Raw genomic sequence first — 56,595 nt, 5'->3', positions numbered from 1 at the left:
CAATGCGGTCAGTTGTTCGCGCGATATCGACTCGAAGTTCCCGCACTGCGTCAGCGGTTTCTTGCGGCTCGTACCTTCGGCCATGTCCCGCTCCCGTGACGGTCTCCCAGGTGGTCCTCACATCGTTCAGCCTCGGCGTTACGGATCACCCTAGTCAGTGGTACTGACACTGAGGGACCGGGCCATCACAGCACTCGTTGGCACGTGCCCTTGCGGCATGCGGATTGTGTCGCGCCTGTATCCCGGCAGCACTTGTCGCCCAGAAGGTGATGCCGGTCGCGCCGGTGCGGCGATCACCCTGTCGTGCCCGGAGGACTTCCGCGCGCGTGCCAAGATCGCAGTCGTCGGCGGTCGGGCGGTCCGGCAGCCGGTGGGGTGCTGCTGGCCAGGTAGTCAAAGGGCGCGCGAAGAGCACTCCGCAGGACTGACGTCCTGACGAACCGTCACCCGGCCGGGCTGTCCGCGCAGGACAGCCCGGCCCTCGCGTGGTCGGGTGGGAGGCGTGCACCTGCTTCCCGTTCCCGTACGGCGGTTCGCCGCCTGGTGTGCGGTCGTGCTGCTGGCCGCCGCCGTCGTGTGGGTGGGGGTCGTGCTCTGCGCCCGGCTGCGCACGGCCGTCGTGCCCGTGCTGCTCGCGCTGCTCGGGACCGCGCTGCTGGGGCCCTTGTACCGACGGCTGGTCCGAGTCGGCGTCAACCGGTCGGTCGCCGCCGCGCTCACCTGCGTCGCCGTGGTGGCGGTGGTCGGCGGGGCGGTGTACATCGTCGTCGCCGCGCTCATCGAGTCCGGCGACCAGATCATCACCTCGCTGAGACGGGCGGCGCAGGGCATCGCCGAGCACTTCGGGGCGGCGGGCACCTCGCTGGAAGACATCGTCTCCAACGCCCGCGAGTTGCTGAGCAAGTTCGGCGGGACGGCCGCCTCCGGGGTGATCAGCGGGGTGAGTGTGGTCGGCGAGACCATCGCCATGGCCGTACTGGCGCTGCTGCTCGTCTTCTTCTTCCTGCGCGACTCCCACCGGGCCTCGGGCGGTCTGCGCGCGCTCGCCCCGCCCGGCACCGCCGACACCGTGGAGGCCATGGCGCGGCGGGCCTTCCAGGCTGTCGAGGGGTTCATGCGCGGCACCACCTTCATCGCCTTCATCGACGCCGTGTGCATCACGATCGGGCTGCTGATCCTGGACGTGCCGGGCGCGGTAGGGCTGGGGGCGCTGGTGTTCGTCTTCGCGTACATCCCCTATCTCGGCGCGTTCCTCTCCGGTGCCGTGGCCGTGCTGGTCGCGTTCGCCGACCGGGGGTTCGTCATCGCGCTGTGGGCGCTCGGGGTGGTGCTCGCGGTGCAGCTGCTGGAGGGGCATGTGCTGCAGCCGATGATCCAGAGCCGGACCGTGCAGATGCATCCGGCGGTGGTGATGGTCGCGATCACCGCGGGGGCGTCGGTCGCCGGGATCCTGGGCATGCTGCTGGCGGTACCGCTCGTCGCCGCCGCTTTCGGGGTCGTGCACGAGCTGCGGGTGCGGTACGGCACACCGCCCGAGCCCTCGAAGTCGTAGCCGCTACGCCGGCTGCCCGTCGGGCTCGTGCAGCTCGAACCAGATGCTCTTGCCCTCGCCCCGTGGGTCCACCCCCCACGCGTGCGCCAGCAGCTCGATCAGCATCAGGCCGCGGCCGGAGGACGCCAGTTCCCCGGGCCGGCGCTTGTGCGGCAGGTCGTCGCCGGCGTCGGTGACCTCCACCCGCATCCGCCGCGCCCCCGGCTCCCCCGCGATCTCGGCGACCAGCAGCGCGTCGGTGTCGGTGTGCACCAGGACGTTGGTGAGCATCTCGGACAGCAGCAGCACCGCCGAGTCGACCTGGTCGGCTGAGCCCCAGTCGTGCAGCAGCTCGCGCAGGTGCTGCCGGGCCACGGCGACCCGCTCGGGCTCGGCCTGGGCGACCGTCAGCACCGTGCGCCGCACCCGCGGCCGTACGGACACGGTGTCGCCGCAGCCGCAGCCCTCGGGCTCCCGGCACAACAGCAGCACCGCGATGTCGTCCTCGCGCCGGTCGGCGAGCGGGCCGGTGGTGTGGTGGGAGGAGGGCCCGTGCACGGCCTGGACCAGGGAGTCGGCGAGCTCCTCCAGGTCGCCCTTGTGTTCCTCCAGGATGGTGCGGATGCGCGCCCAGCCGGTCTCCAGGTCGTGCCCGCCGGTCTCGATCAGGCCGTCGGTGCAGATCAGCATGGTCTCGCCGGGTTCGAGGACCAGCTGGGTGGTGGGGTAGTCGGCGTCCGGGTCGATGCCGAGGGGCAGCCCGCCGGCCGTCGGGTGCTTCAGGACCGTGCCGTCGGCCATGCGGATCGCCGGGTCCGGGTGCCCGGCGCGGGCGATGTCCAGCACACCGGTCTTCGGGTCGGCCTCGACGTACAGGCAGGTCGCGAAGCGCTGGTCGGCGTGGTCGTCGTCGGTGGTGCTGATGCCGTGCAGGAAGCGGGAGGCGCGGGACAGAACGGCGTCGGGGCGGTGGCCCTCGGACGCGTAGGCCCGCAGGGCTATCCGCAGCTGGCCCATCAGGCCCGCCGCCCGCACGTCATGCCCCTGGACGTCCCCGATGACGAGGGCGATCCGGCCGCTGGGCAGCGGGATCATGTCGTACCAGTCGCCGCCGACCTGGAGCCCGCCGCCGGTGGGGATGTACCGGGCGGCGACGTTCATGCCGGGGATCTCCGGGCCCAGCGTGGGCAGCATGGAGCGTTGCAGGCCGTCGGTCAGCTCCCGCTCGGACTCGGCGGCGCCGGCCCGGGTGAGGGCCTGCGCGAGCATCCGGGCGACCGTGGTCAGCACGGACCGCTCGTCCGGTGTGAACGCCACCGGATAGGCGAAGGCCGCCATCCAGGCGCCCATGGTGCGCCCGGCGACGGTCAGCGGCAGAAAGGCCCAGGACTTGCGGTCGAACTGCTCGGCGAGGGGCCAGGTGAGCGGGTAGCGGGACCTGTAGTGATCGGGCGAGGAGAGATAGACGGCACGGCCGGTGCGGACGACCTCCGCCGCCGGATAGTCCGTCGCCAGGGCCATGTGTGAGAAGGAGTCCTCGTCGCCGGCCCGGTAGCCGTGGTGGCCGATGATCGTCAGGCGATCGCCCGTGACCCCGAAGACGGCGAGCCCGTCCGGGGAGAAGCCCGGCATCGACAGTCCGGCCGCCACCCGCAGTACCTCCGCCGTGGACCGCGCCTCGGCCAGCGCCCGGCCCGCGTCCAGCAGGAACGCCTCCCGGGAGCGCCGCCAGTCACCGGTGACCGCCCGGCGGCCCGCCGGGGTGCCCGGCGCGGGGTCGGTGACCTCCTGGAGGGTGCCGATCAGCTCGAAGGCCCGGCGTTCGCGGTCGTAGCTGGGCTTGGACCGGCTGCGGACGGTACGGATCACCCGGCCCCGCTCGTCCATGATCCGCACGCGCACCTCGGCGAGCGTGCCCTCGGCGGCCGCGAGGCCGACGACGCTGACGATCTCGTTCCAGTCCACGGGGTGCAGCCGGGCCCTGACCTGGGCCTCCGTGAGGGTCGCCTGCTCGGCGGGCAGCCCGAGCAGCCGAGCGGCCTCGGCATCCACCGTGACCAGTTTCGTGGCCGTGTCCCAATGCCACAGGCCGGTCGCGAGGGCGGCGAGAACCTGCCCCACGGCGGGCAGGGGCTCACCAGTGCGCATTGCCCCACTCTAAGAAGAGGTGATCGAATGCTGCCACCGATACCGCGCACCGGTAATCGTGGAGAGGCCCTTCCGGTCGGCCGGTACCCTGGGGGTGTTTCACGTGAAACGACCCCGATCTGCGAAGGCTGGATGAACGACGATGCATCGGTACAGGTCCCACACCTGCGGCGAGCTCCGCGCCTCTGACGTCGGCACCGACGTCCGGCTGAGTGGCTGGCTGCACAATCGGCGCGACCTGGGCGGCATCCTCTTCATCGATCTGCGGGACCACTACGGCATCACGCAGCTGGTCGCCCGGCCGAACACGGCCGCCTACGAGGCGCTGGACAAGCTCTCCAAGGAGACCGTCGTCCGCGTCGACGGCCAGGTCGTCTCCCGTGGCGCCGAGAACATCAACCCCGAGCTGCCCACCGGCGAGATCGAGATCGAGGTCGGTGACGTCGAAGTGCTGGGCGCGGCCGCCCCGCTGCCCTTCACGATCAACACCGAGGACGGGGTCAACGAGGAGCGGCGCCTGGAGTACCGCTTCCTGGACCTGCGCCGCGAGCGCATGCACCGCAACATCCTGCTGCGCACGTCGGTCATCTCGGCGATCCGGCACAAGATGACGGCGCTGGGCTTCAACGAGATGGCGACCCCGATCCTGAGCGCCACCTCCCCCGAGGGCGCCCGCGACTTCGTCGTGCCCTCCCGTCTGAACCCGGGCAAGTTCTACGCCCTCCCCCAGGCTCCGCAGCAGTTCAAGCAGCTGCTGATGATCTCCGGCTTCGACCGCTACTTCCAGATCGCGCCCTGCTTCCGCGACGAGGACGCGCGGGCCGACCGCTCGCCGGGCGAGTTCTACCAGCTCGACATCGAGATGTCCTTCGTCGAGCAGGAGGACGTCTTCCAGCCCGTCGAGAAGCTCATGACCGAGCTGTTCGAGGAGTTCGGCAACGGCCGCCACGTCACCTCCCCCTTCCCGCGGATCCCGTTCCGCGAGGCGATGCTGAAGTACGGCTCCGACAAGCCGGACCTGCGCGCCCAGCTGGAGCTGGTGGACATCACCGACATCTTCGAGGGCTCCGAGTTCAAGGCGTTCGCGGGCAAGCACGTGCGGGCGCTGCCGGTGCCGGACGTCGCCTCGCAGCCCCGGAAGTTCTTCGACCAGCTCGGCGAGTACGCCGTCTCGCTGGGCGCCAAGGGTCTGGCGTGGGTGCGGGTCGGCGAGGACGGCACGCTGTCCGGCCCGATCGCGAAGTTCCTCACCGAGGACAACGTCGCCGAGCTGACCAAGCGGCTGTCGCTGGCCGCCGGTCACGCGGTGTTCTTCGGCGCGGGCGAGTTCGACGAGGTCTCCAAGATCATGGGCGGAGTGCGCGTCGAGGCCGCCAAGCGCGCCGGGCACTTCGAGGAGGGCGTCTTCCGGTTCTGCTGGATCGTCGACTTCCCGATGTACGAGAAGGACGAGGAGACCGGCGCGATCGACTTCTCGCACAACCCGTTCTCCATGCCGCAGGGCGGCCTGGAGGCCCTTGAGACCCAGGACCCGCTGGACATCCTGGGCTGGCAGTACGACATCGTCTGCAACGGTGTCGAGCTGTCCTCCGGCGCGATCCGGAACCACGAGCCGGAGATCATGCTCAAGGCCTTCGAGATCGCCGGGTACGACCGGGAGACCGTCGAGGAGAAGTTCGCCGGCATGCTGCGCGCGTTCCGCTTCGGCGCCCCGCCGCACGGCGGCATCGCGCCCGGCGTCGACCGCATCGTCATGCTCCTCGCCGACGAGCCCAACATCCGCGAGACCATCGCGTTCCCGCTCAACGGCAACGCGCAGGACCTGATGATGGGCGCCCCGACGGAACTGGAGGAGGCCCGGCTGAAGGAGCTGCACCTGACGGTGCGCAAGCCGCAGCCGAAGTAGTCCCTGCTGGGCGCGGGTGGCTCGGAACCGACGTCGGTTCCGAGCCACTTTCGTTTGCAGGGCTCTCACCCAGCTCTTACCCATGGCGCTGACAGGTGCGCTCCCTAGCGTCCCGCCCATGACGGAGAACACCAACAGCAGCAGTGGCCGATCCCCCCGGCACAAACGGGACCTGACGCGCCGTAAGGTCCTGGCCGCCAGTGCCGGAGCGGTCGTGGCGGCGGGCGTCGGCGGCACGCTCGCGGCCGGCGCGTTCGCCGGCGAGAAGAAGGGCACGACGGCCACCGGGGAGGCCTGCTACCGGCTGACCTCGGAGACCACCGAGGGCCCCTACTACATCGACGCCGACAAGATCCGCCAGGACATCACCGAGGACAGGGAGGGCATCCCGCTCACCCTCCGCATCAAGGTGATCGACTCCGAGACCTGCAAGCCGCTGCGCAACGCGGCCGTGGACATCTGGCACTGCGACGCGCTGGGCATCTACTCGGGCTACGAGAGCCTGTCGACCGGCGGTGGCGGCACCCCGCCGACGGACGCCCCCTCGGGCACGCCCACCGGCACCCCGACCGGTGAACCCCCGTCCGGCGCGCCGAGCGGCGGTACGGGCGGCGGCGTGCACGAGGAGCCGACGGACGACGAGCGCTACCTGCGCGGCACCTGGCGCACGGACAAGCAGGGCTTCGTCACCTTCAAGACCGTCTTCCCGGGCTGGTACCGCGGCCGCTGCGTGCACATCCACACCAAGGTGCACGTGGGCGGCACCTGGACGGACGCCGGTTACGAGGGCGGCAACACCTGTCACACGGGCCAGTTCTTCTTCGCCGAGGAGGCGGTCCTGGCGTCGGCCGAGGTGGAGCCGTACTCGACCTCGACGACCGAGCGCACGACGCTCACCGAGGACACCATCTACGACCAGTCCGGCACGGCCGGCGGCCTGCTGAAGCTGAAGTACCAGAAGAACGACATCGCCAAGGGCGTCCTGGCCACCATCACGGTCGGCGTGGACCCGGAGGCGACGCACACGGGCACGGAGGGCTCGGCCCAGCCGGGCGCGTCGGCCACTACCTCGGCGTCGGCCTCGGCTTCGGCAAGCTGACGGACGTACGCTCGCCGGCAAAAGCCTGCGCTGGCTTCCAGGCCCTTCACGCGAAGGCCTTTTCACGCACGCCGCATGACTTTGTTGCCAGGCGTCAGCAGCCAGTGGAAATGGTCGATGAGGGGCCCCACCAGGCGGCTGTCACGGAGCAGCACTCCAAGTTCAATGTTGTCGGACAAGGCACGGTCGGTGAGGTTGGCGCTGCCCAGGAGTGCGGTGTGCCGGTCGGCAGTTCAACCGCGCACTGCCTTCATGGCTTCGTCCAGTACGATGGTGAGCTCCCGCAGTGCTTCCTTGGCGGTAGCAGGATCATCGTCCTCCAGCTTGCCGCGCGCACGCTGCAAACGGGAAGCGAGGTCCGGGCGGCGGGCGATCTCGATGTCCCTGGCCCAGATGAGTACCCAACTCCGCACGGGACTCAGGGGTTTGCTCGGGGCGGGGGATCAACTCGCGTCCGTGATCGGCAAGGGTGAGCTGTACAGGCTCTTCGAGCAGAGTGTGTGCCGCGTACTCACGCGCTGCCGCCACTCGGCTCGCCCGATGTTCCGCCTCGATCTCCTGGTCGTCCCGATCTTCGGTGCCCAGTGCGTCCAGGAGGCGGGCGGCGCGATCCGACTCAGTTGGATCGCCTGCCCGGAGCGCGCGTCTGCGTTCGCGCCAGGTGTCGCCGGTCAGGGTCGTACCTCCGGAGAATCGTGTGTCGAGGCGGCAGTTTCCTCGGATGGTGCTCAGGGCTCTTCGCCGGGTTCGCTCCTGTAGCGCGGCAGGTTCTCGGTGGAGATAGTCCAGTCACCGATGGTGACATCCTCGCCGTACACGAAGTCCTTACGAGTCGCGTAGCGCGGGCCTTCGGGGGTGGGGTGGATGTCGGTCAGCACGGCGCCGGTGCCTGTGCGGGGGTCGAAGATCGCGTAAACGGGGATGCCGATGAGAGGGTAGTCGCGGATCTTGCCGACCCAGTCGTTCTCAGGGTTGGACCGTGAGACGACCTCGATGGCGGCGATGAGCGTGCGGGGATCGAAGGAACCAGGGACATCCATGTCCGTCATGGTGATCACCATGACGTCGGGTCGGCGCATGATGCCTTCCGTCTCGTCCTCGACGTCGGGTTCGCCCGTATGCGCCACGATCTCTTCAGGCATCACCTTTTCAAGGCGCCGTCGAAGGTGCACTGTGGTCAGCTCGTGCGGACCGACGGGCGCCATCATGTCGTGAACGATCCCTTTCTTGGTGACTTCGAATTTGCCGGGCAGCGTGTCGTCCATCGACTGAACAAAGTCCCGCATGGCCTGGTACCGGTGGGAGGCGCCCTGCTGCGCGTCGTCCGGGGCGATGGTCATCGCGCTCGCTCCTCGTCTTCTGTGCCCAGGGGCAAGGATCGTCGCTTTCATGCTATGCGGCCTCCGGGTGATCGGTTCGGCAGTCGCGGCAGCGGCCGGGGACGGGCGCACGGAAGGGGCGGTCGCAGCCGTCGCAGGTCTGGAAGGGGTGTCTGGGCTCCGGGGCCGGTGGCGCCGGGGGCCGGAACGGGGGTGGAGGCGGAAGCTGCGCGGTCAGGCGGTGGGCGAGGAAGGCGGCCGGGCGGATCAGGGGTTCTGTCGGGAGGTTCTCGGTCAGGGCGTGGCGTACGGCGGTGGGGGTGAGGTCGCGTTCCAGCCAGGCGGCGACTCCGGGCGCGAGGTGTTCGGCGTCGGTGGCGGAGAGGAGGAGGCGGGGGTCGTGGCGGCGGAGGCCGGCGAGGACGTCGACTGCCGTCTGGAGGAGGGCGGGGGAGGTGTATGAGGGTTTCGGCACGGCGGGGAGGCGCTTCTTGCGTGGAGGTGGCTTGTCCGGAGCCGGGCGTCGGGCGGGCCTGCTGGAGTTTTCGGCGGGGGTGGTCCGGTGGCCGGGCTTGTTGCAGGAGACCGTGCGGGTGACGATCCGGCCGGTGGGGGTGCGTTCGCGGGTGCGGCGCAGGTAGCCGTGGGCTTCGAGTTCGCGCAGGGCGGCGGCGATGCGGGTGGGGCCCTCGGGGAAGCGGTCGGCGAGGGTCTTGATGTCGACGGCGGTGCCCTGCCGCACCGACTGGATGTAGCACGCCAGGCCGATGGCGAGCAGGGAGAGCTCCTCGTGCTGGAGGAGGTGGTTGCCGATCACCGTGAAGTTCTCGGTGTGGCGGGCGTTGTCGTGGGCCACGCCGGATTCCGGCCGCGCGTGGGGGTGGTTTTTGCCCGGGATACGGGACTGGGCGCGCGAGGGCGCGCTAGGGTTTTCGGTATCCATCGGGAAGAGCCCTAACTTCCTCGGTGGTCAGGCCCTCGCACTGGGATGCCAGTCCCGGCGAGGGCCGTCGCATGTCTATGGGTTGTGTCTTGCTGCGGTGAGCGTAAGGCAGGCAACCGGTCCCGAATCCAGCCGAGTTGGGCATATTCACTCGCGGGAGTGAGTTTGCCCGGCGGGAGGGAGGGGTGGGGCTTGGTGGGGTGCTTTCTCCCCAGTGGGTGGTTCATAGGGAGCGCAGGTCGGACCGGGGTATGGGGCGTCAGGCTTCGGTGCCGGATGTGGTGGGGCGGCGAGTTCGAGTTCGGCCCAGACGGTCTTGCGTGGGGGTAGGCCTTGGGCCACTCCCCAGCGGTCGGCGAGGGCGGCTACGAGGGTCAGGCCGCGGCCGGCCTCACTGTCGGGGGTGCTGGGTTGGGGGCGCGGTAGTTGGTCACCGCGCGTGTCGGTGACTTCGATACGGAGGGTCGCGCCGACTACGTAGAGCAGCAGCCGGAAGCTTCGGCCGGGGACGCGGCCGTGGGTGGCGGCGTTGTTCGCCAGTTCGGCGACGATGTGCGCTGCCGGGTCCAATGGCATGCCCCAGGTGCGGAGTTGCTCGGTGGCGAGCAGGCGGGCGAGGCGGGCGCCGCGTGGGGTGGCGGACAGCAGGACGCTGAAGTTGCGGATGGGGCAGTCGGGTTGGGCGGGGTGGGCTGCGGGCTCGGCGAGTTTCTGAATCACGTCACTCAGCGTGGCCGAATGCGCCTACCGTGATGAGTGATGACGCCGGTACGTAGAGCGACTGTCCAGGCCTTGTCCAGAGGTGTCCGGGCTGTCCAGAGGGTGCGTACGGGTAGGGGCGTTGCGGCACGGTCGTACGACGGAGGGGTGCGGGATGTCGGTGGTGGACGCGGAGGCGGGACGGCTCAATCGCGAGGCGGATGAGCCGGGTTGGGAGGTGGATCCGGACGATGACTGGGGTGTGGCGGTCATCGCGACGGTGGGGCGGCAGCTCAGGCTGCGCAGGGAAGCGGTGGGGATGCGGGTCGCGGAGTTCGCCAAGGTGGTCGGGTACGGCGAGGACCTCGTCTACAAGATCGAGGGTGGGAAGCGGATTCCTCGGCAGGAGTATCTGGACAAGGCCGACGCGGTGTTGGGGGCGGATGGGCTCATCGCGGCGGCTTGGGAGGACGTGAAGAAGGTCCGGTACCCGAAGAAGGTGCGGGACTTGGCGAAGATGGAGGAGAAGGCGGTCGAGATCGGGGTGTACGAGTGCAGCAACGTCCATGGGCTGCTGCAGACGCCCGAGCACGCGCGGGCCCTGCTGGGGTCGTGGCTGCCTGCCTATTCGCCCGAGGACTTGGAACGACGGGTGGCCGCTCGCATGGCTCGGCGGTCCATCTACGAGCGCTCGCCCGCTCCCGCCCTTGCTTTCGTCCTGGAAGAGGCGACGCTGCACCGCAAGGTTGGAGGCACAATGGTGCGGCGACAGCAGTTCGAACGTCTGCTGGAGGTGGGACGGTTGCCCAACGTCACGCTCCAGGTGATGCCGATGGACAGCACACCGCACCCCGGCATGGGCGGCAGGATCGAGTTGCTGAAGTTCGAGGACGGCACGGCTGTCGGACGCTCCGACGGCGCCTTCAACGGTCGCCCGGTCTCGGATCTGAGGGAGCTGCGCGTCCTTGAGCTGCGGTATGGCACCATCCGGGCCCAGGCTCTTCCTCCGAGGGAGTCACTGGCCCTCATCGAACGACTGCTGGGAGAAACATGATCCGCAAGCCCACTGCCGGTGACGCCTCCGAGCTGGCGTGGTTCAAGAGCAGCTACAGCAGCGGCCCCGACGGCGACTCCTGCGTCGAGGTCGCCACCACCCCCGGCACCATCCACGTCCGCGACTCCAAGTACCGCGACGCCGGCCCACGCCTCGCGCTGGCGCGGGAGGCGTGGACGGACTTCGTGGCGTACGCGTCGGGGAGCTGAGTCCGCAACTACACGCGCAGAACAGGGCGTCCCAGGCTCAGCGGGCCACGAACTGCGTCAGGATCGCCTGGACCTCGTAGATGTCGACGCCCTTGGTGAAGGTTTTCTGGATCGGGGCCTGGGAGCCGGAGAGCCAGATCTTCAGTTCGGCGTCGAGGTCGAAGGTGCCGGCGGTCTCGACGGCGAAGTGGGTGATGCTGCGGTACGGGATGGAGTGGTACTCCACCTTCTTGCCGGTGATGCCCTGCTTGTCGACCAGGATCAGACGGCGGTCGGTGAACAGGATGGTGTCGCGGATCAGCAGGTACGCGGCGTGCACCTGCTCCCCCTGGCCCAGCAGGCGCGCGTAGTCCTGCTGCGCCGCCGCCGGATCGATGCTGTGCGCGTTTCCGAACAGAGCCATGAATGGACCCCCCACTCAAGTGTCCGCGACCTTGGCCGGTCACGTGATCTTGGCCAGGTATACCCGGTGAGTGAGGGGTCCGAGAAGGGCTGTTACGCGGCTGTTTCGCCGCCGAAGCGCTCCTTGTACGTCTCCAGGTCCTCGTCCGTCAGCTTGGCGAACAGCACCGGCGGGACGGTGAAGGGGGTGCCGGCGGGGACGAAGGTGAGGGACTTCGCCTCGTCCTCGGTGACCCAGTTCGCCGTGTCGTCGGGCAGGGTGAAGGCACCGCGCATGGTGGCGGCCGTGGCCGGGATGAAGGGTTCGGAGACCACCGCGTAGAGGTGGATGAGGTTCATCGCCGTGCGGAGGGTGAGGGCGGCGCCGTCCTTGTCGGTCTTGATCTCCAGCCAGGGGGCCTTCTCCTCCAGGTAGGAGTTGCCCGCCGACCACAGCGCGCGCAGGGCGGCCGCGGCCTTGCGGAACTGGAGGGCCTCCATCTGCTCCTCGTACTCCGCGAGCAGGCGCGCGATCTCCTCGCCGAGCCTGCGCTCGGCCTCGCCGGGCTCACCGCCGGCCGGGACCTCCTCGCCGAAGCGCTTCTTCGAGAAGGACAGGACGCGGTTGACGAAGTTGCCGAGGGTGTCGGCGAGGTCCTTGTTGACCGTCGCCGTGAAGTGCTCCCAGGTGAAGGACGAGTCGTCCGACTCGGGGGCGTTGGCGATCAGGAAGTAGCGCCAGTAGTCGGCGGGGAGGATCTCGAGGGCCTGGTCGGTGAAGACGCCGCGCTTTTGGGAAGTGGAGAACTTTCCGCCGTAGTACGTCAGCCAGTTGAAGGCCTTGACGTAGTCGACCTTCTTCCACGGCTCGCGGACGCCCAGCTCGGTGGCGGGGAACATCACGGTGTGGAAGGGGACGTTGTCCTTCGCCATGAACTCGGTGTAGCGGACGGTGTCGTCCACGTCGTACCACCAGGACTTCCAGTCCCGGTTCTCCGGGTCCTGGTCCGACCACTCCTTCGTCGCGCCGATGTACTCGATGGGCGCGTCGAACCAGACGTAGAAGACCTTGCCCTCGGCCGCGAGGTCCGGCCAGGTGTCGGCGGGGACCGGGACGCCCCAGTCCAGGTCGCGGGTGATCGCGCGGTCGTGCAGGCCCTCGTTCAGCCACTTGCGGGCGATGGAGGAGGCCAGCTGGGGCCAGTCGTCCTCGTGGCGGGCGACCCACTCCTCGACCTCGTGCTGGAGCTTGGACTGGAGGAGGAAGAGGTGCTTGGTCTCACGGACCTCCAGGTCGGTGGAGCCGGAGATCGCCGAGCGGGGGTTGATCAGGTCGGTGGGGTCGAGGACGCGGGTGCAGTTCTCGCACTGGTCGCCGCGGGCCTTGTCGTAGCCGCAGTGGGGGCAGGTGCCCTCGACGTAGCGGTCCGGGAGGAAGCGGCCGTCGGCGGGGCTGTACACCTGGCGGATCGCGCGCTCCTCGATGAAACCGTTCTCGTTGAGCTTGCGCGCGAAGTGCTGGGTGATGTCCCGGTTCTCCGGGCTGGAGCTGCGGCCGAAGTAGTCGAAGGCGAGGGCGAAGCCGTCGTAGACCGCCTTCTGGGCGTCGTGCGCCTGGGCGCAGAACTCGTCGACCGGGAGGCCCTGCTCCTTGGCGGCGAGCTCGGCGGGGGTGCCGTGTTCGTCGGTGGCGCAGATGTAGAGGACGTCGTGGTCGCGCTGGCGGAGGTAACGGGAGTAGACGTCGGCCGGGAGCATGGACCCCACCATGTTGCCCAGGTGCTTGATCCCGTTGATGTACGGAAGGGCGCTGGTGATGAGGTGTCGAGCCATGGCTTGGCTGCTCCCAGGTCGGTCGTTTTGCGAACCTTGAAATCGTAGCCGACATGGGTGGGCCGCCCGCTTCCCGTTTTACGGGGTGAGAGGCGGGCGGCCGGGGGTGGGCTCTTACGGGCGCCAGTTTGCGAGGACGCCCTCGTAGAACTCGGTGTCGGTGAGTTCCTTGGGGGCCGGGCCCGCGTGGAAGAAGGACGTGTTGTCGGTCTTCAGTTTGCGGAGGTAGTCGAAGGCCTTGTTGTCGTGTTCACCGAAGGCGACGAAGGCGAAGTGGATGTGGGGGTGGGTCTTCGCGGCGCTGGTGAGGGCCTGGGTGGCGGGGGTCTTGGCGTCGGGGGCGCCGTCGGTCTGGAAGATCACGAGGGCGGGGGTGGTGGGGGTGGCCGTCTTTTCGTGGCGGGTGAGGACGTCTTCGACGGCGACGTGGTAGCTGGTACGGCCCATGCGGCCGAGGGAGGCGTGGAGGGTGTCGATCTTGTTCTCGTGGTCGGGGAGGGTGAGCTCGCCGGTGCCGTCGAGTTCTGTGGAGAAGAAGGTGACGTGGACCGTTGCCTCGGGGTCGAGGTGGGCGGCGAGGGCGAGGGTCTGCTCGCCGAGGGCCTGGGTGGAGCCGTCCTTGTAGTACGGGCGCATGGAGGCGGAGCGGTCCAGGACGAGGTAGATCTTGGTGGGGGTGGTGGTGGTGTTGGTGGTGGGGAGGTTGTGGGCCTTGAGGGTGGCTGCGGCTGCGTTGTAGGCCGTCCGGAGGGTTGTGGGCACCCGGCCTTCGGCCGGGTTTTCGCTCCCACCCGCACCACCCGTGCGGGTTTCGTTGTCGGGTGCGGGTGGCCCTTGTGGGGTGTCCTCGCCGTTGGCGGGTGCGGGGGGATTCTGCGGGGTTTCTTCGTCGGGGGCGGCTGCGGGTGCGGGGGTGGGTGCGGGTGCGGGGGCCGACTCCGTTGTGGCTTCGGGCTCGGGCTTGGGGGTGGTTTCGGGCTCGCCCACGGGGTCAGCCGCAGCCTCGGGCTCGATTTCAGGTTCCGCGTCGGCGGCGGCCTGGGGCTTGGGCTCCGGGTGCGTCTCGGGCTCGGGCGCGGTCTGTGGCTCGGGGGTGGTTTCGGCCTCGGGCTCGGGCTGGGGCTCGGGCTCGGGTGAGGTTTCCGGGCTGGGGGTCTCGGACGCGGGTTCCGATACGACGTCGGCCTTGGGTTCCGCCTCGGCCTTGGGGTTGATTTCCGGCTGCGCCTCGACCTCGGCGTCCGGCTGCGCCTCCGTCTCGGTGCCGAGGTCGGCTTCCGGGGTGGTCGGCTCGGTCGCCTCCGGGTCGGCCTCAGTGGTCGTGCGCGACTCAGGGGTCGATTCGGTCTGGGGTTCCGATTGCGCGGTCGGCTCGGCTGCGGTCTCGGGCTCGGCCTGCGGCTCCGCCTCGGGCGCAGGGCTCGCCGTGGCCTCTGCTTCGGCCTCCTGCTGGCGCTCCGCGTCCGCTTCAGTCGCAGCCGGCGTCGGTTCCGCTTCCGGCTTCTGTGCTTCCGCCTCGGAGTCCTGCGGCTGCACCCCGGACTCCCGCGCCTCCGCCTCGGACCCCTGCGGCTGCGCTTCGGGCTTCTGCCCCTCCGGCTCGGCATCCTGCGCCTGCACCACGGACTCCTGCGCCTCGGGCTTCTGTGCCTCCGCCTCCGGCTCCCGCGCCTGCACCACGGACTCCCGCGCCTCGGGCTTCTGTGCCTCCGCCTCCGGCTCCCGCGCCTCGGGCTTCTGTGCCTCCGCCTCCGGCTCCCGCGCCTGCACCACGGACTCCCGCGCCTCCGGCTTCTGTGCCTCCGCCTCCGGCTCCCGCGCCTGCACCACGGACTCCTGGGCCACGGACTCCCGCGCCTCGGACTCCTGCACCACGGACTCCTGGGCCACGGACTCCCGCGCCTCGGGCTCCCGCCCGTCCTCCTCGGGCTCCCGCGCCTCCCCCTCAGGCCCCTGCGTCTGCGGGTCGGGATGAGGTGTCGTCGGGTGTGTGGGGGAGGGCGGGGTTTCGGAGGGCGGGAGGTGGGATTCCTCTCGGGCGGACGGGATGGGGTGGGTCGGGGTGGGTGGGGTCTGGCGGGGGACCGTCGGCCTGTCGAAGGCCTCCGACACCAGCTCGTGCTCCTCGCGCGGCTCGGGCAGCTGCGCGGTCGGCGTCGAGGCGGTCGGCGATGGTGCCGGCTGCGTGGGTGCACTCGACCGCATGTCACCCTCTGCCTCGGGCTTGCGGCCCTTGCGGGAGCGGCCGAATGCGTTCCGCAGGAGAGTGAGAATGCCCATGTGCGCAACCCTTCGCGTGAGTTATCCCCGTCAATCCCTGGCCAGGACGGACACGTAAGGTTAGCGGTCCAGGGAGTGGTGACGGCGTCCGCGTCAAGGGTCGGTCCAAGACGTGTTGTGGGACAAACTTCAACGCCCCTCAACTTCCTTACAGATACCTCCAGTTCATGCGGCGTTCACTCAATCGCCCCGCTCCCGCACAAACGTGCTCCTACCGTCCGTCACGCTGGATACAAGGGGAAGCAAGGGGAGTAAAAGGTGCGCAATCTGCTGCCTATCGTTAGAACGAATGACTCGCATGCGGGTGGACGGTCCGCCCTGACCTGCCGTTTCCGCTGTGGTGACGCCTGCTTCCACGAGGTGCCCAACACCACCGCCAACCCGTACGTCGGCGACGTCATCGCCGGCGCCCTGAGCCGCCGTAGCGTGATGCGCGCCGCCGCCGTCGTCACCGCGGCCGCCGCCGCCGGCACCGCCGCGAGCGTCGCCGCCGCGCCCGAGGCCCAGGCCGCGCCCGCCGACCGCTGGCACAAGCCGAACAAGCCGAGCAAGGGCGCCCGCGGTCTGCGCTTCACGCCCGTCGCGCCGAACACCAACGACGCCGTCACCATCCCCGACGGGTATGGCCAGAACGTTGTCATCCGCTGGGGCGAGCCCATCCTGCGCGGCGCGCCCGCCTTCGACCCGGAGAAGCAGACCGCCAAGGCCCAGGCCGGTCAGTTCGGGTACAACTGCGACTTCCTGGCGCTGCTGCCGCTGCCCGGCGAGCGGGGCCGCCAGATCCTCGTCGCCAACCACGAGTACACCGACGAGATCCTGATGTTCCGCGGCTACGACGCCGCCAACCCGACCAAGGAGCAGGTCGAGATCGCCTGGGCCGCCCACGGTCTGTCCGCCGTCGTCGTCGAGGGCGAGAGCCGTACCGGCAAGCTCACCCCCGTGACCCGGCACCCGCTCAACCGGCGTGTCACCGCCACCACCGAGTTCCGGATCACCGGCCCCGCCGCCGGTTCCGACCTGCTGAAGACCTCCGCCGACCCGACCGGCACCAAGGCCCTCGGCACCCTCAACAACTGCGCCGGCGGCGTCACCCCGTGGGGCACCACGCTGCACGGCGAGGAGAACTTCAACCAGTACTTCGCCAACTCCAGCCGGGCGACGGACAAGCGGTACGGCATCGGCACCGGCGCCACCGAGCGCAAGTGGGAGCGTTTCGACAAGCGCTTCGACGTCGCCCAGGAGCCGAACGAGGTGCACCGCTTCGGCTACGTCGTCGAGCTCGACCCGTACGACCCCGACTCCGCGCCGCGCAAGCACACCGCGCTCGGCCGCTTCAAGCACGAGGGCGCGACGGTGCGGCTGACCGAGGACGGCCGGCCGGTCGTCTACTCGGGTGACGACGAGCGGTTCGACTACTTCTACAAGTTCGTCGGCAGCAAGCGGATGAAGAAGGGGTCGAGCCGCGCCGTGCGCGAGCACAACCTCTCGCTGCTCGACGAGGGGACGCTCTACGTCGCCAAGCTCACCGGTGACTCCCCGGCGATGGAGATCGACGGCACCGGCAAGCTCCCGAGCGACGGTGAGTTCGACGGCAGCGGCGAGTGGATTCCGCTGGCCACGGCGACGGCGAAGGGCGCGGTCTCCCACGTCGAGGGCATGACCGCCGAGGAGGTGTTCGTCTTCACCCGCCTCGCCGGTGACAAGGTCGGCGCGACGAAGATGGACCGCCCCGAGGACATCGAGCCCAACCCGCACACCGGCAAGGTGTACGTCGCCCTCACCAACAACTCCAACCGCGGTGTCGGTACGAACGCCAAGGCGGACGAGGCCAACCCGCGCAACGCCAACAAGCACGGGCACATCCTGGAGCTGACCGAGCGCTGGAACCGTGCCGACAGCACCAAGTTCGCCTGGTCGCTGTTCCTGGTCGCCGGTGACCCGAACGACCCGGCCACCTACTTCGCCGGGTTCCCGAAGGACGACGTCAGCCCGATCTCCTGCCCGGACAACGTCGCCTTCGACGACTACGGCAACCTGTGGATCTCCACCGACGGCGCGCAGCTCGGCTCGCACGACGGTCTGTTCGGTGTCGCCACGCGCGGTGACCGGCGCGGTGAGCTGAAGCAGTTCCTGACGGTGCCGAAGGGCGCGGAGACCTGCGGTCCGCTCGTGCAGGACCGCCGTGTCCTGGTCGCCGTGCAGCACCCGGGCGAGCTCGACGGCGCGACCGCCGAGAAGCCCCTGAGCGCCTGGCCCGACGGGCCCGGCAAGCTCAACCGTCCCGCGGTCGTGGCCGTGTGGCGCAAGGACGGCTGCGACATCGGCGTCTGAGCGACAGGCCTCAGGTGTGCGGTGACGCGATCGCTCGCGCCGCCGCCACCTCCTGTCGCAGCGGCTCCAGGACGCTGCCCGCCGGGCCCGTCAGGTCGGTGCGGACGGGAGTGAGGGTCTCCGCCTCGCGCAGGCCCTCGGAGAGTTCCCTCAGCTGCAGGGCCACCTGGTCGATCTCTGCCTTCGACGGCGGTGCGGATCCGTGTCTGATGCGGACCCGCGCCGCCGTCGTCGCGTCCACGATGCGTTCCACGGCGACGACCAGCGGCCACCACGCGGCGGCGCGGCGGCCGGTGGGCGGGGGCTCGGTGAGGGCGCGCTGGAACTCCGTACGGATGCCGGACAGGTCGCGGTACAGACGGCGGCGCATCCGGGCGCGGGCCGCGGGGTCCGCCGTGGCGGCGAAGGCGGTCTCGACGTAGCGGGCCGTGTCCGCCACCGCGTCGGCGAGGCGGGTGCCGACCCGGGTCTGCCAGCTCTCCGGCCACAGCAGATACCCGAAGATCAGCGCGATCGCGCAGCCCATCAGGGAGTCGACGAGGCGGGGCAGCAGCAGGTCGGTGCCCTCCTGGTTGAGGATGTCGGACAGGAGCAGGATCACCGGCGTGATGGCGGCGGTCTGGTAGCCGTACCCGCGCGGGGTGAGTGCCGGGATCAGCGGGGCGAGCAGCAGCAGGACCGCTACGTCCCACCAGCCGCGCGGCACCTCCGCGAGCACCGCCGCCGCGACGACCAGCCCGGCGACCGTGCCGAGCGCGCGCAGCAGGGCGCGGGAGAAGACCGAGCCGTAGTCGGGCTTGAGGACGAACGTGACGGTCAGGGCGACCCAGTAGGAGCGCGGGAAGGGGATGAGGGAGACCAGGGCCTGGGCGATGCCGATGCACAGGGCGAGGCGCAGCCCGTAGCGCCAGGAGTTGGCCGACAGGACGGCGTTGCGGGCGGCCCGGGCGGTACGGACGCCGAGGGCGGCGGGGCCGCCGAGGCGGTCGTCGATGCCGCGCGGGTCGACCTCCGGCGCGGTGACGACGTCGGCGGCGTGGCGCAGGGCGTGGTCCACCGCGCGGGCGGTCTCGCAGGTGGGGGCCGGCAGGTGGAGCGGGAGCGGTTCGGTGCGGCCGGACTCCACGGCGTCGGCGATGGCGCGGGTCGCCGCCGGGATCTCGGGCGGCAGGGGCCGGCCGCAGAGGTGGACGGCGGGGGCGGCCTCGACGACCGGGGTGACGGCGTTCAACTGGGCGACCAGCCGGGTCAGTTCCGGGCTGCGGCCGTGATGGTGGGCGCGGTGGGACAGGACCAGGTCGTAGGCCTCGTTGAGGGCGAGGGTGGCCAGGTGGCGGGCGTCGTCGTAGTCCACCGCGGAGTCGGTGCCGCAGGCGTCGAGCAGGTCGGCGACGGCCCGGTAGGTGTCGGCGACGGCGGTGCGTTCGGGGAGCCCGAAGCGCAGCGGCCAGGCGAGCAGGGCGAGGAGCAGTACGAGCAGCCCGCCGCCGGCCAGCAGCAGGGGCGCCGTCCACCACTCGCCGGGCAGCGGCAGCGCCGCCCCGATCACGGCGTTCAGCAGCAGGAGCAGCCCCGATGCGGAGGAGATCGCGCCGATCGTCGAGATCATCCCGGAGACCAGCGCGACGCCGGTGACGGTGGCGACGGCGATCCAGCCCTGGCCGTGGACGAGGGTGCCGAGGGTGACGCCGACGGCGCCGAAGAGCTGCGGCACGGCGATGGTGAGCACCCGCAGCCGGTAGGCGGCGGACGTGTCGCTGATGACGCCGAACATGGCGCCCATGGAGGCGAGGGCGCCGTAGGCGGGCCGGCCGATCGCGAGGCCGATGGCGAGCGGCAGCGCCATCGCGACGGCCGCCCGGGCGACGGCGGGCCGGTTGACCGGCGCCTGCTGCGCCCGGAGGTTCCTGACCAGCCAGTCGGGCGGCGTGAGACTGACGGGGAACTCGCGGGACATGGGGACCATTATGACCGTCCGGTCCGCCTGGCTTGCGGTTGTTTGTGCTGATTGATCAGCCGGGAGGTCACCCGTCCACGCGGGACAGGAATTCCCGCAGCGCCGCGTTGAAGTCGTCCGGGCGTTCCAGGTTCGGCATGTGGGCCGCGCCCTCGATCACGTGGAGGGTGGAGTCGGGCAGGGCCGCGTGCATGGCGCGGGCGTCGGACACCGGCGTGTACTCGTCGTCCGCGCCGACCACCACCAGGGCCGGGACCGTGACGCGGGTCAGCAGTTCGCGGTAGTCGGGGCGTTCGGCCCGGCCGCGCAGGGCCGCCGCGGCGCCCTCCGGCGGGGTACCGGTCATCATGCCGTGGACGTGGGTCTTGACCTGGGCGGACGCGTACGGGGCGACCATTTTCCCCAGCACCTCGTCGGCGTACCCCCGCATGCCCTCCCGGAGCAGCCGGTCCGCCGTCGCGTTGCGGGCGCGCCTGCCCTGCGGTGTCTCGGCCGCCGGGAAGGTGTCGGCCAGGACCAGGCCCCGGACGTGCTCGCCGAAGCGGGCGTAGCACTCCATCGCGATCTGGCCGCCCATCGACAGCCCGGCCAGCACGTACGACTCCACCTTCAGCTCGTCCAGCAGGGCCCCGATGTCCTGCGCGAAGCGGGCGAGCGGGGTGATGCCGGGGGTGACCGGGGACGCGCCGTAGCCCCGCAGGTCGGGGGCGATGACGCGGCGCTCGGCGGCGAACGTCTCGATCTGCGGCGCCCACATCGTGCGGTCGAAGGGGTGGCCGTGGACGAGGACGAGCGGCAGCCGGGACGACGTGTCGGCGCCTTTGTCCTCGTATGCGAGGAAGGAGGTCATGTGATCGACCCTAGGCTCGCCCAACTCCTCGGTGCAATAGGATCTTTGCCCTCGGTGCAATCAGGATCCGACGAGGGCGGGCGACATGGACGACTATCTGGCGCTGGCCGACCGCATCGCCGCCGACATCGCCGCCGGGCGGCTCAAGCCCGGCCAACGGCTGCCTCCGCAGCGGGCGTTCGCGCGGCGACGCGGAATCGCCGCGTCGACGGCCGGGCGGGTGTACGGCGAACTCGTGCGCCGGGGACTGGTGGTGGGCGAGGTCGGGCGCGGCACCTTCGTCCGGGCCACGCCGGACGCGCGAGGGGGACGGGCGCTCGCCGAGCCGTCGACCACCGCCCCCGTCAACCTCGAACTCAACTACCCGACCGCTCCCGGCCAGTCCGCCCTCCTCGCCCCCGCCCTCGCACCCCTCCTCGACCCCCACGCTCTCACCGAGGCCCTCCGCCCGGCCGCCGCCGCCGGCACGGCCCCGGCCCGCGAGGCCGCCGCCGCGCTCCTCGGCTGCCCCGATCCGGCCCGGCTGCTGTTCACCGGCAACGCCCGGCAGGCGATCGCCGCCGCCCTCGCCTCCCTGGTCCGGCCCGGCGGCCGGGTCGGCGTCGAGGAGCTGACGTATCCGCTGGTGAAGGAGATCGCCGCCCGGCTCGGCATCACCCTCGTGCCGCTCGCCATGGACCAGGACGGGCTCCTCCCCCAGTCGCTGACAGACGCCCACCGCGGCACACCCCTGTCCGCGCTCTACGTCCAGCCGACGCTGCACAACCCGACGTCGGTGACGATGAGCGAGGAACGCAAGCGCCAGGTGGCGCGGGCCGCGAGCGACTTGGACATCCCGATCGTCGAGGACCGCATCTGGTCCTTCCTCCGGCCCGAGCCGCCCCTCGCCGTCCACGCGCCGCACCTCACCCACGTCGTCGACGGTCTGTCCAAGCGCGTCGCGCCCGGACTCACCGTCGGGTTTCTCGTCGTACCGCCGGAGCGGGTGGACGCGGTGGCGAGCGCGATCCGGTCCGGGGGATGGAGTGCGGGGCGGTTCGCGCTGCGGGCGGCGGAGGGATGGCTCGGGGACGGAACCGTGCGGCGGCTGGTGGCGGCCAAGCGGGCGGACGCGGCGCGGCGGCAGCGAATCGTCCGGCGGTGGCTGGGCGACTTCGCCGTACGGAGCGATCCGCAGGCCTATTACGCCTGGTGGGAGCTGCCGGCGCCGTGGCGGGCGGACACCTTCGCCGCGGCCGCCGCCGCGCACGGCATCGCCGTCACGCCCGGGACCGCCTTCGCCGTAGGCGTGCACCGGACGCCGGACGCCGTCAGGCTTGGGCTCGCGTCGGCTGCTGAGCCGGAACTGGAGCGGGCGTCACGGGTGCTGGCCGACGTCGTACGAGATGGCCGTAGCGGCCGGTGAGCCAGGTGGCCAGGGCGACCGTGAGGCCGAGCGCCACGAGCAGCCAGGACGTGGTGCGCAGGGTCGCGGTGAGGGCGTCGTAGACCGCGCCGACGGCGGGCCGGGAGACCGAGGCGGGCAGGTCGGACAGGGTGAGCGCGCGGCCGAGTGCCACGGCCGCGCCGAGCAGGGCGCCGCCGAGGGCCGTGCCGAGGGCGGTGGCGGTGATCGCGCGGCGGCGGCAGGTCGCGACGGTGATCCCGGCGACGGCGAAGGTGACCGCCGCGACCGGCAGCCAGAGGGCGGCGACTTCCAGCACGTCGTATCCCTTTCGGAGCCGGTCCAGTTCGTGGGGCGCGAGCACCGCGACCTCGGTGTGGCGGACCGGGATGTGGTGGGCCAACGGCGCGTTGTCGTCGGCGAGTCGGTGTTTGACGCTGGTGGTGACCGGGGCCAGGTCGACGGTGACCGGGGCGGCGCGGGGGCGGTTGTCGTCGCGCAGGGCGCGCAGCACGGCGTCGTGCGCGGCCCGGTTCGCCGCGTCCCAGCCCGCCCGGAAGGCGTCGGTCCGGGTGAACGAGCGCACCGCGTCCCGCACGAACGGGCCCGTGACGCCCCGCGTGCCGTCGATCCGGTGTGCCACCTCGTCCCCGAGCGTGTCCGCGACCGCGTCCCGCACGGCCGGGTCACCGGCCAGCGGCGCCATCGTGCGGACGTAACGGCCGGTGTCGGTGAGGCCGTACGCCGCCCAGGCGGCCAGGGCGGCGAGCGGGACCAGCAGGCAGCACAGCGCGATCAGCGCGGCGGACAACGCGCCGCGCAGGCGGGGGGCGTGAGCTGGCCTGGGGGACACCCTTTCAGGCAACGGCCCAGCAGGGGGCGCCGCGAGCGGTGCGCCTGCAATCGGGTGGCCGTGTCTCCGGTGGAGGGTTGGGCCGAACGGGTGTTTCCTGGAAGGGAAGCGTTTCTCGGGACCTCGTCGGACGACCGGGGCGTGCTGTCCGTCGTCCGGTGAGTGGAGGGATGAGGGAAGACGTGGACCCCGGCCATCCTGCCGGGGTCCACGTGCGTCCCGGATACGTGCGTCCTGGATACGCGTGTCCTGGATCGAGGAGCGAGAACGGATCGGCGCTAGTCGGTGTTCCCGCGCGTGTAGTAGCGGTAGAACAGCACCGCCAGCACGGCCCCCGCGACCACCAGCGACATGCAGGCCGAGCGCAGCACGCTGTAGTCGGTCTGGCTGTACAGGAAGCCGAACGCGACGCCCCAGAAGGCCGCCCAGGCCAGCGCGTGCGCCCCGCGCCGCAGCCGCTTGGCCAGCTCGCGCACGGCGGCGTACGCCAGGACGAACGCGAGCGCGGTGACGAAGCCGAACAGCAGGTTCCAGCCGGTGATGGGTTCCGAGGTGGGGCCGACGTGGCGTCGGTTGGCCGCGGCCCAGTAGCCGTAGATCAGCCCGACGCAGACCGGTCCGGCCCACCGCGCGATCGCGTGCGTGCGCGGGCTGAAGACGTCGGGCGTGCGGGTGCGGCCGGGCCGGGTGGCCGACGCGCCGTACGGGCTGGTGACGGGTGCGGGTGCGCCGGGCGGGCGCGCGCCGGGCGCGGGTGCCGCATGAGCCATGGGAGCACTCCTCTCTCCTCACCCCCGCCTTCCAGGGCACACCGCGCGAGGGCGGGCGGCAAGTCGGGTGGCCGGGACAGGGATGCGCACGGCACGGCGGCGTGCTTCGCTGTGGTGCATGACCAGGCCCGTGACGGGGGGCGGCGGGCTGCAGAGCCTGCTCGAACGGTACCCCCGCGCCGGGCGCCGGGAGGCCCTGCGGCACCAGGTGCTGCGCGTGCGCGGCCGCAGCGTCGCCTGGCTGCCGCCGCTGCTGCTCCTGCTGGGGATCGCGACGGTGGACGCCAACACCACCGGTGACTTCCGGATCATCTCCTGGATCGTGCTGGTGCCCGGTATCGCCGCCGCGATCTGCGGGGCGTGGGGGACGGCCGCCTTCGCGGTGCTGTCGCTGCTGGCGTATCTCGTCGTGGACCGCGCGTGGCCCGACGAGCTCCGGGCCGGGCTGCCCGACCTCATCCTGGTCGCACTGGGCGGCCTGCTGGCCACGGCGGCCTGCGCGGTCCGCATCCGCGGTGAGGAGCACATCCTGCGCATCCGCGGCGTCGTCGAGACGATCCACCGGACCGTCCTGCGCCCGCTGCCCGCGCGGTGGGGCGGCCTCGACCACGCGGCGGTGTACCTGACCGCCGACGCCGACGCCCGGGTCGGCGGCGACTTCTACGACATCCAGCCCGGCCCGCACGGCACCCGGGTCCTGGTCGGCGACGTCCAGGGCAAGGGCCTCGGCGCGGTCGAGGCGGCGGCGGCCCTGCTGGGCACGTTCCGCGAGGCCGGATACCACGAGCCGGACCTCGCCACGGTCGCCGAGCGCATGGAGGTGCGCATCCGACGGCACCAGGACCACACCGCCGCCCTCGGCCGTCCGGACAGCGACCGCTTCGCCACCGCCCTGCTGCTCGGCTTTCCCCGGGACACGACGGGCACGGTGGACGTCGTCAACTTCGGCCACGACCCCCCGCTCATCGCCGGCCCACGAGGCGTGCGCACCCTGCCCACGGGCGGTGGCCTCCCCCTCGGCCTGGGCGACCTCGCCCCACCGGGCGTCCCCACCCTGCCCCCGGTCCGCCGGTTCCCCTTTGCCGTGGACGAGACCCTCCTGCTCACCACGGACGGCGTCACCGAGGCCCGCGCCCGGGACGGCGCGTTCTATCCGCTGGCCGCCGAGGTGACCCGCGCGCTCACCACGGACCCGCGCGTCACCAAGCCGCGCCGGCTGGTGGCCTTCGTACGGGACGGGGTGCTGCGGCACGCGCAGGGGCATCTGGAGGACGACACGACGGTGTTCGCCGTGCGGAGGATTCAGTCGGGGGTCCGCCGTCCCGGGCCGGGGTGACCGGTACAGCGGTTACGGTGCTGACGTACGTGATCGACAGGGAGGGACCATGCCGGGGACCGTGTTGCTGGTGGCCGCCTCGCCCGTGGGGAAGGGCCGGCTGGTGGACGCGGCGACGGTGCTCCCCGTGCTGGCGGCCGTGCCACCCGGGGTGCTGGCGGGCACCGACACCGCGAACGTCGTCGAGCTGGCCGACCCCGTGGAGCCGCAGGCCGTGCTGACGCGGCTGCGGGCGGCCGCCGGGACCGTGGGCCCGCTGACGGTGTTCGTCACCGGGCAGCTCCTGCTGGACCGGCGGCAGCGGCTGCCGCATCTGGCGCTGGCGCGCACGACGCCGGCCACCGTGCGCTACACGGGCTTCCCCTGGCACTGGTTCCGGGAGGAACTGCGGCTGCGCGCGCCGGGCACCACGACCGTCCTGCTCGATCTGCACGCGGACGCGGAGAGCTGGGAGCGGCTGTGCGGCGCGCCGCTCGACTCCGGGCCGAACTGCGCCGTGTACGGGCGGATCGCGCCGCCGCCGCACCGGCGTACGGTGGCCGACCCGTCGTACATGAAGGCCGTCGCGACCATACTCCGCAGCGGGCACCGGCCGCCCGTGGAGCAACTGCACCAGCAGGCGCTGAGCCGGATCACGGGTGAGGCCCCGGGGATCGTGCTCGCCACGCGGGCGCCCGGCGTGAGCGATCCGCACGCCGCCATCTCCGCCGCCGTACAGGCCGGGCGGCACGCCGACGCCGACGGGCTGGCCGCGCGGTGGGAGCAGGCGGCCGTACGGGCGCACGGTGCCGCCTCCGAGGAGGCGCTGCACTGGACGGAGGTGCGGGCGGATCTGGCGATGTTCGCGGGGGACGCGGCCCGCAGCTGCCGTACCTGGCTGGCGGTGGCGTCGGCGCGGCTGGCCGCCGGGCAGGCGCCGGACGCGCCCGCCGTCGAGGCGGCCGTCGACCGCGCCCACCACCAGTGGGGCGAGGTCCGCGACCCGGCGCGGGCCCGCGAACTCGGTTCCCTGCTCGCCGAGTTGCGCGGCCGGGTGCCGGGCCGGCGGGTCGGCGCCCTGGACCACGTACAGCGGCAGCTGCGGCAGCTCCAGACGCAGCACTGAACGCGGCTTCGCACGCACCACCCGCGTCCGGACCCTCCCCAGGCCACAACCCCGCTGCCATGATGGTGAGTTATGGCTGACGGGGACCAAGTGGCGGGCCGGGTCGTCCGCGTCCGGTTGGACGAGAGCGCGACCGAGAGCGACATAGGCGCCCTGCGCAGGTGGCTGGAGCGGGAGCAGGGCCTGGACGAGCTGGTGCGGGCGGGCCGGCTCCGCATCCAGGAGCGGCGCCGCACCGACGAGACCGGCGCGCCCATGGGCGTCGGCATGGAGATCGTCGTCGCGCTGGTCAGCGCGGCCGCGACCGTCGGCTTCAACCAGCTGCTGGCGCAGGTCGGCCGGGCCGTGGAGGCCTGGCGGGAGAACCGGCGCGAGGTGGAGGACGGCGATCCGCCCGAGAGCAGCGTGGACCCAGTGGACCTCGACGGGTAGACCGGTGACCCGTTTCGACCCCCGGGGGAGGGTGAACCGGGCACTGCTGGTGGGTGTCTCCACGTACGACTTCACCGAGCCGCCGCACGGTGTGCCCGGCGACCTCCCGGCCGTCGAGCACAACCTGGACCGGCTCCGGGACACCCTCGCCCACGGCGGGGTCTTCGGCGAGGACGAGATCACCGTCGCGCGCTCGCCCTCCCTGGAGCGTTTCCAACGCGCGCTGGAAGCGGCCGTCGAGCAGGCCGAGGGGCTGCTGTTGCTGTACTTCGCCGGGCACGGGGCCATCCCCAGCGCGGGCGACGAGCTGTTCCTGCAGATGCGCGACGCGCGCGTGATCGCGGGCGGGCACGCCGTCTTCCCCGGCGCGGAGATGTTCACGAACCTGCTGACCTGGCTGGCCAACAGCCCGGCCGAGCGGATCGTGGTGGTCCTCGACTGCTGTTTCGCGGGCAACGCGGCGTGGATCTGGGACCACATCCGGGACAAGCGGCGCTTCCTGCTGCTGATGAGCGTGCAGGCCAACCACCGCACCGACGCGGGGGACGGCGGGACGCCGACGCCGTTCACCGGGGAGCTGCTCCGCCTGCTCGACGCGCCCGGCGAGTCGGGGTTCCAGGACGTCTCGGACGCACTGCGCAAGCGGATGGCCGAAGGCCGTCACGAGACGATGCGGGGAGAGCCGTGGACGCCCCAGAGCCGGGCGGAACACGACGAGGACGTGCTGCTGTCGGCACGGGACGACCAGGGCGTACGACGGACGGGCGCCGTCCCCGGCCCCGTACGGCCGCACACGAAGCAGCCGCGCCGGCCGCACGGCCGCAGCGGCGGGCCCGCGGTCCCGGGCCACCCCGGCCCGGTACGGCCGCACGCCAAGCAGCCCCGGCCCTCGCACGGCCGTGGCGGCGAGGCGGCGCCTCCGGGGCAGCCCGGGCCCTCGGACGGCCGTGGCGGTGAGGCGGCGCCTCTGGCCCACCCCGGGCCCGCGCGGCAGCCCGAGCAGCCCGGGCCCTCGCACGGTCGTGGCGGCGAGGCGGCGCCTCCGGGCCACCCCAGGCCCTCACACGGTCGTAGCGGCGAGGCCGCGCCCCCGGCCCACCCCGGGCCCGCACGGCAGCCGGGTCACCCCGGGCCCTCGCACGGCCGTAGCGGCGAGGCGGCGCCTCCGGGCCACCCCGGGCCCTCACACGGTCGTGGCGGCGAGGCCGCGCCCCCGGCCCACCCCGGGCCCGCACGGCAGCCGGGCCACCCCGGGCCCTCGCACGGCCGTAGCGGCGAGGCCGCGCCCCCGGGCGGCCACCCCGGGTCCGTACGACCGTCCGCTCGGCAGCCGGAGCAGCCCCGGCCCTCGCACGGCCGTGGCGGCGAGGCCGCGCCCCCGGCCCACTCAGGCGCCGTACGACCGCCCGCGCGGCAGCCGGAGCAGCCCCCGCAGGCTCCTCCGTCCCACGGCCCCGTCGCCGACCGCGTTCGCCGCTTACCCCACCTGATCCGGGCCGCCCGGCGTCTCGGCTGGGTCACCGTCCTGCTCTCCCTCACCGCCACCGGCCTCGGGGTCTACGGCATCACGGGCCTGGTCGGCGGCTCCTCGGCCTGCGTCCCGCCCCTCGAACTGCGCGTCCTGACCGACCCCGACCTGGAGGCGACGGTCGGCGCGGCGGCCGACGCGTATCTGACGTCGGACGCCAACACCACCGGCGACGGCTGCCGGCGCAGCGGCATCACCGTCTACAGCGCGGGCTCCGCCGACGCGGTCACCGCGCTGCGCCGCGAGTCGGGCGCATGGCACGAACCCCGCGACGAGGACCTCAACCCGCAGCGCGACATCGGCCCCCAGCCCGACATCTGGATCCCCGGCTCGCCGGCGGACGTCGCCCGCGTCACCACCGGCCAGGACACCGACGCGCTGGCCCGCCTGGAGCCGGACGACCGGGCGCTGGCGTACTCCCCGATCGTCCTCGCCGTGCCCACCAGGCTCGCCGCCACCTCCCTGGACGAGCGGGTCGGCGGCCCGCTGACCGGGATGCTCGACGGGCTGCGCGAGCGGCACGAGGACGCCGAAGTGCGCCGCCCCGACCCGGAGTTCGCGGACGCGGCGCTGCTCGCCACGATCGGCCTGTACGGCACGGGCACCGACCCGGGCCGGGTGGAGCAGCGGCTCGTCCCGCCGGGACCGCCCTCCCCCACGGCCGCCGACCTGCTGTGCGCGCTGCCCGACGACGACGCCGTCGACCACCGCACCGCCGCCCTCGTACCGGAGTTCCTGCTGAAGAGCGGCGTCGGCTGCGACCGTACGACGCGCAGCCCGCGCACCGCCCAGTACCCCGGCGACGTGCCCGGCCTGGAGCCCGTCTTCGTCCGGGTCCGCTGGGCGGGCGCCGACCGGGACCGGGCCGCACGCGACGAGGCGGCCGAGGGTTTCAGGGCGTGGCTCGCCGGTGCGGGCGGGCGGGCCGCCTTCGGCGCGGCCGGTTTCCGCGCCGCCGACGGCGACCGGGCCCTGCTGGACCCGGGCGAGGTCGCCGACGGCGTGCTGCCCGCGCCCTCCCTGCTGATCGAGTCCGCCGGGCGGGACGCGATGGACACGGCCCTGCGCAAGTACCGGGACGCGCGCGGGCCCGGGCGGGTGCTGTTCCTGCTCGACAGCTCCGGTTCGATGGCCGGGCGGTGGCGGGGGCCGAGCGGCGGACCCGGTCTGCTGAAGCAGTCGCTGGGCGGGCTCGGGGGGCGGGACGAGTACGGCGTGTGGGCGGTGGCGGACAGCGCCGGGAACCGCTCCTACGAGACCCTGCTGCCCTTCGGCCCGCACAGCCGCCGGTCCGCCGAGGCCGCGATCGACGCCGGGGCCCGGGTCCGGGACGCCGAGGCCGATCCGTACGCCGCCCTGGTGGCCGCGCTGGACGACATGGCGGAGCGCGGCGCCGACGACGACCGGCCCCAGCTGATCGTGCTCGTCACCGACGACGAGGACGCCGGCCGGCTCACCGGACCCCGCCTTGAGGACGTCCTGAGCCGGGCGCGCCTGACGAACGTGCCGATCACCATGGTGTCGCTGGAGAGCGGCGGCTGCGCCGCGGGCCGGCCGGACGCCCTGATCTCGGCGGCGAGCGGCGGCCGCTGCCTGGACGCCGACGACGAACTCGGCACGGGCCTGAGCGCCGAGGTCGCCCGCACCGGAACGGGGGAGCAGTGATGATCCGACGGCTCGCGGCCCTGCTGGCCCTGCTGCTGCTCGCCGCCTGCACCGGCGGCGGGGACGGCACGCGGCCCGAGCCCACCGCCGACGTGCCCGGCGACATCGTGGTCGCCGGCGGGCGGGACGTCACCGGCAAGAACGGCATCCGGCAGCAGCTCATCGACGCCTGGAACCGGCAGCAGGAGAAGGACGGCACCGGCTACCGGGCCCGCCTGGTCGAACTCCCCGGCAGCGCCGACGAACAGCGCAGCCAGCTGCTCGGCGCCCTCCAGTCCGGCAGCGCCGCCTACGACGTCGTCATCCTCGACGTGACCTGGGTGCCGGAGTTCGCCGCCGCCGGCCTGGTCCGCCCGCTGCCCGACGAGGTGCTCGACACCGACGTCATCGAGTCCGTCGCCGACACCGCCCGCTGGCGCGAGAAGGTGTACTCGGTGCCGTTCAACAGCGACGTCGGCCTCCTCTACTACCGGCGCGACCACCTCCGCGCCGGGGGCGTGCAGCGCACCGACCTGAGCGGTGGCCTGGACTGGGGGGAGCTGCAGGCCATGGCCGACTCCCTCGACGAGAACCCGCCCGAGGGCTACGAGAAGGGCTGGACCACCCAGCTCGCCGCCTACGAGGGCCGCACGGTCAACGCCGTCGAGGCGTTCGCGTCGGCCGTGCCCGACCTCGCGCTCACCGACGCCGACGGCCACTACAGCGCCACCGTCGGCGAGCTGACCGACGGCATCGCGGAGCTGCGCCGCCGCACCCAGGCGCCGTACCTGCTGAAGGACGCCGTCCACTCCGACGAGGCCGCGACCCTCGGTGACTTCGCGGACGGCCGCACCGCGTTCCTGCGGCACTGGCCGTACGCCTACCGCACCCTGCACCAGAGCCTCACCCCCGAACAGCTCGGCGTCGCCCCGCTGCCCGGCCGGGCCGTCCTCGGCGGGCAGAACCTCGCGGTGACCGGGGCCTCCCAGCGGCCGGCGAAGGCGGTGGAGCTGATCAGGTACCTCACCGGCAAGGAGAGCGAACGCTGTCTGCTGGACGCGGGGTTCGCGGCGACGCGCGTGTCGGCGTACACGGACGACGCCGTGCGCTGCACCGCGCCGGCCGCCGCGCCGTCCCCGTCCGGCGAGAGCACCGACCGCATGCCCCGCGACACCGCCGGCCGCCCCGCCTACGCCCGCGGCACCCTGCTCCCGGCCCTGCGGGCCGCCGTACAACGCCCGCGCACCGCCCTGTACGGCGCCTTCACCCAGACCTTCACAGGTCGACTGGGAGCCCTGTTCGACGACACCCCACCGGGGGACGCGGCACTGGCGGAGAGCCTGGACGCGGCGCTGAAGAGGGCGCTGCCCGACTGACGTGAAGCTGCGTCAATATGCGGCTCCGCCGCGGTCGCGGAGCGGCTCACCGCTTCTCGTACGGATTCGCCGGTTCCGGCACCGTCCTCACGTCCCCGGCGTCGAGCACGGCCGGCCACGCCTCGTCCGTGCCGAGCCTGCCCTCGGGATGCCAGGTCCCGGTGACGGCAACCCACGTATCCGTCGGCGGGGCCTCCACCCCCCGGATCTCGACCTTGCTCGTGCTGGCGTCGGCAGCGCAGCAGGAGATCAGGAGCCGGGTGACGTACCAGGTGCCGTCGTCGTCCCGGGTGACGAAGCCGGTCAGGCGGACGGTACGGCCCTTCAGCGAGCGCCCGCTGTCGTAGATCGCCCGGGAACCGAACTCGGCGAGGGTGAGGTCGAGCACCTTCGCCTTCGGCAGCGCGGGGAAGGTCCCGACGCCCTGCGCGGCCCGCGCCGCCGCCTCCCGCTCGGCGCTGTACGAGCCGAGGGCGGGCGGCGGGAAGAACAGCAGGGCGAGGGCGGGAAGGGTGAGCAGCCAGGCGACGCCGGGTCCGTGCCGGTGACCTTGGCAGCCGTCGTCGTACGGGCGCCTGCTGATGATCGCCGACACCACCGCCAGCAGTACCAGCGCGCAGCCGGACACGATCAGATACGGCCTGAGCCCCGCCTGCACATACCGCAGATACAGGTCACCGAACAGTGAGATCCGCAGCACCGCCGCCCCGGTGAGCAGGAGCAGCACCGCCGGCCCGTAGCGCCTCACAGCAGCCACCACCCCACCAGCGCGGCGCACGCCACCGCGACCACCCATGTCACCGACGCGAACCGCACCGCGAAGGCCCGCCCGAACGTGCCCGCCTGCAACGCGATCAGCTTCAGGTCGACCATCGGCCCGACGACCATGAACGTCAGCCGCGCGGTCGGCGAGAAGCCGCTCAGCGAGGCGGCGACGAAGGCGTCGGCCTCGCTGCACACGCACAGCACGACGGCGAGCAGGGCGAGCAGGAGGACGGACAGCCAGGGGGACCCGGTGAAGACGTCCAGGACGGAGCGGGGCACGGCGATGTTGAAGGTCGCCGCGGCGGCCGCGCCCAGCACCAGGAAGCCGCCGGCGTGCAGGAAGTCGTGCTGGAGGCCGTGGGCGAAGCCCCGCAGGCCGCCGCCCGTTGCCGAGGGTTTGCCGGGTGGCCGTAGCCACCGCTCCTGGCCGAACCGGGCCCACAGCCAGCCCATCACCACCGCCGCGGCCAGGGAGGCGAGGAGCCGGCCGAGCACCATTTCCGGCTGTCCCGGGAACGCGATCGAGGTCGCGACGAGCACGACCGGGTTGATCGCGGGCGCGGAGAGGAGGAAGGCGAGGGCCGCCGCGGGGGCCACACCGCGCCGTATGAGGCTGCCCGCCACCGGTACGGAGGCGCACTCGCAGCCGGGCAGTACGACCCCGGCGGCGCCCGCGACGGGGACGCCGAGGGCCTGGTTGCGCGGCAGGAGCCGGGTGAACACCCGCTCGGGCACGAACGCGCCGATCGCCGCCGACACCACCGTGCCGAGCAGCAGGAACGGCACGCCCTGCACGGCGATCGCGGTGAACACCGTCCACCAGGCCGCGACGGGCGGGGTGTAGAGGTCGAGCGCCAGCACCGGCCCGAGCACGGAGGCGACGGTCGCGACGGTGATCAGTGCGGTGCCGCCGACGGCGGTGCAGACGAGCGCGCGGATGCCGAGCCGCAGGCCGTCGGCCAGTGTCCGTTGGTTCTCCACGCGCCTTGCTTCCGGTCGTCCCGTAGATGCTCGCGGAGGTTAACCAGGGCCGCTGTGCGTCACCCAGGCGTCGTCACAGCGGGGGCTGTGCGGGTGCGGGTCCGAGGGTGGTGGTGCCGGGGGCCGTACGGTGGCCCAGTCCCGTCCGGTACGCGTCCAGCGCGGCCTCCACCCGGCCGGTGCGGCGCAGCAGATCGCCCAGCAGCCGGCACAGGTCGGCCAGGTCACCGGCGGCGCCCGCGCGTTCCAGCAGGCTGAGGGCTCGGACGTAGTGCTCCTCGGCCGACTCGGTGTCTCCGGCGTCCTCGGCGATCCGGCCGAGCAGCCGGTGCGCGGCGGCGGCGTGCACGGCGCCGCGCTCGGAGGAGAGGTCGCCGAGCACCTCGTGCAGCAGGGCGGCGGCCTCCTCGGACTTGCCGCGCCGGTGCAGTACGTCGGCGAGCTCGACGGCGACCTGGCTGCTGTAGAGGGCGGCACGCTTGGCGGAGAGCATGCCCTGGGCGGCGCGCAGTTCGGTCTCGGCGCGCTCCAGGTCGCCGTTCTGGGCGTAGACGTAGCCGCGCATCCAGTGGCAGTTGGCGAGTTCGGTACGGATCTGGAGCTGGCGGTACATCTCGGCGGCCTTGGCCAGCGAGGCGTCGGCCTCGGCGAGCCGGCCCTCGGCGACCAGGGTGCGGGCGACCTGCCGGTGCATCCGGGCGACCAGGGCGGGGTCGCCGGCCTGTGGCGCGAGGGCGAGCGCGAACTCGGCGGCCTGGGCGGCGCGGGCGTGGGCGCCCATGTCCATGTAGGGGCCGATGACGGCGGCGTAGAGGTGGAGCAGGGCGTCCGGGTCGTGCAGTCCGCCGCGGTTGAGTTCGTCGAGGGTGGACTCCAGGAGGTAGACGGCGTACCGGAGTTCACCGGCGAGGTAGTGGGCGATGGCGCGGCCGCGCAGGGCCGGGACGCGGGCGGGGAGGGGGGCGTCCCGCAGGGTCTGCTCGGCGCGCTCGAAACGGAGCCGGGCGGCGGTCAGATCACCGGTGTCCAGCGCGCACTCGCCGAGCCCGAGCAGCGCGGTGGCCTGCTCCTCCACCAGGCCGTGCGTCTCCGCCTCCGCGAGCAGGGCGGCGTACCGCTCCCGCGCCTCCTCCGCCTCCCCGGTGGCGAGGGTGCGCTGGGCCTCGGTCAGCTGGAGCCGTAGGTCGGTGGCGAGGCGGGCGGGGCGGCCGGTGGCCAGCTCGTCGAAGGCGACGCCGAGACGGTCGGCGAGGTGCCGCAGCGCCTCGTCGGAGGGGCGGACGCGGCCGGCCTCCAGGGTGGAGATGTAGGCCGGGGTGTAGGCGGGTTCGGCCAACTGCCGCTGGGTGAGACCCCGTTGGTGCCGCAGCTGCTGGACCCTGCGCCCGATGGTCTCCGGGTCGTCCCGCTTCGCCATGGGCTTAATCATGCCAGTAAGTGGACTTATGCCGGGGGTGGTTGGGCGGAATAGGTGCTGTTGGGGGTGGGTCGGCCGGTGTCGCCCGGGGCTGTGGAGGATCGGCCAACTGCCCGTGGTCCCCTTTCGGTTGAACCTCGCGGCCCCTAGGTTAGGAGCGAGATTAAGGCTGCTTAATCCCCCACTGTCGTAGCGAGGTTGCCGTGCACGGACCCCCATCCGCTCACCACGGACGCCCTTCCGCCCCTCCCGCCCGTTACGCCCGGGCGTTCGCCGCGGCGGTCGTCGCGGCCGCGGCCCTGATCGCGGCGGCGAACGCGGGGCCTGCGCGGGCGGCGGAGCCGGAACCGGTGCAGAGCTCTGTGCGGACGTCCGGGGAGATGCGGTAGCGGAGGTCGGCTTCCTGGTGGCCGTCGGCTGGTCCGAGACCCCCCGTAGGTGACCGGACGCGGTTTCGGGTGCGTCGGTACGGGTAGTCGGGCGACGTTTCCGGGCGGGTCGTGGTGGTGTGGTGCGGCGACAGGCGACGCCACCCCGATGTCGTCCGAGGAGGTCGTCGGAGGAGGGAGTCACCGTGCGGCCCAGGGACGAACCGGAACCTGCGGCCGCCGACGCGATCGCCGACGGGGTCCGGGGCGCCGAGCCCGGTGAGATACCGCGCAGGCTGTGCCGCGTCGCCGTCAGCCTGCTGCCGGTGGCCCGGGCGAGCGTGTCGCTGTGCAACGAGGGCATGCCCGTACCGCTGAGCGCGAGCGACGACCGGGCGGCGTACCTGATGGAGGTCCAGGCCACCCTCGGCGACGGCCCGTGCCTGCACGCCGCGCGCACCGGCGAGCCGGTGATCGCGTCCGACCTGGCGGGCGGCCGGGACGCCGACCGCTGGCCGGTCTTCGCCCAGCAGGCGACGGCGCTCGGGGTACGGGCGGTGTACGCGCTGCCACTGGGTGACGACGCGGGGTGCCTGGGGACGCTCGACCTGTACCGCGACGTACCCGGCATGCTCAGTCCGCGCGAACTGCGCACCGCGTACCTCATGGCCGGCGTCATGACGATCGCCCTGATGGCCCTGCCCACCGGCGAGGAGAACGGCAACCGCCCCCGGACGGCCTCTGGCTCAGCGAACTGGCCACCGAGCACGACGAGGTCTACCAGGCCATCGGCATGGTCATGGCCCAGCTGGGCGTGGGCGCGGACGAGGCGCTGGCGCGGTTGCGGGGGCATGCTTTCGCGCGGGGGCTGACGGTGCTCGATCTGGCGCATGACGTGGTGGCGCACCGGGAGCGCTTCGAGCGGGACTAGGCGGGCGTGCGGGCCTTCGGCTTCGCATGGGCACCGTCGGTTTTGCACTGGCCCCGTTGGCTTTGCGATGGCACCGTCGGTTTCGCACCGGCCCCATTGGCTTCGCACCGCACCGTCGGCTTCACACCACCGTCGGACTCACACCTGCACCCGCCCCTGCTTGCGCACCTCCGCGAGCCGCTTCGCCCCCAGCTCGGCCGCGGCCTGGGTGGCCTGGGCGTACACGTCCCCGAGCCCGCCGTTGGTGACGGTGAAGGCGTCCTCGCCGACGCGGACGGCGGCGACGTCGAGGGTGAGGGTGAAGGGCTCGCCCTCGCCCGCACCGTCGTCGTCACGGGTGATCGCGACACGTAGCCCCTGCCGCGCGTCACCGATCGCCGGCAACTCGGAGTCGACGACCTGCACGCCCTGCACCACCCCACGCGCGGTGGTCGCCGTGAACTGACGGCACGTCCGCGGCAGGGTTCGCATCCACTCCAGCGCCCGGTCGACGTCCGTGGGCCGCTGGGCGGACACCTGGTACCTGAGCTGGGCGTCGGCGTATCCGTCGTCGAGCCCGACGACGGCACGGGCGGGAGCCCCGAGGAGCTCGTCGCTGTACAGCGCGTCCAGCAACCGCTGACAGTCGGGCAGCGCGGCGGGCGCGGTCGCCTTGAGGAACCCGTCCCGCCACGTCGCGACCCCCTGAGTCGGCGCCCAGGGGTCCCCGAGATCGGCCTCGGTGATGAGCGCGGCCCGGGCCTGTTCGTCGGTGAGGGTGGGCGGTGCCTTGGGGGCCGTGGCGGAGCCGTCGGGCGCGCCGGAGGAGGTCGTGTACCGCGCGACATCGGAGGCAAGCCCGGAACAGGCACCGACGGCGAACAACCCACCCATCGACAACACGGAGACGACGAGGACGCGGACGGAGAGGCGCGGGATCATCGGGGTACCTCCAGAGGAACTACCGACGGCGGTACGTCCACGGGACCACCCCAACCGCCCAGGCACCAGCACGCCGGGCCGTACGAGGCAGGGGGTCTCTCCGGATGGGTGAGCGGGGCCAGGGCCTGTCGGGGGACAGCGGGCCGGCTCATGCCCCTTTCGTGGCCGCTTCGACGGGACCGGACGCCGGCTTCCGCACCCCACCACCCCTGCTCGGTCTCTTGTCGTTGGCCCTAGCCGCGCGAGTGGCTCAGGATGGGCCGGGGACTCAGAGACAACTCAGAGCCTTACCCACCTCGTAGATGGTCGGCCGATCCTCGGGAGCATGGCTGAGCATCGCCTCGATCAACTCGCCCAGCTCACCAGGCGCCTTCACGGGCCGTCGTTTGCCATTGGCCACGGCCTCTCTCTGGACGGGGCGCGGAGCGTCGTCCGGGTACTCGACGGCCCGCCAGCCGGTTGCGGATATGAGCAGCGTGGCGCCGAGTGCGTAGATGTCGGCTTCCTGCGTGGGCTCGGCTTCTCCAGTGGCGAGCACGCTGCGCGCGACCTCCGGTGCTTCGTAGTGGACGAGGCAGCCGCGGAACGGGAAGTCGTACCCCTCGGGCACGTGTCCTCCACGGGCAAGTGCGAGGTCGATGAGGTAGGTCCGGTCCAGCCCGATGATGAAGTGGGCAGGCTGCACGTCACCGTGGGCCCAGCCCTTGGCGTGGAGTTCGGCCAGCGCCTCGACGCAACCCAGCGCGACGCTGGTGTGAGGTTCGAGGGACGAGTCTCGCCTACGGCAGGGCTGCCACAGCTGGTACAGGTCCGGCCCTTCGCGCCAGGGCTGAAAGTTCCACGTCCCGCGCTCCCACTCGCCATAGGCGAAGTCATCGAAGCCGAGACGATGCAGTACGACCCCCTCCCGCGCGGGCGCGAGCGCGGTCCAGGGCTGGGCGGGCCACTCGGCCGTGGCCTCGATCGGGTAGCCGACCTTCACGGCGTAGTGGCCCCGAGGGCTCTCGACCTCCCAGACCATGGAGCCCCGGCGGTCCACGACCAGGCGCTGAGCTGTGGGCATCAGCGCGTCGAGCACCACGATCGGCAGTTCAGGGGATGACCCGGACAACGTCTCTTCTCCTTCCGGGCGAACGCGGCCGACCAGGAGCTGAGGTCGGCCGCGCCGCTGCTGTCGTGTGCTACGCCTGCCCGTACGGTCGGCCGCAGTCCGAGTCGCACTGCGCGAGGTTCGTGCCGTCCACGGTCCACAGGTCGTCGAAGACCATGAACCCGGCCGCCTTCATGGCGCGGGCCGAGGCGGCGACCTTCTCGGGGTCGCGGGCTCCACCGCCCGGTGCCGGGTTGTGGTGGAGGAAGCGGCCTGCGTACTGCTCGCAGAGTGCGGCGTACTCCTTGGTGTGCAGAATGAGCCCGTGCAGGCCGAGGTCCACGTCGTCCGACGGGACCATGGGGACAGTGGCGGTGGCCGCCGTGACCAGGAAGGCCACCGCCTGGTCCGCGATCCGCTCGGCCCGCTCGCGCGACTGCCCGTTGTGGACGACCACGAAGTGGGTGAGGCTTTCGAACAGCTCCTCACCAGCCGCCGCGCGACCGGTCTTCTGATCGTTCGCCGTTGCCGTCATGCGACTACTCCTTATGTGTGGCGGTGCATGGCACTTTCCGCCCGCATCAGTCGCCGAGCCTTGACCTGAGAACGACCAAAAGGCGGGCTTGGAAGGCCACCCCGGACGGGGAAAGGGGGGAGCCAAGGAAACTGGCACCTGTCCGGGGTGACCGGTCTACTGGCCGATGGCGAGAGCCATGCCGATCACCAGGCCGCACGACCCGCTGATCATGACGATGAACAGGACTCCCGCGTACCGGCCGATGGCGCGCATCACAGCCCGTCCCGACTGTTGCCGTTCCGGATGGCCAGGCGTGCGCTCAGTTCCTCCCGCGCACTCGGCGCTACCACGTTGCCCGGCATGGCATCCCACTCCGTGCCGCCGCCGATCGGCCTTATCTGCACACGGCCGCCGACCTCACCCATGACGACGCCGATACGCCCCCTGGCGGTGTCCTTCGCCAGTTCACCAATGACTGGTCTGGTCTGCTGATTGCTCGCCATGGAAAGGAGCATCGCGATCCGGGGGCCGCCGCCAAAAGGTCAGGCTGAATACCCAACTTGGGTAACATCGCGGCAAGTAGAGATCCAGCGACGTTGCGTAGCCCTCGCAGTGGGGAGCCTGCCCAATGCCCGACGCCGACCGGCCGCAGGAACTGCCTGCCCGGCTCCTCACCGATCCCGAGATGATCGAGGCGTGTCGGGAACGGGACTTCGCCAGGGTCTTCCGTCTGGTAAAGATCAAGGCGGGCATCTACCCCTCCATGATTGCCAGGCGTTGCGAGCTGACCCCCAGCCGTGTCGGCGAAGTGATCGCAGGTCGCCGTCAGTTGCAGCATATGGACGTCATCGAGCGCATCGCGGACGGCTTGCGCATCCCAGGGCACATGCTCGGGCTTGCCCGCCGAGCCTGGGAGACGCCTCAGGCCCTCGTAGTCGCCGAGCGAGAGGAGCCGCAGGTACCGGAGCCCGAACAGCAGACGCTCGCCGCACTACCAGGGCCCGATGTGGACAGCATCTTGGCCTTAGCCACCCGAGCAAGCCTCAGCACAGCCACACTTGAAGCATTCCGCTCTTCCATCGAGGACTACTGGCGACGGGACGACCAGCACGGCGGCGAGGCGCTGAGGCCGGCCATCGTCGGCCAACTCCGGTACGTTGTCGGACTCCTGAAAGTGAATCGGCCACCGTCCATCCAGAACGGCCTGTACGGAATCGCGGCCGAGCTGGCACGCCTCACCGGCTGGACCTACTTCGACGCACGCCAGTACAACCAGGCACGCGTGTACTTCACCGAGGCACTGCAACTGGCCAAGGAAATCGACGACCGCCAGTTCATGGCCAACGTGCTTGCCTGCATGAGCCTGCAAGGCACGTACCAGGACAAGCCTGCGGACTCTCTGGCCCTCGTGACCGCCGCCCAGGACCAGGCCCGCTCAGCACTCGACACCACGCCACGAGTCCTGTCCATGCTGTCGATGCGCGAAGCCTTCGCCCACGCCACTCTCAGCAATCGGGACTCCACTCACCGAGCGATTGGGGAGGCGCACCGGCATTTCGAGCAGATCCGGGCGAGCGACCCGGACCCGTCGTGGGTGACGTACTTCGACGAGACGAAGCTGATCGTGGACACGGGCATTGCTCACGGCCGACTGGGCGAGGCAGCGACCGCCGAACCCCTGATCGCGGACGCATTGCGGCGGGAAGCCCGCACCAACCAGCGCGGCCGGGCGCTTCATACGTTCTGGCTCGCTCGTACGCAGCTGGACCAGGGCAAGCTTGATCAGGCGTGCCACACCGCCACGCAAGCCCTGGAGCCTGCTTCGGCGGTGGCCTCCGAGCGTGTGTCCGGCCACCCTCAGAGAGTTCTACGACCAGTTGGCCCCACACAGGCAGGAACCCGTAGCCCTCGCATTCGAGGCGCGGCTACGGGAACTCCTCCCGCCGGTCAGCGGGTCGCCTCGTCCATGAGCAGGTAGAGCAGGCCGACGAGCGAGCCGCTGCTCACCACCTCGCGGCGGTCGATCATGCCCCGGACCTCTGACAGAGGGATCCATTCGACGCGGTCGGATTCGTTCTTCTCTGTGGGTGGTCCGGCGTACGTCGCGCCGTCCGCGCGGAAGACGTGGTGCTGCGAGTCGGTGATCCCGTTAGCCGGCTCGGCGTAGATCAGGGGCTTGATGGGGCCAGGGCGCCAACCCGTCTCCTCCAGGACTTCGCGGGCCGCCGCTTCCTCCGGGGTCTCGCCTTCCTCGACCAGGCCCATGGGCAGTTCCCAGGCCCACGAGTCCGTGATGAAGCGGTGTCGCCACATCATCAAGACTTCTTTGCGTTCATTGACCACGGCGGCCACGGCCAGATGCCGGAGGCGCACGACGTGGTACTCCCACCTACGTCCATCGGGCTGCTGGACGTCGACCAGACACAGATTCACCCACTTGTTGGTGTAGATCTGCCGCTCGCCATGGGTCTTCCACTGCATGAACGCTGCCCCTCTCCCGCGATGGGACCAGCATCCCAGACCCCGCCAGACCTGGAGACAGGGATAACGTCAGAGTGACGCGCTGCTCCAGCCCGCTGCTCAAAGCATCGGATCGACGACTGTGGCAGTGGCCGGTCACAGTGCCGGCGGCGTCGCCCGCACCAACCCCGTCTGATACGCGATGACCACCAGTTGGGCGCGGTCGCGGGCGGACAGTTTGGTCATGGCTCGGTGGATGTGGGTGCGGATGGTGAGGGGGCTGAGCGTGAGGTGTTCGGCGATCTCCGTGTTGGACTTGCCCTCCGCCGCCAGGGACATCACCTCACGTTCGCGGTCCGTGAGGTCGGACAGGCGTTCCGGGGAGGCGAGTTGGGTGCCGGGCGCGGGGGTGGTGAGGAAGCGGGTGATGAGGGTGCGGGTCGCGGTGGGGGAGAGCAGCGCCTCGCCCGAGGCCACCGTGCGGATGCCCGCCAGGAGGGTGTCCGCCGTGACGTCCTTGCCGAGGAAGCCGCTCGCGCCGGCGCGCAGTGCCTGAGCCACGTAGTCCTCCGTTTCGAAGGTGGTGAGGATCAGGACGCGGGTGGCGGAGAGGGCCGGGTCGGCGCAGATGGCGGACGTGGCTTCCAGGCCGTCCGTGCCCGGCATGCGGATGTCCATCAGGACGATGTCGGGGTGGTGGGCCCGGGTCAGGTCCGCCGCCTCCGCGCCGTCGGAGGCCTCGGCGACCACCGTCATGTCGTCGCAGGAGTCGATCAGGATCCGGAAGGTGGCCCTCAGCAGGGCCTGGTCGTCGGCCAGCAGCACGCGGATCGTCATGGGGTGCGTTCTTTCTGCGGGGCCACGGGGTGCAGTGGCAGTGCCGTCGTGACTTCGAAGCCGCCCTCCGGGCGGGGGCCCGCGCACAGTTCGCCGCCGATGGACCGGGCGCGTTCGCGCATGCCGATGACACCGAAGCCGCCGCTCTGCGCGGGCTCCCCCACCGCGGGGCCGTCGTCGGTGACCGTGATGAGCAGACGGGAGCCGGCGTAGGCGAGACGTACGTTCGCGGATTCCGCCGTGGCGTGTTTGGTGACGTTCGTGAGGGCCTCCTGCACGATCCGGAACGCCGTCAGGTCCACCCCGGGCGACAGCGGCCGGGGCTCCCCCTCCGTGGTGACGGTGACCGTGAGACCTGCCGACGCGCACGCCGTGACCAGCTCGGGCAGGCGGGACAGGCCGGGGGCCGGTTCCAGCGTCGCCGGGTCGTCGGTCTGCCTCAGCAGGCCCAGCGTGGCCTTCAGTTCGCGCAGCGCGGAGGACGTGGTGCCGGTCAGGTCGGTGAGGATCTGCTTCGTCTGCCGGGGGTTGTCGAGGGCGAGGTGGGCGGCGGTGCCGGCCTGGGCGTTGGCCAGGGCCAGGTGGTGGGCGACGACGTCGTGCAGCTCGCGCGCGATGCGCATGCGTTCCTCGGTGACGCGCAGCCGTGCCTCCTCCTCACGGGTGCGCTCGGCGTGTTCGGCTCGGGCCTGCACCGACTTCAGGTAGGCGCGCCGCATCCGGGTCATGTTGCCGGCGGCGAGGGGGAGCAGCAGCCAGAAGAACGGGCCGATCGTCCTCAGCAGCAGGGAGAGGTGGTCCATCGAGTCGGAGAAGACGGCCGCGATCATCAGTGCCGCCATGACGGGGACGCCGTAGGCGCGGGTGGTCCTGCGGTCGGTGTGCGTGGCCAGCCAGTAGAGGGCCGTCATGACGGGGGCCAGGAGCAGGGGGGTGAGCAGATAGCCCAGGGAGATCGCGACCACCGTGCAGAGCGCGGTCACGGTGACGGCGATGCGTGGGTGGGTGCGGTGCTTGAGGAGGAAGAGGCAGGACAGGAGCATCAGGGCGGTCCCGGTCTCTCCCTGGCCAGGTGGGGCGGCGCCGGGCAGGGTGAGGGTGGCGCCGAGGGTCGCGCAGCCCATCAGCGCCAGCACCAGCGCCAGGTCGACGACAAAGGCGTGGCGGACCGCGAACTCCTCGAAGCGGTCCGCGTAGCGCCGTTCCGGGCTGGTGGTCATGGGGCTCTCCGGTCGGTGGACTGGATCCATCGTGGACGGTGGGAGGGGCGAACGGTCGCCGGGACCGCCCGTGTCCTTCGTCACGGGCGGTCCCTGGTGGGGGCGGGTCGGGTCAGGTACGCGCCGTCTCCAGCTCGGCCACTTCGCCCGGCACCGGCACCGCCTCCGGCCGCCGGCTGAGCGCCTCGCCCTCCACATCCACCCGGGGCAGGATCCGGTCCAGCCACTTCGGCAGCCACCAGGCCTTGTGGCCGAGCAGGGCGAGTACGGCGGGCACGATCGCCATCCGGACGACGAAGGCGTCGAACAGGACGGCGGAGGCCAGTCCGAACCCGATCATCTTGATCATGGAGTCGCTCTCGCCGATGAACCCGGCGAACACCGCGATCATGATCAGGGCGGCGGCCACCACCACGCGGGCGCTGTGCCGGAAGCCGGACGTGACCGCCTGCCCGGGCCGCTCGCCATGGACGTACGCCTCCCGCATCCGTGAGACGAGGAAGACCTCGTAGTCCATGGCCAGGCCGAAGACGATGCCCACCAGGAAGATCGGCATCAGGCTCATGATCGGCCCGGTCTGCTCCACGCCCAGGATCTCGGCGCCGTGGCCCTGCTGGAAGACCACGACGACCGCGCCGAGGGACGCCAGCACCGACAGCAGGAAGCCGAGGGCCGCCTTGAGCGGGACGAGCAGGGAGCGGAAGACCACCAGCAGCAGGACGATCGCCAGGCCGACCACGATGATCAGGTACGGGACCAGCGCGGCCTGCACCTTGTCGGAGATGTCGATGTTCAGCGCGGTGGTGCCGGTGACCTCGAAGGTCGCGCCGGTCTCGGACTCGGCCCCCGGACGCTCGTCCCGGATGGTGTTCACCAGGTCCTTGGTCCGCTCGTCGGTCGGCGCGGTGGCCGGGACGACCGAGAAGACCGCGGTGTCACCGGCGTCGTTGAAGTTGGCCGGGGAGACGGAGACGACGCCCTCGGTGGCGCCGATCAGGTCGGAGATCGTCCGCGTGGCCTGCTGCGCGTCGTCGGCTCCCTTGGCGTCGACGACGATCGTCAACGGGCCGTTGAAGCCGGGGCCGAAGCCTTCGGCGAGCGCGTCGTAGGCGCGGCGTTCGGTGGTGGAGGTGGGCTTCGCCTCGTCGCCGGGCATGCCCAGCTGGAGGTTCGTCACCGGCACGGCGAGGGCGCCGAGGCCGACGACACCGAGGAGCAGCACCGGCAGCGGGCGGCGCAGGACGAAGCGCGCCCAGCGGGTGCCGCCGTTGTTCTCGCCGCTCGGCGCTGTACGACCGCTCTTGCGGGCGCGCCGGGTGAGGACGGCGTTGGGCCAGAAGCCGAGGAACGCCGGGACGAGCGTCAGGGCGATCAGTACGGCGACGACGACCGCGCCCGCCGCGGCGAGCCCCATCTTGGTGAGCATCGGGATGCCGACCACCGTGAGGCCGGCCAGGGCGATGACGACGGTGAGGCCCGCGAACACGACCGCCGAACCGGCCGTGCCGACGGCCAGGCCGGCCGCCTCCTGGGGCGTACGGCCCCCTGCGCGCTCCTCGCGGTAGCGGGAGACGACGAACAGGGCGTAGTCGATGCCGACCGCGAGGCCCAGCATCATCGCCAGGGTGCCGGTCGTCGTCGACAGGCCGAGGGCGCTGGAGAGGGTGAGGATGGTCGCCATGCTGACGCCGACGCCGATCACGGCGGTCAGCAGCGGCAGCCCGGCGGCGGCCAGGGAGCCGAAGGTGATGAGCAGGACGACGGCGGCCACCGCGACCCCGACCAGCTCGGCGGCTCCGCCCGCCCCGGCGCCGTCCTCCAGCGCGGACCCGCCGGCCTCGACGGTGAGCCCGGCCTCCCGGGCGTCGTCGATGGCCCGCTCCAACCCCGTCCGGCTCGCATCGGTGAGGTCGTTCGCCGCCGCCTTGTAGGTGACGGTCGCGTAGGCCGTCGTGCCGTCCTTGCTGACCGCCCGCGCCCGGAACGGGTCGACGGCGCTCGCGACCTGCGCCCCGTCGGCCAGTTCGGTCACGGCCTGTGCGACGGCCTGCTTGTTCTCGGCGGCGGTGACCTTCTCGCCGTTCGGCGCGACGAAGACGATCCGGGCGGTCGCGCCGTCGGCCGAGGCGCCGGGGAAGCGCTCCTCCATCAGGTCGAACGCCTGCTGCGACTCGATGCCCGGCATGGAGAACTCCTCGTCGGAGGCTCCCGGGGCCTTCAGGGCGCCCAGACCGACGGCGGCCAGGACGGCCGCCCAGACCAGGGCGACGTACCAGCGTCGCCGGAAGGCCAGACGGCCCACTCGATACAGGAAAGTTGCCACGACAGGGGGTCTCCACATCTGGGGGCGATCGTCCGCCTCAGGTTGTCCGGGAGCGGGCTGTCCTGTCGTCGTGCGCCTGCCGACAATCGGCGCTACTGAAATCGCAGTACGGGACGACTGCCGGGTCCACCGAGGGAACGACGGGGCGCGCCGGTGGGGTGGACGGCGGGGCCGCGTACCGTCCTCCCCATGCCCGAGTTGCAGCTGCTCCGTCCGGACCACGCCCCCGCGCTGCTCGCCTTCGAACGGGAGAACCGGGCCTATTTCGCCGCGTCCGTCCCCGACCGGGGCGACGACTACTTCGCCCGGTTCGACGAGCGGCACCGCGCCCTGCTCGCCGAGCAGCGTGCCGGGGACTGCTACTTCCATGTCCTGGTCGGCGCCGCGGGCGAGGTGCTGGGGCGGGTCAACCTGGTGGACGTGGCGGACGGTGGCGCCGAGCTCGGATACCGGATCGCGGAGCACGCCACGGGCCGGGGGCTGGCCACCTGGGCCGTGCGGGAGGTGTGCGCTCTCGCCGTCGGCGGATACGGGGTGACCGTCCTGAGGGCCGCGACCACTCGCGACAACGCGGCGTCGCAGGCCGTGCTCGCCCGCGCCGGTTTCACGGTCACCGGCGCGACGGAACTCTCCGGCCGGCCGGGCCTGACCTATGCGAAGACACTTCGCGGTGACGCCCCTCCCCGCTGAACCGATGCCGACGCCCCGGCCGCGTAAGGTCGCTCGCGTAGGCAGGGGTCGTATCGGCCCGGTGAAAGGAGCCCCGCGTGAACGGTCAGCCCATCCCGGTGATCATCGACTGCGACACCGGCGTCGACGACGCCCTGGCCCTGCTGTTCGCCGTACGGCACCCGGCGATCGATCTGCGCGCGGTCACCTGCGTCGCCGGGAACACCGACGTGGACGGCGTCGTACGGAACACGCTCACCGTGCTGGAGCTGGCCGGCGCCGGTGACATACCCGTCGCACGGGGTGCCGCACGGCCGCTGATCGAGGCGCCGCGTTCCGCCCGGCACGTGCACGGGCACGACGGGATGGGCGACCTGGGGCTGCCCGCCCCGACGCGTACGCCGGTGGACGTGGACGCCGTGACCCTGCTGCGCCGCGAGATCCTCGCCTCCCCCCGGCCCGTGACCCTCGTCCCGACCGCCCCGCTCACCAACATCGCCCTGCTGCTGCGCACCCACCCGGAGGTGGCCGCCAACATCGAGCGGATCGTCTTCATGGGGGGTGCGGTGGCCACCGGAAACGCCACGCCCGTCGCCGAGTTCAACGTGTGGCACGACCCGGAGGCCGCCGCGATCCTGCTCACCGCAGGGGTGCCGATCACCATGTACGGGCTGGATGTGTTCATGCGGGTCGTCGTGCCGGCCTCCGACGTACGGCGGCTGCGGGCGAGTTCCGAGCCGGGGGCGCGGCTCGGGGGTGAGCTGCTCGCCCATCGGGGCCGGGGACCGAGGAGGATCCGGCGGGCGGGCTGGGCGACGCCGGCGCGGTCTGCGCGGTCGCCGATCCCGCGGGGCTCACGACACGTGCCCTGCCGGTCGAGGTGTCCCTCGCGCCGGGGCCGACCCGGGGGCAGACCATCGTCGATCTCCGGCCGCGGCCGGGTGAGTCCGAGATCCACGGCGAGCCGCGTGAACAGCCGCTGGTGGATGTGGCGTTGGACGTCGACGAGGAGCGGTACGTGAAGCTGTGGCTGGCGACCGTGGAAGGCTAGTCACGCGCTGTGACCGGCGCGGATGCGGGGGCGACCGGGTGGGCCTTCACTGGAGGGAGACAGTTCCGCGCAGGCTGAAGGGCTGGAGGCGACATGGCCGGTTACCGGACGCGGTGGGCGGTCGCGGCGGCCCTGGTGGGGGTGGTCGGCGCCGGTTCGGTGGCCTGCGGGGGCGGTGAGGACAGCCCGGGGGCGCAGGTCAGTGAGGCCGTCTCCGCGGTCCCGGACCTGTGGGCGTCCGCCACGGCGGAGGCCCAGCGCAGGTTCGACGAGATCAAAGGGGGCATCGACGCCAAGAAGGACGTGACGCTCGGTGACCCGGTGCGCGGGCGGGACGGGCGTACCACCGTCGAGGTCGATGTGCGCAACACCGCCGACCGTACGCGGTCCTTCCTCGTGCAGGTCGATTTCACCGACCCGGACGGGGGCTTCGAGGACGCCGTCGTCGTGACCGTGTCCGACGTGCCGGCCGGGAAGAGCGGGACGGGCACGGCCCGCAGTACGCACGAGTTGCCGGGTGACGTGCGGGCGGAGGTGGAGCGGGCCCTGCGGTACTGACGGGCAGGACGGTGATCGGTGTCACCCGTGTGGGCTAGTTCTCGGGCGCACCGACCGGACCGAACCGTCCAATGGACGGGACCGCGAACGGACAGCCACGGCCGAGCGACGAGGCGGCAGCGATGAGCGAGACAGTCGGACCCATGGGCGCGATGGACCCGGTTCACCCAGTGCCTACCGGCGACCACGACCCCATCGCCTTCACCGAGCACGACTACGCCGTCCGGATGCGCCGCGCCGCCCGTGACGCGGCGGCCGCCGGACTGTCGGGGGTGCTGGTCACGCCGGGACCGGACCTGGCCTGGCTGTGCGGGTACCGGCCCACCGCGATCACCGAGCGGCTCACCCTGCTCGTCCTCACCCAGGACTCCGAGCCCCGCCTCCTCGTCCCGGCCCTGGAGCGGCCGGACGCCGCGGCCGCGCCGGGGGCGGGGGCGCTGCGGATGACGGAGTGGCGCGACGGACAGGACCCGTACGCCGCCGCGGCGGGGCTGCTGCGGCCGGGCGGGCGGTACGGCGTCGGGGACGCGACCTGGGCCCTGCATCTGCTCGGGCTCCAGGAGGCGCTGCCGCTGACGACGTACCGCGCGCTGAGCGTCGTACTGCCGATGCTGCGGGCGGTGAAGGACGCGCACGAGGTGCAGCGGCTGGCCGCGGCGGGGGCGGCGGTGGACGCGGCCTACCGGGAGATTCTGGCCGTGCGGTTCTCGGGGCGGCGGGAGGCGGACGTGGCCGCCGAGCTGGCGCGGCGGCTGCGCGCGCACGGGCACAGTCAGGTCGACTTCACCGTCGTGGGCTCGGGGCCGAACGGGGCCAACCCGCACCATGAGGCGGGGGACCGGGTGATCGAGGACGGGGACATGGTCGTCCTCGACTTCGGCGGGCTCAAGGACGGGTACGGCTCCGACACCACCCGGACCGTGCACGTGGGAGAGCCGAGCGCCGAGGAGCGCAAGGTGCACGACATCGTGCGGGTGGCGCAGGAGGCGGCGGTGCGGACGGTGCGGCCGGGGGTGCCGTGCCAGGAGATCGACCGGGTGGCGCGGGCGGTGATCGAGGAGGCCGGGTACGGCGAGTACTTCATCCACCGCACCGGACACGGCATCGGCGTCACCACCCACGAACCGCCGTACCTCGTCGAGGGCGAGACCCAGCCGCTGGTGCCGGGGATGTGCTTCTCCGTGGAGCCCGGGATCTATCTGCCGGGCCGGTTCGGGGTGCGGATCGAGGACATCGTGACGTGCACGGAGGACGGAGTGCGGCGGCTGAACAACACGCCGCACGAGATGGCCGTCGTGGAGTGACCCTCGGCCCGGTCACTCCGGTCCGGTGACCTCCACGCAGGCCGGACGCAGCAGCTGGTCACCGACCCGGTAGCCGGGCCGCAGGATCGCCGTGCAGGTCGGGCGGGGGCAGCCCGGGGAGACGTGGTGGGCGAGCGCCTCGTGCCGGGACGGGTCGAAGGGGTCGCCCACCTGCCCGAACGCCACCAGGCCCAGCGCGCCGGTCTGGACCTCCAGCGTCTCGGTGATCTCCCGCAGCCCCGGTGTCATCGGCTCGTGCGCGCACGCCCGGTCCGCCGCGTCCAGCACCGGCAGCAGCCCGCGCAGCACATTGGCCACCGCGATCTCCCGTACGGCGAGCCGGTCCCGCCGCACCCGCTTGCGATAGTTGTCGTACTCGGCCTTCACACGTTGCAGGTCGGCGGTGCGCTCGGCCAGCTCCGCGCGGGTGCTCCCGCCGGAGGGCTGGGTTCCGGCCATCCCGGCCACCTCCTCGCCCATGCGAGCTGTGCCTACCAGCCCTGGGTAAGCCGAGGGCAGCGGCTTGTCAAGGGGAGGCCGACCGGGGTCGGTCAGCGGCCGAGCCAGACCGTGGTGTCCGGTCCCAGGCGCCCGTCGGGCTCCAGGGGCGCGCTGGACAGCAGCGGATCGCCGGGCGGCAGGGGTACGGGCCGGCCGGAGAGGTTGGTCAGACAGCGCCAGCCGTCGCAGCGGACGAAGTGCAGCACGCCGGGCGGAGTGTCGTCGGCCCAGGTCAGCGACTCGCCCTGGAGCAGCTTGCGGCGCAGCCGCAGGGCCGTGCGGTACAGCTCCAGGGTCGAGCCCTCGACCCCGTCCTGGGCCTCCACGGCGTACGACGCGAAGCTCGCCGGCTGCGGCAGCCAGGCGCCGCCCGCGCCGAAGCCGTACGACGGACCGGTCGCCGTCCACGGCAGCGGCACCCGGCAGCCGTCGCGGCCCTTGCGGACACGGCCCGTCTGCTCCCAGATGGGGTCCTGGAGGACGGCGGTGGGCAGGTCGGCCACCTCGGGCAGGCCGAGTTCCTCGCCCTGGTAGACGTACGACGATCCGGGCAGCGCCAGCATCAGGAGCGTGGCGGCGCGGGCGCGGCGCACGCCGGCCGCCGCGTCGACGGTCGGGGCGTTGCCGCCGGACAGCAGCCAGGCGTCGGGGTCCGTGCCGGGCGGGAGCATCAGGCGGGTGGCGTGGCGGATGACGTCGTGGTTGGACAGCACCCAGGTGGCGGAGGCGCCGGCCGCGTGGGCGGTGGCGAGGGAGTCGGTGATGACCTCGCGGAGTTCGTCGGCGTCCCAACGCGCCTTCAGATACTCGAAGTTGAAGGCCTGGCCGAGTTCGTCCGGGCGGGCGTACAGCACGCGGCGGGCGCCCGGGACCCAGGCCTCGGCGACCGCCATGCGGGGCGGGGAGTAGGCGTCGAGGATCTTGCGCCAGTCGCGGTAGATCTCGTGGACCTCGTCGCGGTCGTAGAAGGGGTGGCTGCCCGGGGGCATGGTCGCGAGGGCCGCCTCGTCGCTGAGCTCGGGGGCGCCGAGGTCGCGCAGCGGCTCGCCGAGGTCCTTGGCCAGGGCGTGGGCGACGTCGACGCGGAAGCCGTCGACGCCGCGGTCGGACCAGAAGCGGAGCGTGGTGCGGAAGTCGGCGCGGACCTCCTCGTTCTCCCAGTTGAGGTCGGGCTGCTGGGGCGCGAAGAGGTGCAGGTACCACTGGCCGTCGGGGACGCGGCGCCAGGCGCTGCCGCCGAAGACGGACTGCCAGTCGGTGGGCGGGAGTTCGCCCTGGGCGCCGCGGCCGTCGCGGAAGACGTAACGGTCGCGGGCAGCGGAGCCGGGGCCGGCGCGCAGCGCCTCCTGGAACCAGACGTGCTGGTGGGAGGTGTGGTTGGGGACGATGTCGACGAGCACCTTCAGGCCCAGACGGTGGGCCTCGGCGGCCATCGCGTCGAAGTCGTCCAGGGTGCCGAGGCGGGGGTCGACATCGCGGGGGTCGGCCACGTCGTAGCCGCCGTCGGCCAGTTCGGACGGGTAGAAGGGGCTGAGCCACAGGGCGTCGACGCCGAGGGCGGCGAGGTGGGTGAGGCGCTGGGTGATGCCCTTCAGGTCGCCGAGGCCGTCGCCGTCGGCGTCGGCGAAGCTGCGGGGGTAGACCTGGTAGATGACGGCCTGGCGCCACCAGTCGGGGCTCTTGGGGGAGAGGTCGGGAGTGGTCACTCGGGCTCCTCCTGGGGTGGGCTGCTCTGCGATCGGTCCGCTCTGCGGTCGGCCTGCTCTGCGCCGGACGATACGAGGACTTTGTCCACAACTCCGGAAGGACGAACGTCGGCGTGTGGGGGCGCGCGAGGAGGGGAGGGGGGCATTCCGACTGCGGATGAATGGTGATGTCCCGTTAACTCCCAGGTATTTCCCGCAGGTTGACAGGGTTCTGCCGAGCGTCCCACCATGTGCTCACACCGTGGCGCATGTGACCAGTGAGCCCGGTGTTCCTCCACTTTTCACTCACCCTCTTGCACATCCATGTGCATGCCACGATGGGATACGCATGTCCATAGCGAGACGTGTCACCATGCGCCGCCTGCTGGGGACGGGCGCCGCGTCGCTCGTGCTCTGCGCGGCCTCCGCCTCCGGTGCCTGGGCCACCGGGTCGCCGGGTGGCGGTGACGGCTGGGAGTCCGGCGGCCAGTACAAGCCCGGGACCGGGGCCGGGACGGTCACCGAGACCGACCGTTGCCAGTTCTCGCTCGACGGCGCGAACTTCCACGACTCCGTCAAGGTCGACGACGTCAGCCTGCGGCCGACCGACGACGGCAAGGTCCACATCAAGGTCCGTACGGCCGGGGACGCGACGACCTGTACGGCGTCCCTCGCGTCCTACCTCGCCCACGGGGCCACCTTCGCCACGTCCGGTGAGCAGGTGTTCATCGACTTCGACACGGTGACCGTGAAGCCGGGACAGACCGACTCGCTCGACATCGCCGTACCCGACGCCGGGTGCTTCGCGCAGGTCGACCTCTACCGCGGGGCGGTGAAGTACGACGGCGTCTTCGACGTGGAGGACGGCTTCGAGCACGGTGAGCTGCCCAAGGGGCCGGACCGGCCGGTCATCAAGGACAAGCTGATCGCCGCGTGGAACGGCGGGACGAAGGACTGTACGACGACGGCGACGCAGCCGCCCGCGACGACACCGCCGACGCCCACCTCTCCGCCGTCCGCCACGACACCGCCGGAGACCGAGGAGCCGTCGACGCCGGCGCCGGAGACGACGCCCGCGGAGAGCGAGCCGGCCAGTGAGACGCCGTCGAGCGGGTCGCCGAGCACGGAGCCGGCGAACGTGCCGTCGGCCGCCGGCAACAGCGGGGACCTGGCCGAGACGGGCGCCGACAGCAACACGACGCCGATCGCGGTGGGCGCGGCGGCGCTGCTCGTCGGCGGCACCGCGATCGTCCTCGCCACCCGCCGCCGCCGGGCCTCCGGCCGCTGACCCCATCGCCCACCCGCCAACCGACTCGGTCGGTCGGTGGGTGGGCCTGTCAGGGCGTGGGCGCTCGGTTCGCAGGCCGCCGACGTGTTGCACCGGCCTTGACGTCAGCCCAGGCAGAGGACCAGTACGCAGAGCTGGGGTGACGAGGGTGGCGTCGTCGGTGCGGGGTTCGTCGTCCCGGGGGTGGTGGGCTCCGTGCCGGCGTCGGCCGGGGGCGAGCTCGGCTGGGGCGTGGCGGGGGTGGCGCTGGGGGCCGTTTCCACCGGGGGTACGGGGGTGACGGACCGGTGCTGCGGGGCCTGCGGCACCGTCGTCGGGGCCGTCGGCACGGAGACCGGCGTCTCCGGGCGCGCGCTGTGCGGAGCCGGGGTCGTGGGGCGCTGCTGCGAGGGGTTCGTGGTGGAGCCGGAGTCCGGGGACCGCGGGGCGCTCGGCCGGGGCGCGGTGCGCTGCTGCTCCGGCTGGGTCGCCGTCGGACGTATTCGCTCGGCCGGCTGCCGACCCGCGATGTCCAGGGTCAGCTCGTCCGGCGCGGCGGCCGCCTGGGCGCGGTCGGTGGGCGTGCCGCGGTCCATGGTGGTGAGGGTCAGTCCGCCGCCGACCAGGGCGACCGCCGTCGCCACCAGCGCCCGGCGCTGGCTCTTCTTCCAGCGGACCCGCTGCCGACGCCGGGCCGCGCGACCCTCCGGCGAGGGGGCCGGCTCCTTGATCGCCGGGGCCGCAGGGGCGTACACCGGCTCCGGCTCGGTCTCCTCGCGGGCGGCCGGTGCGATGTCCGGAGCGTAGGCGCCGCATCCGGGGCACACCAGGGCGCCATTGAGATGCCGACGGCACGAGGAGCAGTAGTCCATCTGCCAGTAGTCCATCCGCACGGTCTTCCTGAGTCGACAGCCCCCGAACGGCCAGCAACGGTAACGACGGATTCCGGCCACTGTGTGCAGCCTGTGTGACGCTCCTGCACAGATTCGCCGGGGGTGAAGCGGCCCGCCGGGCCCGCCCCAGGCCACCTCTTCGCGTGAAGTTCGGCCCCAACAGGCAACCCACGCACCGGTTTTACCTGTCTCACAGGGTGCTCACAGAACTCTCGGGCGCCGGGCGCGTGGGGTGCGTCGGTACAGCGGTGGCCGGGGCGACGTGGGCTGTCCGGTCCGATGCCGCCCACGGGCGGCACTCGCAGACGAGGAATCGATGACCAGTCAGCAACACCGCAATCGCGTGAAGCGTTCGGCGCTCGCCGCCGGCACCGCGCTCACCGTCGTCGTCGGCGGGGCCGCGGTCGCCTCCGGGGCCGACCCGGCGAGCACCACGCCCGGCAAACCGCAGCTCAAGCTGATCGCCGCGTCGAAGTCCGTGACGCTGGATCGCTGGGAGGGGGAGCCCGGGGTCTACCTGGACCTCGGGACGTACGTTTCGGTCGACAACGCGCCGCTGGAGTTCAAGGTGACGCGGAAGTCGTACAAGGACCCGGTGGTCGCCCAGCAGGTCCTGCGCAACGGAAACAGTGTCCAGACCAAGAAGCTGCCCGCCGGGCTGGTGAAGGACTTCTCCGGGCTGCCCGGCTTCCTGGAGGTGTCGGTCAAGGACGCGGCCGGCCAGGAGGTCGCGAAGTCCAAGGGCACCTTCTGCCCGAACAACGCCTCGGGCCGGATCCGCCCGGACGCCCCGGCGACCTCGCACTACCCGGAGAGCTGCCCCACGAACCCGTGGACGCTGGGCTCGGTGTGGGGCGTGGAGAAGGGGTGGGCGTCCAACTCCAGCACGGTCGACTACGACAAGCCGGTGGATCTGCCGGCCGGTGAGTACACGGCCAAGGTCGCGGTGGCGAAGAAGTACCGCGACCTGTTCGGCATCCCGAACGACCAGCCGACGATCAAGGTGACCGTACGGCAGATCAGCGACGGCGGTGGCGGCGAGGGCGTGGCCGCCTCGCGCTCCGGCGCCCAGCACGGCGGGCACGGGGGCCATGCCGCGGGTGGTCATGCCGCGGGCGCTCATGCCGCGAGTGGCCATGCCGCGGGTGGACATGCCCACCACTACGGCCCCCGTGGCGCCGACGCTCCCACTCCGCCCCAGCTGTCGCACGCGCTCGAGGACCGGGGCCGTGCCTCGCACCTGGGCGACGGGCCGGGGCACACCGACGGCTCGCGGATCGCGCCCGCGCTGAAGCCCAACGCCAAGCGGCCCACCGGGCGCGCGGGCGTCCCGGCGAACGTGCCCAAGCCCGACCTGCGGTCGCTGCCGGCGTGGGACATCGCGATCACGGACGGCGAGGACGGGGACGTACCCGGCAAGGACTACCTCGCGTTCAGCGCGAACGTGTGGAACGCCGGGCCCGCGCCGCTCGTCGTGGACGGGTTCCGCAGCCCGGGCGCCGACCTGATGGACGCGTACCAGTACTTCTACGACGCGAACGGCAAGCAGGTCGGCTACACGCCCACCGGCACGATGGAGTGGGACCCGCGCATCGGCCACGAGCACTGGCACTTCACCGACTTCGCCAGCTACCGGCTGCTGAGCGAGGACCAGACCAAGGAGGTGCGCAGCGGCAAGGAGGCGTTCTGCCTGGCCAACACCGACGCCATCGACTACACGGTGAAGAACGCCAACTGGCACCCGTACAACACGGACCTGTCGACCGCGTGCGGCCAGCAGAACTCCATCTCGGTCCGTGAGGTGCTCGACGTCGGCTCCGGCGACACGTACACCCAGTACCGTCCCGGCCAGTCCTTCGACATCACCGACCTGCCGAACGGCACCTACTACATCCAGGTGATCGCCAACCCGGAGAAGCGCCTCAAGGAAACCAATCTCAACAACAACGTCGCCCTCCGCAAGGTCGTCCTGGGCGGCGAACCGGGCGCCCGCACGGTCAAGGTCCCCCCGCACGACCTGATCAACGCCCCGTAACCACCCCGACGAACGCCCCCGGCTCCCACACCGGGGGCGTTCCCCTGCACGGCAACCGCTGCCCCGCAAAAAATGACCTCCGCGTTTCTTCCGCAACACCTGAGCGTTGGTCCCTTTGTGCACTGAGCGATGCCCAGCAGACACGGTCGCCGAGCCGGTCGTCTCCCGTGGGCAGGCGAACGGAGAATGCTGTGCGAATGACCGACATCCAGCGCTGCGAGATCCGCCCCGGGCGGCTCGTGGAGTGGAAGCTGCATCCGGCGGCCGTCGAGGCCGCGGCCGACATGCCGGAGGACTCCCGGCCGCCCGCGTACGTCCAGGAGTCGCACGTGCGCACCGCGCGTTCCGTGCGTCAGGACGGCCTGTTCGTGCCGACCTGGCTCGGCGCGGCGTTCGACGTCCCGGGCCGGGTCGATCTCGACGTACTCCAGGAGGCCCTGCGGGCCTGGACCCTGCGCCACGAGACCCTGCGCAGCGGCTTCCGCTGGATCGGCGACGACATGCGGCGCTTCACGCTCGACGCGGACGCGGTCGTCCTGCACCGCCAGGACCGGGGCGCCTTCGGCGACGCGGCCAAGCTGACCCGGTATCTGCAGGACCGGTTCGACACCGTGGCCGACGCGCTGAGCTGGCCCAACTTCATCTACACCGCGGTCGTCCGCGACGACGGCACCAGCGTCTACATGGCGTTCGACCACAGCAACGTCGACGCGCACTCCATCCACCGCATCCCCGCCGAGATCCACGAGCTGTACGCCTCCGCCCTCGACGGCCGCCGCCTCGCCGCGCCCCCCGTCGCCAGTTACGTCGACTTCTGCGCCCTCGAACGCACCGAGGCCGACCGCCTCGACGACACCCACGAAATCGTCACCCGCTGGCGGGAGTTCATCGCCCAGTGCGACGGCAAGCTGCCCAACTTCCCCATGGAGCTGGGGCTCGACCCCGAAGGGCCGCTGCCCACGCAGAAGTTCATGCAGGAGATGCTCGTCGCGGACGCCGACGCCGCCGCCTTCGAGGCGTACTGCCGGCCGTACGGCGGCAGCCTCGTCGGCGTGCTCGCCGCCACCGCGCTCATCGTCCGCGAGCTCGGCGGCCAGCAGGTGTACCGCACGGTCGTGCCCTTCCACACCCGGGTCCGCTCCCAGTGGTCGGACTCCGTCGGCTGGTACGTCGGCGGCGCCCCGATCGAGGTCCCGGTCGCCGAGGCGCCCGACTTCGACAGCGCCCTGCGCATGGTCCGCACCGCCCTGCGCGAGAACCGCCCCCTGTCCCGCAAGCCCATCGCCCGCGTTCTGAAGCTCCTCGGCGCCGACTTCCGCCCCACCTCCCCCGACCTGTACTCGATCGTCTCCTTCGTCGACGCCCGCGCCACCACCGGCTCCGAACGCTGGCAGGACCTGAAGGCCTACGGCCTGATCCGGGTGTCGTACGGCGACCAGGTCTGCGTCTGGCTGACCCGCCTCCACGAGGGCCTGCAACTGGCCAGCCGCTACCCGGACACCGACGTCGCGCGCAAGAACATGCGGCTGTTCACGGAGCGCCTGCGGGAGTACGTCGTCGCCGTGGCCCGCGAGGCCCTCGTCGCCGGTCACTCCGGCGTACGCCCCGCACCCCACGGGTAGTGGACCGATGTGGCGGACCCGGGGGAGCGAGGGCTGGACGTGGCGCGCGTCGCCGAGATCATCGTCGGCGGGTCGCGGGGGCGCCCGGGGCGGCGCGGCTCCGGGTACCGGGTGACCACCGCATGCGTGCTGACGGCCGCCCATGTCGTCGCGCCCCCGAGCGGCTCCGTGCGCGTGCGTTTCGACGCCGACCGGCCCGGTGAGTGGAGCGC

Annotated in this window: 47 protein-coding genes and 4 pseudogenes (1 of these 51 cut by a window edge); 24 read left to right on the top strand and 27 right to left on the bottom strand. The window is 72.0% G+C overall.

From position 1 onward, the window contains the following. The first annotated feature begins 502 nt into the window (after nt 1-502). The gene (locus I2W78_RS18555; protein WP_196461411.1) at nt 503-1,552 is read left to right on the top strand and encodes an AI-2E family transporter; all 1,050 of its coding nucleotides are present in this window, start codon (nt 503-505) and stop codon (nt 1,550-1,552) included. Nucleotides 1,553-1,555: 3 nt separating this feature from the next. On the opposite strand, the gene I2W78_RS18550 is transcribed toward I2W78_RS18555, so the two are convergent. Further along, nucleotides 1,556-3,679 (bottom strand): SpoIIE family protein phosphatase, encoded by a 2,124-nt coding sequence (locus I2W78_RS18550; protein WP_196461410.1) that lies wholly within the window; start codon nt 3,677-3,679, stop codon nt 1,556-1,558. Between the two features lie 142 nt (nt 3,680-3,821). Here I2W78_RS18550 and aspS point away from each other — a divergent pair, with 142 nt between their 5' ends. Continuing rightward, nucleotides 3,822-5,585, top strand: coding sequence for an aspartate--tRNA ligase (aspS, locus tag I2W78_RS18545; protein ID WP_196461409.1), 1,764 nt, complete (start codon nt 3,822-3,824; stop codon nt 5,583-5,585). Nucleotides 5,586-5,703: 118 nt separating this feature from the next. Beyond that, on the top strand, nt 5,704-6,684 hold the full coding sequence (locus I2W78_RS18540; protein ID WP_196461408.1) for an intradiol ring-cleavage dioxygenase: 981 nt from the start codon (nt 5,704-5,706) through the stop codon (nt 6,682-6,684). Between the two features lie 62 nt (nt 6,685-6,746). On the opposite strand, the pseudogene I2W78_RS41685 reads toward I2W78_RS18540, so the two are convergent. From I2W78_RS41685 to I2W78_RS18515, 5 genes and pseudogenes are all read right to left on the bottom strand, one after another. Then, nucleotides 6,747-6,902 (bottom strand): annotated as a pseudogene (locus I2W78_RS41685) (hypothetical protein); the annotation flags it as partial. A gap of 15 nt (nt 6,903-6,917) precedes the next feature. Further along, a complete protein-coding gene (locus I2W78_RS18530) occupies nt 6,918-7,097 on the bottom strand; it encodes a hypothetical protein (RefSeq protein WP_230885502.1) in 180 nt (59 codons plus the stop codon). Nucleotides 7,098-7,412: 315 nt separating this feature from the next. Then, nucleotides 7,413-8,024 (bottom strand): Uma2 family endonuclease, encoded by a 612-nt coding sequence (locus tag I2W78_RS18525; protein WP_196461407.1) that lies wholly within the window; start codon nt 8,022-8,024, stop codon nt 7,413-7,415. 52 nt (nt 8,025-8,076) lie between these two features. Continuing rightward, nucleotides 8,077-8,946 (bottom strand): helix-turn-helix domain-containing protein, encoded by an 870-nt coding sequence (locus I2W78_RS18520; protein ID WP_196461406.1) that lies wholly within the window; start codon nt 8,944-8,946, stop codon nt 8,077-8,079. A 147-nt stretch (nt 8,947-9,093) separates the two neighbouring features. After that, a complete protein-coding gene (locus tag I2W78_RS18515) occupies nt 9,094-9,666 on the bottom strand; it encodes an ATP-binding protein (protein ID WP_307783716.1) in 573 nt (190 codons plus the stop codon). Between the two features lie 154 nt (nt 9,667-9,820). Here I2W78_RS18515 and I2W78_RS18510 point away from each other — a divergent pair, with 154 nt between their 5' ends. Both I2W78_RS18510 and I2W78_RS18505 read left to right on the top strand, forming a co-directional pair. Beyond that, a complete protein-coding gene (locus I2W78_RS18510; protein ID WP_196461405.1) occupies nt 9,821-10,699 on the top strand; it encodes a helix-turn-helix domain-containing protein in 879 nt (292 codons plus the stop codon). Then, nucleotides 10,696-10,908: a DUF397 domain-containing protein gene (locus tag I2W78_RS18505; RefSeq protein WP_196461404.1), complete on the top strand. Its 213-nt coding sequence runs from the start codon at nt 10,696-10,698 to the stop codon at nt 10,906-10,908. The genes I2W78_RS18510 and I2W78_RS18505 overlap by 4 nt, the downstream gene beginning before the upstream one ends. Before the next feature lie 37 nt (nt 10,909-10,945). Here the strand turns inward: I2W78_RS18505 and I2W78_RS18500 are convergent, their stop codons facing one another. The 3 genes from I2W78_RS18500 to I2W78_RS18490 all read right to left on the bottom strand — a co-directional run bounded on the left by I2W78_RS18500 (nt 10,946) and on the right by I2W78_RS18490 (nt 15,402). Continuing rightward, a complete protein-coding gene (locus I2W78_RS18500) occupies nt 10,946-11,311 on the bottom strand; it encodes a PH domain-containing protein (protein WP_196461403.1) in 366 nt (121 codons plus the stop codon). Between the two features lie 92 nt (nt 11,312-11,403). Beyond that, nucleotides 11,404-13,122 (bottom strand): methionine--tRNA ligase, encoded by a 1,719-nt coding sequence (gene metG, locus I2W78_RS18495; RefSeq protein ID WP_196461402.1) that lies wholly within the window; start codon nt 13,120-13,122, stop codon nt 11,404-11,406. Nucleotides 13,123-13,236: 114 nt separating this feature from the next. Beyond that, a complete protein-coding gene (locus I2W78_RS18490; protein WP_196461401.1) occupies nt 13,237-15,402 on the bottom strand; it encodes a VWA domain-containing protein in 2,166 nt (721 codons plus the stop codon). A 258-nt stretch (nt 15,403-15,660) separates the two neighbouring features. Here I2W78_RS18490 and I2W78_RS18485 point away from each other — a divergent pair, with 258 nt between their 5' ends. Then, nucleotides 15,661-17,733, top strand: a complete 2,073-nt coding sequence (locus I2W78_RS18485) for a PhoX family protein (protein ID WP_196461399.1) — start codon at nt 15,661-15,663, stop codon at nt 17,731-17,733. A 10-nt stretch (nt 17,734-17,743) separates the two neighbouring features. On the opposite strand, the gene I2W78_RS18480 is transcribed toward I2W78_RS18485, so the two are convergent. Both I2W78_RS18480 and I2W78_RS18475 read right to left on the bottom strand, forming a co-directional pair. After that, nucleotides 17,744-19,690 (bottom strand): FUSC family protein, encoded by a 1,947-nt coding sequence (locus I2W78_RS18480; protein ID WP_196461397.1) that lies wholly within the window; start codon nt 19,688-19,690, stop codon nt 17,744-17,746. Nucleotides 19,691-19,757: 67 nt separating this feature from the next. Continuing rightward, nucleotides 19,758-20,540: an alpha/beta fold hydrolase gene (locus I2W78_RS18475; protein ID WP_196461395.1), complete on the bottom strand. Its 783-nt coding sequence runs from the start codon at nt 20,538-20,540 to the stop codon at nt 19,758-19,760. A gap of 85 nt (nt 20,541-20,625) precedes the next feature. Here I2W78_RS18475 and I2W78_RS18470 point away from each other — a divergent pair, with 85 nt between their 5' ends. Beyond that, nucleotides 20,626-21,945, top strand: coding sequence for an aminotransferase-like domain-containing protein (locus tag I2W78_RS18470; RefSeq protein WP_196461393.1), 1,320 nt, complete (start codon nt 20,626-20,628; stop codon nt 21,943-21,945). On the opposite strand, the gene I2W78_RS18465 is transcribed toward I2W78_RS18470, so the two are convergent. Together I2W78_RS18465 and I2W78_RS18460 are read right to left on the bottom strand one after the other, a co-directional pair. Then, nucleotides 21,851-22,777 carry a hypothetical protein gene (locus tag I2W78_RS18465; RefSeq protein WP_307783715.1) on the bottom strand — a complete coding sequence of 309 codons (927 nt, stop codon included), beginning with the start codon at nt 22,775-22,777 and terminating at the stop codon, nt 21,851-21,853. The genes I2W78_RS18470 and I2W78_RS18465 overlap by 95 nt on opposite strands. Nucleotides 22,778-23,055: 278 nt before the next feature. Further along, complete coding sequence (locus I2W78_RS18460) at nt 23,056-23,547, bottom strand: hypothetical protein (RefSeq protein WP_196461389.1); 492 nt, start codon at nt 23,545-23,547, stop codon at nt 23,056-23,058. A gap of 118 nt (nt 23,548-23,665) precedes the next feature. On the opposite strand from I2W78_RS18460, the gene I2W78_RS18455 reads away from it, so the two are divergent. The 5 genes from I2W78_RS18455 (at nt 23,666) to I2W78_RS18435 (ending at nt 30,968) form a co-directional block, all read left to right on the top strand. After that, complete coding sequence (locus I2W78_RS18455) at nt 23,666-24,883, top strand: PP2C family protein-serine/threonine phosphatase (protein WP_196461387.1); 1,218 nt, start codon at nt 23,666-23,668, stop codon at nt 24,881-24,883. 49 nt (nt 24,884-24,932) lie between these two features. Beyond that, the gene (locus I2W78_RS18450) at nt 24,933-25,988 is read left to right on the top strand and encodes a hypothetical protein (protein WP_196461385.1); all 1,056 of its coding nucleotides are present in this window, start codon (nt 24,933-24,935) and stop codon (nt 25,986-25,988) included. 72 nt (nt 25,989-26,060) lie between these two features. After that, complete coding sequence (locus I2W78_RS18445) at nt 26,061-26,420, top strand: hypothetical protein (RefSeq protein ID WP_196461383.1); 360 nt, start codon at nt 26,061-26,063, stop codon at nt 26,418-26,420. 4 nt (nt 26,421-26,424) lie between these two features. Then, on the top strand, nt 26,425-29,613 hold the full coding sequence (locus I2W78_RS18440) for a caspase family protein (RefSeq protein ID WP_307783714.1): 3,189 nt from the start codon (nt 26,425-26,427) through the stop codon (nt 29,611-29,613). Further along, nucleotides 29,613-30,968 (top strand): extracellular solute-binding protein, encoded by a 1,356-nt coding sequence (locus I2W78_RS18435; RefSeq protein ID WP_196461381.1) that lies wholly within the window; start codon nt 29,613-29,615, stop codon nt 30,966-30,968. The genes I2W78_RS18440 and I2W78_RS18435 overlap by 1 nt, the downstream gene beginning before the upstream one ends. Before the next feature lie 46 nt (nt 30,969-31,014). On the opposite strand, the gene I2W78_RS18430 is transcribed toward I2W78_RS18435, so the two are convergent. From I2W78_RS18430 to I2W78_RS18420, 3 genes are all read right to left on the bottom strand, one after another. Then, nucleotides 31,015-31,716 (bottom strand): TIGR03943 family putative permease subunit, encoded by a 702-nt coding sequence (locus I2W78_RS18430; protein ID WP_196464616.1) that lies wholly within the window; start codon nt 31,714-31,716, stop codon nt 31,015-31,017. Beyond that, nucleotides 31,713-32,714, bottom strand: coding sequence for a permease (locus I2W78_RS18425; protein ID WP_196461379.1), 1,002 nt, complete (start codon nt 32,712-32,714; stop codon nt 31,713-31,715). The genes I2W78_RS18430 and I2W78_RS18425 overlap by 4 nt, the downstream gene beginning before the upstream one ends. Nucleotides 32,715-32,787: 73 nt before the next feature. Continuing rightward, nucleotides 32,788-34,131 carry a helix-turn-helix domain-containing protein gene (locus I2W78_RS18420; protein WP_196461377.1) on the bottom strand — a complete coding sequence of 448 codons (1,344 nt, stop codon included), beginning with the start codon at nt 34,129-34,131 and terminating at the stop codon, nt 32,788-32,790. Between the two features lie 203 nt (nt 34,132-34,334). Between I2W78_RS18420 and I2W78_RS41430 the strand changes: the two genes are divergently transcribed. The 3 genes and pseudogenes from I2W78_RS41430 (at nt 34,335) to I2W78_RS40545 (ending at nt 35,430) form a co-directional block, all read left to right on the top strand. Then, entirely contained in the window at nt 34,335-34,520 is a 186-nt protein-coding gene (locus I2W78_RS41430) for a hypothetical protein (protein WP_307783713.1), read from the top strand. 119 nt (nt 34,521-34,639) lie between these two features. Next, a pseudogene (locus tag I2W78_RS41425) lies at nt 34,640-35,131 on the top strand (GAF domain-containing protein); the annotation flags it as partial. A gap of 161 nt (nt 35,132-35,292) precedes the next feature. Next, the gene (locus tag I2W78_RS40545) at nt 35,293-35,430 is read left to right on the top strand and encodes an ANTAR domain-containing protein (protein WP_307783712.1); all 138 of its coding nucleotides are present in this window, start codon (nt 35,293-35,295) and stop codon (nt 35,428-35,430) included. 138 nt (nt 35,431-35,568) lie between these two features. On the opposite strand, the gene I2W78_RS18410 is transcribed toward I2W78_RS40545, so the two are convergent. The 4 genes from I2W78_RS18410 to I2W78_RS18395 all read right to left on the bottom strand — a co-directional run bounded on the left by I2W78_RS18410 (nt 35,569) and on the right by I2W78_RS18395 (nt 38,461). Further along, nucleotides 35,569-36,351: a hypothetical protein gene (locus tag I2W78_RS18410; protein WP_196461375.1), complete on the bottom strand. Its 783-nt coding sequence runs from the start codon at nt 36,349-36,351 to the stop codon at nt 35,569-35,571. A 268-nt stretch (nt 36,352-36,619) separates the two neighbouring features. Further along, nucleotides 36,620-37,462 (bottom strand): protein kinase, encoded by an 843-nt coding sequence (locus tag I2W78_RS18405; protein ID WP_196461373.1) that lies wholly within the window; start codon nt 37,460-37,462, stop codon nt 36,620-36,622. Between the two features lie 70 nt (nt 37,463-37,532). Continuing rightward, the gene (locus I2W78_RS18400; RefSeq protein ID WP_196461371.1) at nt 37,533-37,976 is read right to left on the bottom strand and encodes a glycine-rich domain-containing protein; all 444 of its coding nucleotides are present in this window, start codon (nt 37,974-37,976) and stop codon (nt 37,533-37,535) included. A gap of 254 nt (nt 37,977-38,230) precedes the next feature. Further along, nucleotides 38,231-38,461 (bottom strand): hypothetical protein, encoded by a 231-nt coding sequence (locus I2W78_RS18395; RefSeq protein ID WP_230885500.1) that lies wholly within the window; start codon nt 38,459-38,461, stop codon nt 38,231-38,233. Between the two features lie 125 nt (nt 38,462-38,586). On the opposite strand from I2W78_RS18395, the pseudogene I2W78_RS18390 reads away from it, so the two are divergent. Further along, nucleotides 38,587-39,928, top strand: a pseudogene (locus I2W78_RS18390) (hypothetical protein). Here I2W78_RS18390 and I2W78_RS18385 read toward each other — a convergent pair. From I2W78_RS18385 to I2W78_RS18370, 4 genes are all read right to left on the bottom strand, one after another. Beyond that, nucleotides 39,906-40,439 (bottom strand): NUDIX hydrolase, encoded by a 534-nt coding sequence (locus I2W78_RS18385; protein ID WP_196461367.1) that lies wholly within the window; start codon nt 40,437-40,439, stop codon nt 39,906-39,908. The pseudogene I2W78_RS18390 and the gene I2W78_RS18385 overlap by 23 nt on opposite strands. A 135-nt stretch (nt 40,440-40,574) precedes the next feature. Next, a complete protein-coding gene (locus tag I2W78_RS18380; protein ID WP_196461365.1) occupies nt 40,575-41,255 on the bottom strand; it encodes a response regulator transcription factor in 681 nt (226 codons plus the stop codon). Further along, a complete protein-coding gene (locus I2W78_RS18375) occupies nt 41,252-42,475 on the bottom strand; it encodes a sensor histidine kinase (protein ID WP_196461363.1) in 1,224 nt (407 codons plus the stop codon). The genes I2W78_RS18380 and I2W78_RS18375 overlap by 4 nt, the downstream gene beginning before the upstream one ends. A 112-nt stretch (nt 42,476-42,587) precedes the next feature. Next, nucleotides 42,588-44,798: an MMPL family transporter gene (locus tag I2W78_RS18370; protein WP_196461361.1), complete on the bottom strand. Its 2,211-nt coding sequence runs from the start codon at nt 44,796-44,798 to the stop codon at nt 42,588-42,590. A 189-nt stretch (nt 44,799-44,987) separates the two neighbouring features. Between I2W78_RS18370 and I2W78_RS18365 the strand changes: the two genes are divergently transcribed. From I2W78_RS18365 to I2W78_RS18350, 4 genes and pseudogenes are all read left to right on the top strand, one after another. Continuing rightward, on the top strand, nt 44,988-45,488 hold the full coding sequence (locus I2W78_RS18365) for a GNAT family N-acetyltransferase (RefSeq protein ID WP_196461359.1): 501 nt from the start codon (nt 44,988-44,990) through the stop codon (nt 45,486-45,488). A 77-nt stretch (nt 45,489-45,565) separates the two neighbouring features. After that, nucleotides 45,566-46,518 (top strand): annotated as a pseudogene (locus I2W78_RS18360) (nucleoside hydrolase). 93 nt (nt 46,519-46,611) lie between these two features. Then, nucleotides 46,612-47,076: a hypothetical protein gene (locus I2W78_RS18355; RefSeq protein ID WP_196461357.1), complete on the top strand. Its 465-nt coding sequence runs from the start codon at nt 46,612-46,614 to the stop codon at nt 47,074-47,076. Nucleotides 47,077-47,228: 152 nt separating this feature from the next. Continuing rightward, complete coding sequence (locus I2W78_RS18350; protein ID WP_196464615.1) at nt 47,229-48,380, top strand: aminopeptidase P family protein; 1,152 nt, start codon at nt 47,229-47,231, stop codon at nt 48,378-48,380. Between the two features lie 12 nt (nt 48,381-48,392). Here I2W78_RS18350 and grpE read toward each other — a convergent pair whose 3' ends face one another. Beyond that, nucleotides 48,393-48,839: a nucleotide exchange factor GrpE gene (gene grpE, locus I2W78_RS18345; protein WP_196461356.1), complete on the bottom strand. Its 447-nt coding sequence runs from the start codon at nt 48,837-48,839 to the stop codon at nt 48,393-48,395. Between the two features lie 92 nt (nt 48,840-48,931). Beyond that, on the bottom strand, nt 48,932-50,587 hold the full coding sequence (locus I2W78_RS18340; protein WP_307783711.1) for a glycoside hydrolase family 13 protein: 1,656 nt from the start codon (nt 50,585-50,587) through the stop codon (nt 48,932-48,934). 328 nt (nt 50,588-50,915) lie between these two features. Between I2W78_RS18340 and I2W78_RS18335 the strand changes: the two genes are divergently transcribed. After that, on the top strand, nt 50,916-51,854 hold the full coding sequence (locus I2W78_RS18335; RefSeq protein WP_196461354.1) for an LAETG motif-containing sortase-dependent surface protein: 939 nt from the start codon (nt 50,916-50,918) through the stop codon (nt 51,852-51,854). A gap of 104 nt (nt 51,855-51,958) precedes the next feature. Here I2W78_RS18335 and I2W78_RS18330 read toward each other — a convergent pair whose 3' ends face one another. Continuing rightward, complete coding sequence (locus I2W78_RS18330) at nt 51,959-52,720, bottom strand: SCO2400 family protein (RefSeq protein WP_230885498.1); 762 nt, start codon at nt 52,718-52,720, stop codon at nt 51,959-51,961. 322 nt (nt 52,721-53,042) lie between these two features. Here I2W78_RS18330 and I2W78_RS18325 point away from each other — a divergent pair, with 322 nt between their 5' ends. The 3 genes from I2W78_RS18325 to I2W78_RS18315 all read left to right on the top strand — a co-directional run. Then, on the top strand, nt 53,043-54,761 hold the full coding sequence (locus I2W78_RS18325) for a lysyl oxidase family protein (RefSeq protein ID WP_196461352.1): 1,719 nt from the start codon (nt 53,043-53,045) through the stop codon (nt 54,759-54,761). A gap of 197 nt (nt 54,762-54,958) precedes the next feature. Then, nucleotides 54,959-56,383, top strand: coding sequence for a condensation domain-containing protein (locus I2W78_RS18320; protein ID WP_196461350.1), 1,425 nt, complete (start codon nt 54,959-54,961; stop codon nt 56,381-56,383). Between the two features lie 9 nt (nt 56,384-56,392). Next, nucleotides 56,393-56,595: the start of an effector-associated domain 2-containing protein gene (locus tag I2W78_RS18315; RefSeq protein ID WP_196461348.1), read on the top strand. 871 nt of this gene lie beyond the right edge of the window; only the first 203 of its 1,074 coding nucleotides appear in the window; its start codon is at nt 56,393-56,395; its stop codon lies off the right edge, out of view.

It is taken from the genome of Streptomyces spinoverrucosus (assembly GCF_015712165.1).
In the GTDB taxonomy this organism is placed as follows: domain Bacteria; phylum Actinomycetota; class Actinomycetes; order Streptomycetales; family Streptomycetaceae; genus Streptomyces; species Streptomyces spinoverrucosus_A.
The sequence above is the reverse complement of the archived record's forward strand: the minus strand, read 5'-3'. Positions and strand labels throughout refer to the sequence as shown.

Bases quoted from the DNA above. Each gene is read 5' to 3' on its own strand.
- I2W78_RS18550 (WP_196461410.1), bottom strand. From the start codon at position 3,679: ATGCGCACTGGTGAGCCCCTGCCCGCCGTGGGGCAGGTTCTCGCCGCC.
- aspS (WP_196461409.1), top strand. From the start codon at position 3,822: ATGCATCGGTACAGGTCCCACACCTGCGGCGAGCTCCGCGCCTCTGAC.
- I2W78_RS18540 (WP_196461408.1), top strand. From the start codon at position 5,704: ATGACGGAGAACACCAACAGCAGCAGTGGCCGATCCCCCCGGCACAAA.
- I2W78_RS18525 (WP_196461407.1), bottom strand. From the start codon at position 8,024: ATGACCATCGCCCCGGACGACGCGCAGCAGGGCGCCTCCCACCGGTAC.
- I2W78_RS18520 (WP_196461406.1), bottom strand. From the start codon at position 8,946: ATGGATACCGAAAACCCTAGCGCGCCCTCGCGCGCCCAGTCCCGTATC.
- I2W78_RS18510 (WP_196461405.1), top strand. From the start codon at position 9,821: ATGTCGGTGGTGGACGCGGAGGCGGGACGGCTCAATCGCGAGGCGGAT.
- I2W78_RS18505 (WP_196461404.1), top strand. From the start codon at position 10,696: ATGATCCGCAAGCCCACTGCCGGTGACGCCTCCGAGCTGGCGTGGTTC.
- I2W78_RS18500 (WP_196461403.1), bottom strand. From the start codon at position 11,311: ATGGCTCTGTTCGGAAACGCGCACAGCATCGATCCGGCGGCGGCGCAG.
- metG (WP_196461402.1), bottom strand. From the start codon at position 13,122: ATGGCTCGACACCTCATCACCAGCGCCCTTCCGTACATCAACGGGATC.
- I2W78_RS18490 (WP_196461401.1), bottom strand. From the start codon at position 15,402: ATGGGCATTCTCACTCTCCTGCGGAACGCATTCGGCCGCTCCCGCAAG.
- I2W78_RS18480 (WP_196461397.1), bottom strand. From the start codon at position 19,690: ATGTCCCGCGAGTTCCCCGTCAGTCTCACGCCGCCCGACTGGCTGGTC.
- I2W78_RS18475 (WP_196461395.1), bottom strand. From the start codon at position 20,540: ATGACCTCCTTCCTCGCATACGAGGACAAAGGCGCCGACACGTCGTCC.
- I2W78_RS18470 (WP_196461393.1), top strand. From the start codon at position 20,626: ATGGACGACTATCTGGCGCTGGCCGACCGCATCGCCGCCGACATCGCC.
- I2W78_RS18460 (WP_196461389.1), bottom strand. From the start codon at position 23,547: ATGGCTCATGCGGCACCCGCGCCCGGCGCGCGCCCGCCCGGCGCACCC.
- I2W78_RS18455 (WP_196461387.1), top strand. From the start codon at position 23,666: ATGACCAGGCCCGTGACGGGGGGCGGCGGGCTGCAGAGCCTGCTCGAA.
- I2W78_RS18450 (WP_196461385.1), top strand. From the start codon at position 24,933: ATGCCGGGGACCGTGTTGCTGGTGGCCGCCTCGCCCGTGGGGAAGGGC.
- I2W78_RS18445 (WP_196461383.1), top strand. From the start codon at position 26,061: ATGGCTGACGGGGACCAAGTGGCGGGCCGGGTCGTCCGCGTCCGGTTG.
- I2W78_RS18435 (WP_196461381.1), top strand. From the start codon at position 29,613: ATGATCCGACGGCTCGCGGCCCTGCTGGCCCTGCTGCTGCTCGCCGCC.
- I2W78_RS18420 (WP_196461377.1), bottom strand. From the start codon at position 34,131: ATGGCGAAGCGGGACGACCCGGAGACCATCGGGCGCAGGGTCCAGCAG.
- I2W78_RS40545 (WP_307783712.1), top strand. From the start codon at position 35,293: ATGGTCATGGCCCAGCTGGGCGTGGGCGCGGACGAGGCGCTGGCGCGG.
- I2W78_RS18410 (WP_196461375.1), bottom strand. From the start codon at position 36,351: ATGATCCCGCGCCTCTCCGTCCGCGTCCTCGTCGTCTCCGTGTTGTCG.
- I2W78_RS18400 (WP_196461371.1), bottom strand. From the start codon at position 37,976: ATGACGGCAACGGCGAACGATCAGAAGACCGGTCGCGCGGCGGCTGGT.
- I2W78_RS18395 (WP_230885500.1), bottom strand. From the start codon at position 38,461: ATGGCGAGCAATCAGCAGACCAGACCAGTCATTGGTGAACTGGCGAAG.
- I2W78_RS18385 (WP_196461367.1), bottom strand. From the start codon at position 40,439: ATGCAGTGGAAGACCCATGGCGAGCGGCAGATCTACACCAACAAGTGG.
- I2W78_RS18380 (WP_196461365.1), bottom strand. From the start codon at position 41,255: ATGACGATCCGCGTGCTGCTGGCCGACGACCAGGCCCTGCTGAGGGCC.
- I2W78_RS18375 (WP_196461363.1), bottom strand. From the start codon at position 42,475: ATGACCACCAGCCCGGAACGGCGCTACGCGGACCGCTTCGAGGAGTTC.
- I2W78_RS18365 (WP_196461359.1), top strand. From the start codon at position 44,988: ATGCCCGAGTTGCAGCTGCTCCGTCCGGACCACGCCCCCGCGCTGCTC.
- I2W78_RS18355 (WP_196461357.1), top strand. From the start codon at position 46,612: ATGGCCGGTTACCGGACGCGGTGGGCGGTCGCGGCGGCCCTGGTGGGG.
- I2W78_RS18350 (WP_196464615.1), top strand. From the start codon at position 47,229: ATGGACCCGGTTCACCCAGTGCCTACCGGCGACCACGACCCCATCGCC.
- grpE (WP_196461356.1), bottom strand. From the start codon at position 48,839: ATGGCCGGAACCCAGCCCTCCGGCGGGAGCACCCGCGCGGAGCTGGCC.
- I2W78_RS18335 (WP_196461354.1), top strand. From the start codon at position 50,916: ATGTCCATAGCGAGACGTGTCACCATGCGCCGCCTGCTGGGGACGGGC.
- I2W78_RS18330 (WP_230885498.1), bottom strand. From the start codon at position 52,720: ATGGACTACTGGCAGATGGACTACTGCTCCTCGTGCCGTCGGCATCTC.
- I2W78_RS18325 (WP_196461352.1), top strand. From the start codon at position 53,043: ATGACCAGTCAGCAACACCGCAATCGCGTGAAGCGTTCGGCGCTCGCC.
- I2W78_RS18320 (WP_196461350.1), top strand. From the start codon at position 54,959: ATGACCGACATCCAGCGCTGCGAGATCCGCCCCGGGCGGCTCGTGGAG.